The organism is Neobacillus sp. K501 (assembly GCF_053749995.1).
The window spans coordinates 1-55,783 of the sequence record NZ_JBSLYA010000005.1 but is presented as its reverse complement, the minus strand read 5'-3'; the positions used below and the strand labels follow the sequence as shown (position 1 = coordinate 55,783).

General features: G+C 37.3%; 65 protein-coding genes and 2 other annotated features (1 of these 67 cut by a window edge). Of the genes, 19 read left to right on the top strand and 46 right to left on the bottom strand.

Going from position 1 to position 55,783, the window contains the following annotated elements; genetic code table 11:
- Window positions 1-511 carry the 5' portion of a lysylphosphatidylglycerol synthase domain-containing protein gene (locus tag ACWM35_RS13015; RefSeq protein WP_454819073.1) on the bottom strand. It extends 422 nt beyond the left edge of the window, so the window shows 511 of its 933 coding nt (coding positions 1-511); its start codon is at window positions 509-511; its stop codon lies off the left edge, out of view.
- Between the two features lie 157 nt (window positions 512-668).
- On the opposite strand from ACWM35_RS13015, the gene ACWM35_RS13010 reads away from it, so the two are divergent.
- The 4 genes from ACWM35_RS13010 to yidC all read left to right on the top strand — a co-directional run bounded on the left by ACWM35_RS13010 (window position 669) and on the right by yidC (window position 5,723).
- Entirely contained in the window at window positions 669-1,121 is a 453-nt protein-coding gene (locus ACWM35_RS13010) for a cupredoxin domain-containing protein (RefSeq protein ID WP_454819071.1), read from the top strand.
- Between the two features lie 346 nt (window positions 1,122-1,467).
- Window positions 1,468-3,693 carry a formate C-acetyltransferase gene (pflB, locus tag ACWM35_RS13005; RefSeq protein WP_454819069.1) on the top strand — a complete coding sequence of 742 codons (2,226 nt, stop codon included), beginning with the start codon at window positions 1,468-1,470 and terminating at the stop codon, window positions 3,691-3,693.
- 63 nt (window positions 3,694-3,756) lie between these two features.
- Window positions 3,757-4,497, top strand: a complete 741-nt coding sequence (pflA, locus tag ACWM35_RS13000) for a pyruvate formate-lyase-activating protein (protein ID WP_454819067.1) — start codon at window positions 3,757-3,759, stop codon at window positions 4,495-4,497.
- Between the two features lie 443 nt (window positions 4,498-4,940).
- A complete protein-coding gene (yidC, locus tag ACWM35_RS12995; protein WP_454819065.1) occupies window positions 4,941-5,723 on the top strand; it encodes a membrane protein insertase YidC in 783 nt (260 codons plus the stop codon).
- A gap of 38 nt (window positions 5,724-5,761) precedes the next feature.
- Here the strand turns inward: yidC and ACWM35_RS12990 are convergent, their stop codons facing one another.
- From ACWM35_RS12990 to ACWM35_RS12970, 5 genes are all read right to left on the bottom strand, one after another.
- On the bottom strand, window positions 5,762-6,121 hold the full coding sequence (locus ACWM35_RS12990) for a fluoride efflux transporter FluC (protein ID WP_454819063.1): 360 nt from the start codon (window positions 6,119-6,121) through the stop codon (window positions 5,762-5,764).
- The gene (gene crcB, locus ACWM35_RS12985) at window positions 6,118-6,513 is read right to left on the bottom strand and encodes a fluoride efflux transporter CrcB (protein ID WP_454819061.1); all 396 of its coding nucleotides are present in this window, start codon (window positions 6,511-6,513) and stop codon (window positions 6,118-6,120) included. Before crcB ends, ACWM35_RS12990 begins: the two co-directional genes overlap by 4 nt.
- Before the next feature lie 67 nt (window positions 6,514-6,580).
- Window positions 6,581-7,168 (bottom strand): GNAT family N-acetyltransferase, encoded by a 588-nt coding sequence (locus tag ACWM35_RS12980; protein ID WP_454819059.1) that lies wholly within the window; start codon window positions 7,166-7,168, stop codon window positions 6,581-6,583.
- 58 nt (window positions 7,169-7,226) lie between these two features.
- On the bottom strand, window positions 7,227-7,430 hold the full coding sequence (locus ACWM35_RS12975) for a DUF6501 family protein (protein ID WP_454819057.1): 204 nt from the start codon (window positions 7,428-7,430) through the stop codon (window positions 7,227-7,229).
- 78 nt (window positions 7,431-7,508) lie between these two features.
- Window positions 7,509-9,167: an AMP-binding protein gene (locus tag ACWM35_RS12970; protein ID WP_454819055.1), complete on the bottom strand. Its 1,659-nt coding sequence runs from the start codon at window positions 9,165-9,167 to the stop codon at window positions 7,509-7,511.
- Window positions 9,168-9,367: 200 nt separating this feature from the next.
- Between ACWM35_RS12970 and sda the strand changes: the two genes are divergently transcribed.
- The gene (sda, locus tag ACWM35_RS12965; protein WP_454819478.1) at window positions 9,368-9,493 is read left to right on the top strand and encodes a sporulation histidine kinase inhibitor Sda; all 126 of its coding nucleotides are present in this window, start codon (window positions 9,368-9,370) and stop codon (window positions 9,491-9,493) included.
- A gap of 36 nt (window positions 9,494-9,529) precedes the next feature.
- On the opposite strand, the gene mnmH is transcribed toward sda, so the two are convergent.
- The 8 genes from mnmH to trpE form a co-directional block, all read right to left on the bottom strand.
- A complete protein-coding gene (gene mnmH / locus ACWM35_RS12960) occupies window positions 9,530-10,606 on the bottom strand; it encodes a tRNA 2-selenouridine(34) synthase MnmH (protein ID WP_454819053.1) in 1,077 nt (358 codons plus the stop codon).
- Between the two features lie 241 nt (window positions 10,607-10,847).
- On the bottom strand, window positions 10,848-11,630 hold the full coding sequence (gene trpA, locus ACWM35_RS12955) for a tryptophan synthase subunit alpha (RefSeq protein WP_454819051.1): 783 nt from the start codon (window positions 11,628-11,630) through the stop codon (window positions 10,848-10,850).
- The gene (trpB, locus tag ACWM35_RS12950; RefSeq protein ID WP_454819049.1) at window positions 11,630-12,832 is read right to left on the bottom strand and encodes a tryptophan synthase subunit beta; all 1,203 of its coding nucleotides are present in this window, start codon (window positions 12,830-12,832) and stop codon (window positions 11,630-11,632) included. Before trpB ends, trpA begins: the two co-directional genes overlap by 1 nt.
- Window positions 12,807-13,454: a phosphoribosylanthranilate isomerase gene (locus tag ACWM35_RS12945; protein WP_454819048.1), complete on the bottom strand. Its 648-nt coding sequence runs from the start codon at window positions 13,452-13,454 to the stop codon at window positions 12,807-12,809. Before ACWM35_RS12945 ends, trpB begins: the two co-directional genes overlap by 26 nt.
- Window positions 13,451-14,239 (bottom strand): indole-3-glycerol phosphate synthase TrpC, encoded by a 789-nt coding sequence (gene trpC, locus ACWM35_RS12940; RefSeq protein WP_454819046.1) that lies wholly within the window; start codon window positions 14,237-14,239, stop codon window positions 13,451-13,453. The genes ACWM35_RS12945 and trpC overlap by 4 nt, the downstream gene beginning before the upstream one ends.
- The gene (gene trpD, locus ACWM35_RS12935) at window positions 14,240-15,265 is read right to left on the bottom strand and encodes an anthranilate phosphoribosyltransferase (protein ID WP_454819044.1); all 1,026 of its coding nucleotides are present in this window, start codon (window positions 15,263-15,265) and stop codon (window positions 14,240-14,242) included. It abuts the gene before it with no gap.
- A complete protein-coding gene (locus tag ACWM35_RS12930) occupies window positions 15,237-15,848 on the bottom strand; it encodes an anthranilate synthase component II (protein WP_454819042.1) in 612 nt (203 codons plus the stop codon). Before ACWM35_RS12930 ends, trpD begins: the two co-directional genes overlap by 29 nt.
- Window positions 15,845-17,227 (bottom strand): anthranilate synthase component I, encoded by a 1,383-nt coding sequence (gene trpE, locus ACWM35_RS12925; protein ID WP_454819040.1) that lies wholly within the window; start codon window positions 17,225-17,227, stop codon window positions 15,845-15,847. The genes ACWM35_RS12930 and trpE overlap by 4 nt, the downstream gene beginning before the upstream one ends.
- Window positions 17,228-17,296: 69 nt before the next feature.
- Window positions 17,297-17,551: a binding site (T-box leader), on the bottom strand.
- A 35-nt stretch (window positions 17,552-17,586) separates the two neighbouring features.
- Window positions 17,587-17,837 (bottom strand) — a binding site (T-box leader).
- Between the two features lie 173 nt (window positions 17,838-18,010).
- Between trpE and ACWM35_RS12920 the strand changes: the two genes are divergently transcribed.
- Entirely contained in the window at window positions 18,011-19,285 is a 1,275-nt protein-coding gene (locus tag ACWM35_RS12920) for an MFS transporter (RefSeq protein ID WP_454819039.1), read from the top strand.
- Window positions 19,286-19,331: 46 nt separating this feature from the next.
- On the opposite strand, the gene ACWM35_RS12915 is transcribed toward ACWM35_RS12920, so the two are convergent.
- The 4 genes from ACWM35_RS12915 to ACWM35_RS12900 form a co-directional block, all read right to left on the bottom strand.
- A complete protein-coding gene (locus tag ACWM35_RS12915; protein WP_454819037.1) occupies window positions 19,332-20,132 on the bottom strand; it encodes a DUF2935 domain-containing protein in 801 nt (266 codons plus the stop codon).
- Between the two features lie 108 nt (window positions 20,133-20,240).
- Entirely contained in the window at window positions 20,241-21,143 is a 903-nt protein-coding gene (locus ACWM35_RS12910; RefSeq protein ID WP_454819035.1) for a 4Fe-4S binding protein, read from the bottom strand.
- Between the two features lie 26 nt (window positions 21,144-21,169).
- Window positions 21,170-21,748, bottom strand: a complete 579-nt coding sequence (locus ACWM35_RS12905; RefSeq protein WP_454819033.1) for a DMSO/selenate family reductase complex B subunit — start codon at window positions 21,746-21,748, stop codon at window positions 21,170-21,172.
- Window positions 21,749-21,762: 14 nt separating this feature from the next.
- Window positions 21,763-24,156 carry a DMSO/selenate family reductase complex A subunit gene (locus ACWM35_RS12900; RefSeq protein WP_454819031.1) on the bottom strand — a complete coding sequence of 798 codons (2,394 nt, stop codon included), beginning with the start codon at window positions 24,154-24,156 and terminating at the stop codon, window positions 21,763-21,765.
- Between the two features lie 262 nt (window positions 24,157-24,418).
- Here ACWM35_RS12900 and ACWM35_RS12895 point away from each other — a divergent pair, with 262 nt between their 5' ends.
- Window positions 24,419-24,712 (top strand): DUF6509 family protein, encoded by a 294-nt coding sequence (locus tag ACWM35_RS12895; protein WP_454819029.1) that lies wholly within the window; start codon window positions 24,419-24,421, stop codon window positions 24,710-24,712.
- Between the two features lie 26 nt (window positions 24,713-24,738).
- Here ACWM35_RS12895 and ACWM35_RS12890 read toward each other — a convergent pair whose 3' ends face one another.
- The 4 genes from ACWM35_RS12890 to ku form a co-directional block, all read right to left on the bottom strand.
- Window positions 24,739-24,942 (bottom strand): cold-shock protein, encoded by a 204-nt coding sequence (locus tag ACWM35_RS12890; RefSeq protein WP_454819027.1) that lies wholly within the window; start codon window positions 24,940-24,942, stop codon window positions 24,739-24,741.
- A gap of 91 nt (window positions 24,943-25,033) precedes the next feature.
- Window positions 25,034-25,234 carry a cold-shock protein CspD gene (cspD, locus tag ACWM35_RS12885; RefSeq protein ID WP_263326108.1) on the bottom strand — a complete coding sequence of 67 codons (201 nt, stop codon included), beginning with the start codon at window positions 25,232-25,234 and terminating at the stop codon, window positions 25,034-25,036.
- A gap of 227 nt (window positions 25,235-25,461) precedes the next feature.
- Window positions 25,462-26,412 (bottom strand): nucleoside hydrolase, encoded by a 951-nt coding sequence (locus tag ACWM35_RS12880; RefSeq protein WP_454819025.1) that lies wholly within the window; start codon window positions 26,410-26,412, stop codon window positions 25,462-25,464.
- A 130-nt stretch (window positions 26,413-26,542) separates the two neighbouring features.
- Window positions 26,543-27,391 carry a non-homologous end joining protein Ku gene (gene ku / locus ACWM35_RS12875; RefSeq protein ID WP_454819024.1) on the bottom strand — a complete coding sequence of 283 codons (849 nt, stop codon included), beginning with the start codon at window positions 27,389-27,391 and terminating at the stop codon, window positions 26,543-26,545.
- A 128-nt stretch (window positions 27,392-27,519) separates the two neighbouring features.
- Here ku and ACWM35_RS12870 point away from each other — a divergent pair, with 128 nt between their 5' ends.
- Window positions 27,520-29,355 carry a DNA ligase D gene (locus tag ACWM35_RS12870; RefSeq protein ID WP_454819022.1) on the top strand — a complete coding sequence of 612 codons (1,836 nt, stop codon included), beginning with the start codon at window positions 27,520-27,522 and terminating at the stop codon, window positions 29,353-29,355.
- 8 nt (window positions 29,356-29,363) lie between these two features.
- On the opposite strand, the gene dapF is transcribed toward ACWM35_RS12870, so the two are convergent.
- From dapF to ACWM35_RS12840, 6 genes are all read right to left on the bottom strand, one after another.
- Window positions 29,364-30,347, bottom strand: a complete 984-nt coding sequence (gene dapF / locus ACWM35_RS12865) for a diaminopimelate epimerase (protein WP_454819020.1) — start codon at window positions 30,345-30,347, stop codon at window positions 29,364-29,366.
- A gap of 70 nt (window positions 30,348-30,417) precedes the next feature.
- On the bottom strand, window positions 30,418-31,185 hold the full coding sequence (locus ACWM35_RS12860) for a hypothetical protein (RefSeq protein ID WP_454819018.1): 768 nt from the start codon (window positions 31,183-31,185) through the stop codon (window positions 30,418-30,420).
- 139 nt (window positions 31,186-31,324) lie between these two features.
- Complete coding sequence (locus ACWM35_RS12855; RefSeq protein WP_454819016.1) at window positions 31,325-32,104, bottom strand: ABC transporter permease; 780 nt, start codon at window positions 32,102-32,104, stop codon at window positions 31,325-31,327.
- Window positions 32,101-33,009 (bottom strand): ATP-binding cassette domain-containing protein, encoded by a 909-nt coding sequence (locus ACWM35_RS12850; RefSeq protein ID WP_454819014.1) that lies wholly within the window; start codon window positions 33,007-33,009, stop codon window positions 32,101-32,103. Before ACWM35_RS12850 ends, ACWM35_RS12855 begins: the two co-directional genes overlap by 4 nt.
- Window positions 33,009-33,209, bottom strand: coding sequence for a PLD nuclease N-terminal domain-containing protein (locus ACWM35_RS12845; protein ID WP_454819012.1), 201 nt, complete (start codon window positions 33,207-33,209; stop codon window positions 33,009-33,011). The genes ACWM35_RS12850 and ACWM35_RS12845 overlap by 1 nt, the downstream gene beginning before the upstream one ends.
- 104 nt (window positions 33,210-33,313) lie before the next feature.
- Window positions 33,314-33,637, bottom strand: a complete 324-nt coding sequence (locus ACWM35_RS12840; protein WP_454819010.1) for a DUF4870 domain-containing protein — start codon at window positions 33,635-33,637, stop codon at window positions 33,314-33,316.
- A gap of 169 nt (window positions 33,638-33,806) precedes the next feature.
- Between ACWM35_RS12840 and ACWM35_RS12835 the strand changes: the two genes are divergently transcribed.
- On the top strand, window positions 33,807-34,934 hold the full coding sequence (locus ACWM35_RS12835) for an amidohydrolase (protein WP_454819008.1): 1,128 nt from the start codon (window positions 33,807-33,809) through the stop codon (window positions 34,932-34,934).
- Window positions 34,935-35,243: 309 nt separating this feature from the next.
- Window positions 35,244-35,804, top strand: a complete 561-nt coding sequence (locus ACWM35_RS12830; RefSeq protein WP_454819006.1) for a GNAT family N-acetyltransferase — start codon at window positions 35,244-35,246, stop codon at window positions 35,802-35,804.
- Window positions 35,805-35,851: 47 nt separating this feature from the next.
- On the opposite strand, the gene ACWM35_RS12825 is transcribed toward ACWM35_RS12830, so the two are convergent.
- Together ACWM35_RS12825 and ACWM35_RS12820 are read right to left on the bottom strand one after the other, a co-directional pair.
- A complete protein-coding gene (locus ACWM35_RS12825) occupies window positions 35,852-36,010 on the bottom strand; it encodes a hypothetical protein (protein ID WP_454819004.1) in 159 nt (52 codons plus the stop codon).
- A 100-nt stretch (window positions 36,011-36,110) separates the two neighbouring features.
- Complete coding sequence (locus ACWM35_RS12820) at window positions 36,111-36,893, bottom strand: SDR family oxidoreductase (RefSeq protein WP_454819002.1); 783 nt, start codon at window positions 36,891-36,893, stop codon at window positions 36,111-36,113.
- A 187-nt stretch (window positions 36,894-37,080) separates the two neighbouring features.
- On the opposite strand from ACWM35_RS12820, the gene ACWM35_RS12815 reads away from it, so the two are divergent.
- Complete coding sequence (locus tag ACWM35_RS12815) at window positions 37,081-37,536, top strand: Hsp20/alpha crystallin family protein (protein ID WP_454819000.1); 456 nt, start codon at window positions 37,081-37,083, stop codon at window positions 37,534-37,536.
- A 59-nt stretch (window positions 37,537-37,595) separates the two neighbouring features.
- Here the strand turns inward: ACWM35_RS12815 and ACWM35_RS12810 are convergent, their stop codons facing one another.
- Together ACWM35_RS12810 and ACWM35_RS12805 are read right to left on the bottom strand one after the other, a co-directional pair.
- Window positions 37,596-38,051 carry a FixH family protein gene (locus tag ACWM35_RS12810; RefSeq protein WP_454818998.1) on the bottom strand — a complete coding sequence of 152 codons (456 nt, stop codon included), beginning with the start codon at window positions 38,049-38,051 and terminating at the stop codon, window positions 37,596-37,598.
- Window positions 38,052-38,056: 5 nt separating this feature from the next.
- On the bottom strand, window positions 38,057-38,341 hold the full coding sequence (locus ACWM35_RS12805) for a hypothetical protein (RefSeq protein ID WP_454818996.1): 285 nt from the start codon (window positions 38,339-38,341) through the stop codon (window positions 38,057-38,059).
- 96 nt (window positions 38,342-38,437) lie between these two features.
- Between ACWM35_RS12805 and ACWM35_RS12800 the strand changes: the two genes are divergently transcribed.
- Window positions 38,438-38,680 (top strand): DNA alkylation repair protein, encoded by a 243-nt coding sequence (locus tag ACWM35_RS12800; RefSeq protein ID WP_454818994.1) that lies wholly within the window; start codon window positions 38,438-38,440, stop codon window positions 38,678-38,680.
- A 196-nt stretch (window positions 38,681-38,876) separates the two neighbouring features.
- Here ACWM35_RS12800 and ACWM35_RS12795 read toward each other — a convergent pair whose 3' ends face one another.
- Together ACWM35_RS12795 and ACWM35_RS12790 are read right to left on the bottom strand one after the other, a co-directional pair.
- Window positions 38,877-39,698 carry a hypothetical protein gene (locus ACWM35_RS12795; protein ID WP_454818992.1) on the bottom strand — a complete coding sequence of 274 codons (822 nt, stop codon included), beginning with the start codon at window positions 39,696-39,698 and terminating at the stop codon, window positions 38,877-38,879.
- Window positions 39,699-39,755: 57 nt separating this feature from the next.
- Window positions 39,756-40,700, bottom strand: a complete 945-nt coding sequence (locus ACWM35_RS12790; protein WP_454818990.1) for a CobW family GTP-binding protein — start codon at window positions 40,698-40,700, stop codon at window positions 39,756-39,758.
- A 179-nt stretch (window positions 40,701-40,879) separates the two neighbouring features.
- Between ACWM35_RS12790 and ACWM35_RS12785 the strand changes: the two genes are divergently transcribed.
- Window positions 40,880-41,590, top strand: coding sequence for an AlbA family DNA-binding domain-containing protein (locus tag ACWM35_RS12785; RefSeq protein WP_454818988.1), 711 nt, complete (start codon window positions 40,880-40,882; stop codon window positions 41,588-41,590).
- A gap of 74 nt (window positions 41,591-41,664) precedes the next feature.
- Here the strand turns inward: ACWM35_RS12785 and ACWM35_RS12780 are convergent, their stop codons facing one another.
- The 3 genes from ACWM35_RS12780 to deoD form a co-directional block, all read right to left on the bottom strand.
- The gene (locus ACWM35_RS12780) at window positions 41,665-43,161 is read right to left on the bottom strand and encodes a lmo1851 family serine protease (RefSeq protein ID WP_454818986.1); all 1,497 of its coding nucleotides are present in this window, start codon (window positions 43,159-43,161) and stop codon (window positions 41,665-41,667) included.
- Between the two features lie 141 nt (window positions 43,162-43,302).
- Entirely contained in the window at window positions 43,303-44,100 is a 798-nt protein-coding gene (locus tag ACWM35_RS12775) for a M15 family metallopeptidase (protein ID WP_454818984.1), read from the bottom strand.
- Between the two features lie 152 nt (window positions 44,101-44,252).
- Window positions 44,253-44,957 carry a purine-nucleoside phosphorylase gene (gene deoD, locus ACWM35_RS12770; protein ID WP_454818982.1) on the bottom strand — a complete coding sequence of 235 codons (705 nt, stop codon included), beginning with the start codon at window positions 44,955-44,957 and terminating at the stop codon, window positions 44,253-44,255.
- Between the two features lie 156 nt (window positions 44,958-45,113).
- Between deoD and ACWM35_RS12765 the strand changes: the two genes are divergently transcribed.
- Entirely contained in the window at window positions 45,114-45,251 is a 138-nt protein-coding gene (locus ACWM35_RS12765; protein WP_454818981.1) for a hypothetical protein, read from the top strand.
- Window positions 45,252-45,289: 38 nt separating this feature from the next.
- Here the strand turns inward: ACWM35_RS12765 and ACWM35_RS12760 are convergent, their stop codons facing one another.
- The 5 genes from ACWM35_RS12760 to ACWM35_RS12740 all read right to left on the bottom strand — a co-directional run bounded on the left by ACWM35_RS12760 (window position 45,290) and on the right by ACWM35_RS12740 (window position 47,808).
- Window positions 45,290-45,598: a YodL domain-containing protein gene (locus ACWM35_RS12760; protein ID WP_454818979.1), complete on the bottom strand. Its 309-nt coding sequence runs from the start codon at window positions 45,596-45,598 to the stop codon at window positions 45,290-45,292.
- Between the two features lie 96 nt (window positions 45,599-45,694).
- On the bottom strand, window positions 45,695-46,465 hold the full coding sequence (locus ACWM35_RS12755) for a sporulation protein (RefSeq protein WP_454818977.1): 771 nt from the start codon (window positions 46,463-46,465) through the stop codon (window positions 45,695-45,697).
- On the bottom strand, window positions 46,452-47,276 hold the full coding sequence (locus ACWM35_RS12750) for a serine/threonine protein kinase (protein WP_454818975.1): 825 nt from the start codon (window positions 47,274-47,276) through the stop codon (window positions 46,452-46,454). Before ACWM35_RS12750 ends, ACWM35_RS12755 begins: the two co-directional genes overlap by 14 nt.
- A 9-nt stretch (window positions 47,277-47,285) precedes the next feature.
- On the bottom strand, window positions 47,286-47,468 hold the full coding sequence (locus ACWM35_RS12745) for a hypothetical protein (RefSeq protein ID WP_454818973.1): 183 nt from the start codon (window positions 47,466-47,468) through the stop codon (window positions 47,286-47,288).
- A 166-nt stretch (window positions 47,469-47,634) separates the two neighbouring features.
- Window positions 47,635-47,808 carry a YozD family protein gene (locus ACWM35_RS12740; protein ID WP_454818971.1) on the bottom strand — a complete coding sequence of 58 codons (174 nt, stop codon included), beginning with the start codon at window positions 47,806-47,808 and terminating at the stop codon, window positions 47,635-47,637.
- A 165-nt stretch (window positions 47,809-47,973) separates the two neighbouring features.
- Between ACWM35_RS12740 and ACWM35_RS12735 the strand changes: the two genes are divergently transcribed.
- Window positions 47,974-48,141, top strand: coding sequence for a hypothetical protein (locus ACWM35_RS12735; protein ID WP_454818969.1), 168 nt, complete (start codon window positions 47,974-47,976; stop codon window positions 48,139-48,141).
- Between the two features lie 3 nt (window positions 48,142-48,144).
- On the opposite strand, the gene ACWM35_RS12730 is transcribed toward ACWM35_RS12735, so the two are convergent.
- Window positions 48,145-48,876 (bottom strand): hypothetical protein, encoded by a 732-nt coding sequence (locus tag ACWM35_RS12730; protein WP_454818967.1) that lies wholly within the window; start codon window positions 48,874-48,876, stop codon window positions 48,145-48,147.
- Between the two features lie 130 nt (window positions 48,877-49,006).
- Window positions 49,007-49,228 carry a YozE family protein gene (locus ACWM35_RS12725; RefSeq protein WP_454818965.1) on the bottom strand — a complete coding sequence of 74 codons (222 nt, stop codon included), beginning with the start codon at window positions 49,226-49,228 and terminating at the stop codon, window positions 49,007-49,009.
- 169 nt (window positions 49,229-49,397) lie between these two features.
- Between ACWM35_RS12725 and ACWM35_RS12720 the strand changes: the two genes are divergently transcribed.
- Complete coding sequence (locus tag ACWM35_RS12720; protein ID WP_454818963.1) at window positions 49,398-50,492, top strand: AI-2E family transporter; 1,095 nt, start codon at window positions 49,398-49,400, stop codon at window positions 50,490-50,492.
- Between the two features lie 80 nt (window positions 50,493-50,572).
- Here ACWM35_RS12720 and ACWM35_RS12715 read toward each other — a convergent pair whose 3' ends face one another.
- Window positions 50,573-51,856 carry a peptidase gene (locus tag ACWM35_RS12715; RefSeq protein ID WP_454818961.1) on the bottom strand — a complete coding sequence of 428 codons (1,284 nt, stop codon included), beginning with the start codon at window positions 51,854-51,856 and terminating at the stop codon, window positions 50,573-50,575.
- A gap of 298 nt (window positions 51,857-52,154) precedes the next feature.
- On the opposite strand from ACWM35_RS12715, the gene ACWM35_RS12710 reads away from it, so the two are divergent.
- Window positions 52,155-53,519, top strand: coding sequence for a TrkH family potassium uptake protein (locus ACWM35_RS12710; protein ID WP_454818959.1), 1,365 nt, complete (start codon window positions 52,155-52,157; stop codon window positions 53,517-53,519).
- A gap of 37 nt (window positions 53,520-53,556) precedes the next feature.
- On the opposite strand, the gene ACWM35_RS12705 is transcribed toward ACWM35_RS12710, so the two are convergent.
- On the bottom strand, window positions 53,557-54,531 hold the full coding sequence (locus ACWM35_RS12705) for a S66 family peptidase (RefSeq protein WP_454818957.1): 975 nt from the start codon (window positions 54,529-54,531) through the stop codon (window positions 53,557-53,559).
- Between the two features lie 140 nt (window positions 54,532-54,671).
- On the opposite strand from ACWM35_RS12705, the gene msrA reads away from it, so the two are divergent.
- Window positions 54,672-55,205, top strand: a complete 534-nt coding sequence (gene msrA, locus ACWM35_RS12700; protein ID WP_454818955.1) for a peptide-methionine (S)-S-oxide reductase MsrA — start codon at window positions 54,672-54,674, stop codon at window positions 55,203-55,205.
- Window positions 55,202-55,633: a peptide-methionine (R)-S-oxide reductase MsrB gene (gene msrB, locus ACWM35_RS12695; RefSeq protein WP_454818953.1), complete on the top strand. Its 432-nt coding sequence runs from the start codon at window positions 55,202-55,204 to the stop codon at window positions 55,631-55,633. Before msrA ends, msrB begins: the two co-directional genes overlap by 4 nt.
- Window positions 55,634-55,783 lie beyond the last annotated feature (150 nt).

Sequence of the window (55,783 nt, the reverse complement as noted above, 5' to 3'; positions counted from 1 at the left end):
AAATCACCAAAACGGTATAAAAAAGCCATTTAGCCTGAAAAAAGATTGGGAAATACCGATACCCAATGACGACAATAAATGAAAGAAATGATATCCCCGTTAAATAAAATAACGATACAGCTGCAATTCCACTCAATAATCTTAATTTATCCTTCTCAAGCTTATGATAGAAATAGGTTCTAATCATCCCCCCGACAATCCCGCCTAAACCTATTAAGTTAGAATAAGAATTGGCGATCATCGACTGTTCGATTAATACCTTTTTCTTTAACCTTACTCCCAGTATTTTCATCAACATGACATCATAGAAAACCATCGGTAGGACCGCTAGAAACAGAACAGAGCAAATGACAAACACTGTACCAGGATAGAGTTGATTAATTTCATCTGTCAGTAATAGAATATCTAAATCCCCAACAAATTTTTGTAATTCAACAATCGCAAGAATAGATAAAAGCAGCGGAAAGAGGAATTTTCCAACAGAAAGTAATTTTTTATTTTTGGCAAACAAATCATGACCACCCAATTCTTTCATCTTGAAAACAAGAAATCATTGCCTACATTCATCTATATGTCCTATTCTTTAAAAAAAGTTATAAAAAGAGACAAGTTTGTCCCCCTATTCAGCATAAACATGAAGTAGGACAAATTCATTGGGGAGGCTTGTGATGAAATTCTTAGTATTAAAAAAGGATACCTTTCTATTCATCCTTGGAGTGGCATTTTTACTGGTTACCATTTCAGCATGGTTTTTACTTAAAGCGGGAGATACGGCTGTTTTCAATCAGGAAGAGCAAGGAAAGACACGAGAAATTCATATGGTTACAGTTGAGTACCAATCGACCATGAAAGATGGAAAGAAAATTGAAGTGTACCGCTGGGACCCTAGTCAGATTCAAATCGAAAAAGGAGAAAAGGTTAATTTATACATCAGTGGGATTAACGGTGAAGAGCATCCGTTCTTTATTGAAGGGACCGATATTAAAGGCACTGTAAAAAAGGGAGAAGAAACAATGGTTAGCCTACAGTTTGATAAAGAAGGAACCTATCGATTAATTTGTGAAACACACGGTGACCGCAATCACAATGGTCCTATGATTGCAGATATTATCGTGAATTAAGTCAGAAAGCAGGAGATCAAAGAATCTCCTGCTTTTTTCATTTGAAATAGCATCTGTTTTATAGGTTTTCCCTATCGATATATTGCTATTATTCGATTTTTCTTATATAACAGTTTTTAAAAACTGACGAATAATTATAGTACAGTTATCATTTAATCTCCGTTACAGTTCATAATTTGTTCAAAAATACCCCAAAAAAACACCGTAAAATTAACACTTCACAATATCTTAACATTTAACTACAAATCTATATTATTAATCCATTCGAATCCTGTTATACTCTAAGTAAGTTCTAAACAATAAAACTGTTATACTACTTTTTTATTAAAATACGAGGTGAATAAACATGGAACAATGGCAAGGATTTACAAAAGGCAGATGGACAAAGGAGGTCAACGTTCGAGACTTTATCCTGAAAAACTACGAACAATACGAAGGTGATGATCAGTTTTTAGCCAGTGCAACTGAGGCAACACATAAGCTTTGGGATCAAGTAATGGAATTAACGAAACAAGAGCGCGAAAAAGGCGGAATTTTAGATATGGATACGGAAACTGTATCTACTATCACCTCTCATGGCCCAGGTTATCTTAATGAGGAGCTTGAAAAAGTAGTCGGGGTACAAACCGATAAACCTTTTAACCGTTCCATGCAGCCTTTCGGTGGAATTCGTATGGCAAAAGCAGCTTGTGAAGCTTACGGCTATGAATTAAATTCTGAAATCGAACGGATTTTCACTGAGTTCCGTAAAACTCACAACCAAGGTGTATTTGATGCCTATACAGATGAAATGATGTTAGCTCGTAAGGCTGCCATCATTACTGGACTTCCTGATGCTTATGGTCGCGGACGTATTATTGGGGATTATCGCCGCGTAGCACTATATGGTGTTGATTTCTTAATTAAAGAAAAACAACAAGCTCAAAAAAATACTAGCAGCGTCATGACGGAAGAAAATATTCGACTACGGGAAGAAATTGCTGAACAAATCCGAGCGTTAAAAGAACTAAAACAAATGGCTGCTAGCTACGGATACAATATTTCTCAACCAGCAAAAACTGCTACCGAAGCATTCCAATGGCTATACTTTGGTTACCTTGCAGCCATCAAAGAGCAAAACGGTGCAGCAATGAGCCTCGGCCGGGTCTCTACTTTCTTAGATATCTATGTTGAAAGAGATATTCAAAATGGAACATTAACAGAAGTAGAAGCACAAGAATTAGTAGACCATTTTGTTATGAAGCTTCGCTTAGTTAAATTCGCTCGCACACCAGATTATAATGAATTATTCAGCGGTGACCCAACTTGGGTAACAGAATCTATCGGTGGTATGGCCTTAGACGGTCGCTCTTTGGTAACAAAGACATCATTCCGATTCCTTCACACACTAGATAACTTAGGTCCTGCTCCAGAGCCTAACTTAACGGTATTATGGTCAGCACAGCTTCCAGAACACTTTAAACAATACTGTGCAAAAATGTCTATCAAAACGAGTTCAATCCAATATGAAAATGACGACATTATGCGCCCAGAATATGGCGATGATTACGGGATTGCTTGTTGTGTATCCGCAATGGAAATTGGAAAGCAAATGCAGTTCTTCGGTGCTCGTGCGAACCTTGCGAAAGCCCTTCTCTACTCCATTAATGGCGGAGTCGATGAAAAATTAAAAATTCAAGTTGGACCACAGTATCAACCGATTACTTCTGAGGTATTGGATTATGAAGAGGTCATGGCAAAATTCGACCTAATGATGGAATGGCTTGCTGGTTTATATATCAATACCTTAAATGTCATTCATTATATGCATGATAAGTACAGCTACGAAAGAATTGAGATGGCGTTACATGACACTGAAATTCTTCGTACAATGGCTACAGGCATCGCCGGCTTAAGCGTTGTTGCTGACTCACTAAGTGCTATTAAGTTTGGTGAAGTAAAAGTCATTCGTGATGAAAATGGGATTGCCGTTGATTTTGAAACAACTGGAGACTATCCAAAATACGGAAACAACGATGATCGTGTTGACAGTATTGCCGTTGAAATTGTTGAGAGCTTTATGAAAAAATTACGGAAGCATCAAACATACCGTAATTCCGTTCATACAATGTCAATCTTGACGATTACTTCAAACGTAGTTTATGGTAAGAAAACAGGAAATACGCCTGATGGCCGCCGTGCGGGAGAACCTTTTGCACCTGGTGCTAACCCTATGCATGGACGTGATACAAAAGGAACATTAGCTTCTCTCTCTTCTGTTGCTAAGCTTCCATATAGCTATGCGATGGATGGAATTTCTAACACATTCTCAATCGTACCTAAGGCATTAGGTAAAGAAGAGGAAAATCAAATTCGTAACCTTGTTTCTATCCTAGATGGATATGCAATCAAATCTGGTCATCATTTAAATGTTAACGTCTTTAATCGTGAAACGCTTATCGATGCTATGGAGCACCCAGAACTCTATCCACAATTAACGATTCGTGTATCTGGATATGCGGTTAACTTCATTAAATTAACAAAAGAACAGCAGCTAGACGTTATTAATCGTACCTTCCATGAATCATTATAAATAGACTTAGAGAAGCCCCTTTTGCGGGGCTTCCTTCTTTAAAACTGAAAGGGGATCATCATCATGAACGGAAATATTCATTCAATCGAAACTTTAGGGACAGTCGACGGACCAGGAATACGTTATGTCATTTTCACGCAAGGCTGTTTATTGCGCTGCCAGTTTTGCCATAACGCAGATACTTGGGAAATCGGTACCGGTAAAGTAATGACCGTTTCCGATATCATGGATGATCTAATGTCCTATCTCCCATTCATTCAAGCATCAGGAGGTGGAATTACCGTAAGCGGCGGTGAACCATTGCTGCAAATTCCTTTCCTTACTCAACTTTTCAAGGAATGTAAAAAGAAAGGCATCCATACCACCATCGATTCTTCCGGTGGCTGTTTCTCTCATTCCAAGCTTTTTATCGAACAGCTTGAGGAATTATTACAATATACCGACCTTGTTCTTCTAGATTTAAAGCATATTAATCGAAAAAAACATATTCAGTTAACCGGTATGGCGAATGAACATATTCTTGAATTTGCCAAGTTCTTATCTGACAGAAAAGTTCCTATTTGGGTCCGCCATGTTCTAGTACCTACTGTTACAGATGAACCAGAAGATCTCGAAAAGCTCGGCGAGTTCATTGGAACACTTGAAAATGTGCAAAAGATCGAGATCCTTCCCTATCATAAGCTTGGTGTTTATAAATGGGAAGCACTCGGCCTTGAATATCCATTAAAGCATGTAGAGCCACCAACTGAAGAAAAAGTCGATTACGCATACAAAAAAATCACCGCACACTGGAAGAAGCCATAAGGATAGTAAGAAATGCTGCTCTTATACATTGGAGCAGCATTTTTAGATTATTTCATTAAATTGATTCTTTGATTATTCTCTATTATACTCAAATTAACGGTAAAAAAAGTGAGGTGATTATTTTTGTACCAGCTGCTTGTTGATTTCTCAGACATCAATGCGTTAAACGCGGTTTATCTGAGCGTATACTTTGGTGTGATCTTAAAGTTGCTATGGGCATGGAATGTAGAATATTCTTTTATGGGGTCAATCACAGAACCTGCTCATACAAAAATAAATCACCCTTTGTTTTGTTACCAGAAAAAATCCAACTTTAATACCAATCTAATTTTCGTTTGGATAATAACATATATTCGTAGAAAAGAAAGTTCCCAGGATGATTCTGATGAACCAATTTCCTCCTTGCTTTTTAGACCCACTTATTCAACCAACTAGGAGGAAATATGAATATCAAACGTTCTTCACAATTAACCATTCTTTTAGCATTCACAAGCATCGTACTCTCAGCCTGTTCATCTGCAGACGGAAAAGGGGATGGATTTTTCCATACGTACTTTGTTGAACCCTTTATCGTTTTCATTCATTTTTTAGCAGAGTTATTTAACGGAAACTATGGATTATCCATCATTCTCGTTACGCTCATTATTAGATTGGCTTTGATGCCATTAATGCTTAAGCAATATAAAAACCAAATGGCTATGAAAGAAAAAATGGATGTTCTTAAGCCTGAAATGGAAGTTATTCAAAAGAAACTTAAAGACGAAAAAGATCCCAAAAAGAAGCAGGAACTACAACAAGAAATGATGGGATTATATCAAAAGCATGGTGTTAATCCATTAAATATCGGATGTTTACCGATATTAATACAAATGCCTATTCTTACAGGGTTTTATTATGCCATCCGTGGGTCAGAAGAAATAGCAACCCATCGCTTTTTATGGTTTAGCTTAGGACACCCAGACATTATCATAACCATTATTGCAGGGGTGGTTTATTACCTGCAATTTAAAGTTTCACAATCTAGCATGCCTATTCAACAGCAACAACAAATGAAATTTATGGGATTACTTTCCCCGCTTATGATCGTCATGTTCTCCATTAGTGCGCCAGCTGCACTCCCTTTATATTGGGCAGTCGGTGGAACATTCTTAATTATTCAAACGGTCATCAGCAGAAAACTTTATCAAAACAACAAGCAGCCAGAAGTGAAAACAAATCCAAATTAATAAAAAGCAAAGAAGCATTGGACTTCCAATGCTTCTTTTTATATTATTTTTCCAATAATGAGTCCGAGGTAAGCAAGAAGTAGTCCTAATGTATAGCTGAAAATCAAATAACCATAAAATTGTTTCCACTTCCCCACTCCCCTTAACTGTGCAGCTTCAAGGTTTAGTGTAGAAAAGGTCGTAAATGCCCCCAAAAAACCTACTCCGAATAGCAAATAAATAGGTCCTTTTGATAAAGTACTTAATAACATTCCCAAAAGAAAGGCTCCAAGCAAATTAACGGTCAGTGTCCCGAATGGAAAACCAGCATTTGTCTTTTTTTGGATCGCTTGACTTAGTGTATACCTGCTAATAGCTCCCAAGAAACCACCAATCGCAACACAAATGACTTTTATCATACCTTCTTCCCCGTTTCTAATTCAGGTTGGTAACCAACTTTAATACCTAGGTTTACGAATAAAAGTCCCCCTAAGAAACTTATAATCATGTAAATGAATGCTATCCAATAATCCCCCACTTCGATTAATTGGATGGTTTCAAGGCAAAAAGTAGAAAAGGTCGTAAAGGAGCCGATAATGCCTGTTGTAATGGCAGTTTTGATATTAGCTGGTACCTTCTTTAACTTTTGAAAATAACTTGAACACCAGCCTAATAGAAAAGAGCCAATTAAATTGACTAATAAAGTAGCCAGTGGGAATGCAGGATTCCAAATATGGATGGTCATAATAGCGATGGAGTAACGAAGCAAACTGCCAATCATACCCGCTACTCCAATAAATAAATAGAGCAATGAAAAACACCTCTTATAAATAAATACATCATTTAAAAAATGCCTGTACTTCCACAGGCATTTTTCATTAAGCGTTTAATTTTCCCATTAATTGTTGTTTAACATTTTCCCATTCTTCATTGAGAATACTAAAGAAAACAGTATCCCGAACATATCCATCGGCAATAACCCGGTCTTTGCGCAGGGTACCTTCCTTAACTGCTCCTAAACGTGAGATAGCCGTTTGTGAACGAAGGTTTCGTGAATCGGTCTTGAGTTGTACACGCGTTAATCCCCATTTTTCAAAGGCATGCTGTAGAAGTAGTAATTTACATTCCGTGTTTACTCTTGTTCTCCACACATCTGGATGGTACCATGTCGATCCGATTTCAACACTTTTATGAGCTGGTTTTATGTCTAAGAAGGTTGTACTTCCAATGATTCGGTTTAGATGATCAACAACGGTAAAAGTATATGCAGAACCACTGTCTCTCTCTTGAATCGCCTTCATAATGGTTTGCTCCATTTCTGCCTTACTACGAACTTTACTTGCCGTAAATGTCCAAATTTCTTCTGGTTTTGCCGCTTCCCAAAGTCCATCTAAATGGTCAATGCTGACGGGTACTAATTTTACTGCTGATCCATTTAAACTAAAGAGTTCCTCCCACAATTTCATCCTAATCCCCCCTAATGGAACAGAAAAAGACTGCAGGCATAACCTTGCAGTCCAATCCCTAAGCTTCTTGGAAATATTCCTTGTAAAAGCCGCCAACTTTACCAGTATTATCGATAATGTAATAAAACTCTTCTGTTTCATTTTTCACATCATAAATCTTACCAGCTGTCAAAGCATTATTTACAATATATTTTTTTGCATCAGTGTGAACACATTTTACTTGTTTTATCGTTTCACGTGTTTGCCATGATAAATGAATCATCTATAGACACCGTTCCTTTCTGTCTTATCCATTCTTAAGTATAATCAATGGAAAGAGAGAAGTGCAACTAGTTCTTATTCATTTATTGTTAGACCACTCTTTTGTATTAATGATTTCTTTAGCTTTTTCACGTAATCGGTATTTTTGGATTTTTCCTGATGCTGTCATTGGATAAGAACTAGTAAATTCAATATATTTCGGAATTTTATGCTTTGAAATCTTTCCATAACAGAAATCTGTTATTTCTTCGGCATCTGCTGTTTCTCCTTCTTTTAGAATAACCCATGCCATAACTTCTTCTCCATAGACCGAATCAGGAATCCCAATCACTTGAACATCAAGGATTTTTGGATGGCTATAGAGAAATTCTTCAATTTCCCGAGGATATATATTTTCCCCGCCTCTAATAATCATGTCCTTCAATCGCCCAGTAATCCGGCAATAACCCTTTTCATCCATAACCGCTAAATCACCTGTATGCAGCCATCCATCTTCATCAATGGCCTCTCTTGTTGCCTCTTCATTTTTATAATAACCTTTCATTACATGGTATCCTCTTGTACAGAGCTCTCCTTGCTGCCCTCGTGGCACCTCATTACCAGTTCCCGGCTCCACAACCTTTACTTCAACATTAGGTAAAGCCTTTCCCACCGTTTCTACCCGAATTTCAATTGGATCATCTGTTCTTGTTTGCGTGATAACTGGAGAAGATTCCGTTTGACCGTAGGCAATCGTTATCTCAGAGGCTCCCATTTTTTCAATAACAGCTTTCATTACTTCAATTGGACAATTTGATCCTGCCATGATCCCTGTTCTTAAGGTTGATAAATCAAATTTTGAAAAATCAGGGTCATTTAATTCTGCAATGAACATCGTTGGGACACCATGGAGCCCTGTACATTTTTCATCCTGAACGGTTTGCAAAACCTTTTTCGGGCTAAATTCTTGCACTGGCACCATTGTTGCACCAACAGATACGCAGGCCATTGTCCCTAATACACAGCCAAAACAATGAAAAAATGGTACAGGAATACAAAGTCTATCTTGCAATGTCAACTCCATACAATTCGCGATATTAAAGCCATTATTCACGATATTATTATGTGTAAGCATGACCCCTTTTGGAAAACCAGTTGTACCAGAAGTGTATTGCATATTAATAACATCATCTGGCTGAAGCGAGTTCATTACGTAGTCTAATTCTTCTTCAGGGACATTTCTTCCTAGGTTGACAACTTCCTCCCAATTGAAGGTTCCTGGATACTTCTTATCACCCATTACAATAATATTCTTTAAATATGGTAAGCGGGAACATTTAAGTTGTCCTGGCTCCGAGTTCTTTAACTCAGGGGCGATATCATAAACCATATCAATATAAGACGATTCTTTATATGTATCCATCAAGATGATTGTTGTGCTATCTGATTGCTTCAATAAATACTCTAGTTCAGCAGTTTGGTAGTTTGTATTTACGGTTACAAGTACCGCACCCATTTTACCTGTGGCGAATTGTGTTATTAGCCATTCAGGAGTATTTGAAGACCAAGCAGCCAATTTCTCTCCAACTTCAACCCCCAGTTTCATTAATCCTTTTGCTGCCTTTCTGCATTCTTCATCAAACTGCTTGTAGGTTAAGCGTAAATTCCGGTCCGAATAAACTACTGCCTCATGATTAGGATGTAATCTTGCTTTTTCCTCTAAAAGCTTACCGATTGTTATGTTGAGTAAATTAGTCATTTTACCCCTCCCGTAACAGATTATTTCCTCGCAAACGCTTTCAAAAATATGTTATCATATTTTTCGGAATATTCAATAACATTGAACTTTATTTGACAAATTTATGAAATGGGGTTCTCAAAAGCGGTGAAACCTATTACAATATTAAAAACTGAATATTCAATCCCACTTTCTAAGGAGGCTTACTTAAGTTGAAAATAATGAGTAACGAACAATTGGTTGTTTCTTATCGTGCTGCCGTAAAGTCTGGGAAAGAAAAGGAATGGATAAAGATTCTCAAGGATGAAATTAAACGTCGTGGACTAAGACCATTTAAAAATCGCTGAAACTTAAAAACCCGCCGATACTGTTCGGCGGGTTTCCTATTTCTCGATTAAATTTAAGGCAGGTTGAAACTCCACTTTCTCAAATTCCTTTGCGACTTTACGTGCTGCATCTTGATAATCATCCGCATATATTTCGATAAAATCCCCATTATATTCCTGGCGTTTATGATCATAGCGGGGATCATAATAATGATCCAGTAAAATACGAATCATTTCTTGATAGTTCTTTTCTTCTAAAGTGGTAACCAACTGTTTTTTCATATCGTTATCTTTGATTCTTTTAAGAATTTTATCAATGTTAGTGGCAATTTTTTCGTGATACCATGGTTCATTCTTAAATGGGACTACATATTGATTAACAAGATGCTTCAGTCTTTCCTCAAATGGGGTGTTGATATGAATATGGATTCCACTCATTTTTTTATCCATCAACTCTTCTGGCTGTACGGCTTTCCCAATCCGTTTGCTTTCAGCTTCGATGATAAAATAGCTGGAGCCATGAATTTTTTTAAGTCCTTCGAATAAAAGGGAATCAAATGTCTTTTGATTATGGCCATCCTCAAGTCCGATCGTTCCAAATATCGATCCACGGTGTCCAGCCATTTCTTCTAAATCTAGGATTGGATACCCCTGTCTCTTTAATAATTTTAAAACCTCTGTTTTTCCAACACCTGTTAAACCGTGTAATACAACCGCTTTTTCTGGGTACATTTCAGGAATTTGTGTGAGGACATGCTGACGGAATGCTTTATAACCGCCAACTAGACGCATCGCATGAACTCCGGCAAATTCTAAAAAGGTAACCACTGCTTTGCTCCGCATTCCTCCGCGCCAGCAATGAATGATTAACTCTTCCCCAATTGCCATTTCGGCTTTAATTTGTTTCAGCAATTCAGGAATTTTCGGAGAGACCCTCTCCATTGCCCGCCATTTCGCAGCCTCTTGTCCCTCATGTTTATAAATGGTCCCAATTTCCTGCCGCACTTCATCCGTAAATAAAGGAATATTGATAGCTCCAGGTATTGAGCCGTCTTTAAATTCAATTGGTGAGCGTATATCAATAACAATAGGATTCTTCTTATTTTGTAATTCTGCAACAGTAATTTCCTTCATAGTTAGCTCCTCAATTTCAATCTAAATCTATGGTAATATATCGTTATATAAACAAACAAAACTTCCAAGAATGGAAGTTTACATAAAGGCAAATAAAGGGAGATTTCTTCTAATTCATCATCGTAAAATGTAAGTAAAAGTATAGTCTAATTATATATAAGATATACTCTGCTCGCAAGAAGTACATTGCTGGCAATTATTCAAGAAAAAAATCTACTCAATTTGAGTAGATTTTTTAGTATTAATAAGTCCTTTCAGGTTTGAGGACTGCCATGAAGTTTTCTAGTCCGTTTAAATCATTGTTATGGAAGTAGTCAACGATTTTACTCCCCACAATAACACCGTCACATTTAGCGGTTATATCTTTAATTTGTTCTTCACTAGAGATTCCAAAACCTGCTACTACAGGGAGTGAACTAACTTCCTTCACTGTTTTCAAAAACAAATCCAGCTCCTGGCCAAATTCCTTTCTAGTCCCGGTAATTCCTTTTACGGTGACCGTATATAAGAAAGCTTTCCCACGGTTTGAAATAGCTTTAATCCGATCTTTTGGAGTGGTTAATGTTACCAGACGGATTAGTTCGATACCAGCCTCATCAAGTAACGGTACAATGATATCTTCCTCTTCGATTGGCAGATCTGGAATAATACATCCATCAACTCCAGCATTTTTAATATCTCGAATAAAATCAGGTAAACCATAAGCATATATTGGGTTTACGTAAGTCATTATGATCATGGGGACTGAAACCTCGGCTCTTGCCTTTTCAAGTTCATTAATAATTCCTCTTAATGTCGTCCCATTTGCCAACGCCCTAATACCCGCTTGTTGGATGGTTGGACCATCTGCTACAGGATCTGAAAAAGGAACACCTATTTCAATTGCTGAAGCACCAAACTTTTCCAAGGTTACTAAACGCTCAGATAAACTGCCTAATCCCCCATCCCCCGCCATGATATAAGGAATGAATGCCTTCTGATTTTTTTCTTTTAATCCTGTAAATACTTTTTCAATCCGATTCATTATGCTCTCTCCCCTTGTAATCGTGTTTTCACAGAGGCTACATCCTTATCCCCACGGCCCGATAAGCAAACAACAATATGCTCTTCCGCCTTCATTTCAGCAGCAAGTTTTATCGTATAAGCGATTGCATGCGCACTTTCCAACGCCGGAATAATCCCTTCTAATTTTGATAACAGCTGAAAGCCATCCAAAGCTTCTTGATCGGTAATCGAGCGGTAGTTTGCTCGCCCGCTGTCTTTTAAAAAGCTGTGTTCCGGTCCAACCCCGGGATAATCAAGCCCAGCCGAAATAGAATGTGCCTCATTGATCTGGCCGTCCTTATCCTGAAGCAAATACATTAAAGAACCATGTAATACTCCGGGTTTTCCTTTTGTTAAAGATGCCGCATGAAATTCTGTATCAATTCCCTTTCCGGCTGCTTCCACACCGTAGAGTGCTACCTCATTGTCCTCGATAAATGGATGAAACATTCCAATCGCATTACTCCCCCCACCAATACAAGCCACAATTGCCTCAGGGAGTTTTCCTTCTTTTGCTAAAAACTGTTGTTTCGTTTCCTTACCAATCACACTTTGAAAATCTCTTACCATCATCGGAAATGGATGCGGTCCCATTACTGAACCTAATAGATAGTGGGTGTCATCGACATTTTCTACCCAGTATCTCAACGCCTCATTAACGGCATCCTTTAAAGTTGCACTTCCTGAAGTAACACTGATTACCTTGGCTCCTAATAATTCCATCCTGAATACATTGAGCTCCTGTCGTTTGACGTCTTCTTCACCCATAAAAATAATGCAATCAAGGTTTAAGAGAGCACAAACGGTAGCCGTTGCAACACCATGCTGTCCCGCTCCCGTTTCAGCTACAATTTTTCTTTTCCCCATTCTTACTGCTAGAAGCGCTTGGCCAATTGCATTATTAATTTTGTGGGCACCCGTATGATTTAAATCCTCTCGTTTAAGGTAGATCTGTGCTCCGCCGACAAACTTTGTAAGATTTTTGGCATAATAAAGCGGAGTCTCTCTTCCAACATATTCTGCTAATAATTTTTGAATCTCAAGTCGAAACGCTGGGTCTTTTTTCGCTTCCTCATAGGAGTCCTCTAATTCTAAAACAGCTTTCATCAATGTTTCTGGTACAAATCTTCCTCCGAATATGCCAAAATGACCCTTTTCATTTGGTAATGTGTATGATTTCATCCTGTAATCCTCCTAATTGGCTCCCTTTTGCCTTTTCTAGAAATGCTTTGATTTTTTTTATATCTTTTTTTCCTTCCGTTTCGACACCACTGCTGACATCAACCATATATGGTTTTATTAACGTGATGGCTTCTTCCACATTCTCTATCGTTAACCCTCCAGCGAGAATGATTTTTTTATCTTGAATTACCGTTGAATCAAGGAGATTCCAATCAAAAGTTAAGCCATTCCCACCCCTGTATTTCCCTTTAGGGCCATCCACCAAAATATACTCACTAGAAAAACCTTCGACTTTCTTTAAGCTCTCCTTGTCGGAAATACTTACAGCTTTGATAACGGGTTTCTTAATCGAAGCACATAGCTCCTTTGTTTCATCTCCATGTAATTGAATGTGAGTGAGGCCGACATAATTAGAAATTCTCTCAATATTCTCTTTTGACTCATTTACAAACACGCCAACCTTTAAGACATTCTTTGGCAATTGAGCAATAATGTATCTAGCCTTATCTTCTGTTATTTTTCGTTTGCTCTCAGCAAACACAAAGCCAATAGCATCCGCTCCATAATCAACTGCCGCCAATGCTGTTTCTATATCAGTAATCCCGCAAATCTTCACCTTCATTTCATTATCCCTCCAGCAAGCGGCAAGCGAAAATCGGATAATGCCCTGTTTATATCCTTACTTTTCATAAGTGCTTCACCAACTAGAATGCCATTAGCACCAGCTTTTCTAACACGTTCAACATCCTCGGGCTCATGGATTCCACTTTCACTAATAAGATAGGCCCCGTTTGCTTTAATTAGCTCTCCCAAGACTTCTGTTATCTCTAGACTTACTTTAAATGTCCTTAAATCTCGATTATTAACACCGATTAATTTCGCGCCTGTTTTCAAGGCCGTTTCTAATTCTTTTTGATTATGAACTTCTACTAATACTTCTAGGTCAAGACTTTTTGCATATTGGTATAGCTCCTTTAAATGCTTTTCTTCTAATGCGGCAACAATCAAGAGAATCAGGTCTGCTCCATGGAATGCTGCATGGTCGATTTGACTAGTATCGATGATAAAATCCTTACAAAGTATCGGGAGGTCAACCACCTCTCTAACTGCTCGCAAGTCAGTATACGATCCTTTAAAAAAAGTTTCATCGGTTAACACCGATATAGCCGATGCACCTGAGTTCTCATAAATAAATGCCTGTTCTTTAGGCGCAATTCCATCGTTTATTATTCCTTTTGATGGAGATGCACGCTTGAATTCAGCGATGACAGCAATTTCTTCGGCAGTTTGTAACTTTTCTATCAAGGATCTTCTCTGATTCTTTTCCATTTGGGGTAACACTATTTTTCGAAGTTGAATTACTTCTTTTTGTTTTTGTTGAATGATTCGCTCTAAAATCGACTCCACTTAAATCGCCTCCATTTGTCCGGTCCTTGTCATTTCAATTAACTTCTGTAGCTTTTCATAGGCTGAACCAGAATCAATTACCTCACTGGCAATTTTTATGCCCTCTTCAATGGTCCTGGCTTTTCCGCCAGTATAAATTCCTATACCTGCATTTAAAAGGACGGTATCACGGCAAGCTCCCTTCTCCCCTTTAAGCACATTTTTAAGAATTTCAGCATTTTCCTTCGAATCTCCGCCTTTTATTTGGCTGTTATCATATTGCGGAAGACCTACATCTTCCGGTGAAAAACGATGATTAGAAATAACACCCTCTTCTAATAAGCAATAATGATTCTCTCCTTGAAGTGACGCTTCATCCATATACCCGGCACCATTAATGACCAAGGCCCGTTTCCGACCGAGCATTTGCAAAACTTCCGCAAATACAGGTAACAGGTCTCTGCGATTGACCCCAAGTAATTGAAAGTCCAAATCAATTGGATTGGTTAGTGGACCAATATAATTGAATATAGTGGGAATCTTTAATTGTCTTCGAACTGTTACTACTTTTTTTAATTTTGGGTGCACATGGGGTGCAAATAAAAAGGCAATTCCTATGTTCTGAAGGATTTCTTCCGTCCTTTCCACAGGGAGGTTTAAGTTAACACCCAAGTATTCAAGAACATCAGCACTACCTGTTTTACTTGAAATACTTCTATTTCCGTGTTTAGCTACTGGAATTCCTGCACCAGCAATGACAAAAGCAGATGTTGTACTCACATTAAAGCTTGAAGAACCGTCACCACCAGTACCACAATTATCCAGAACATTCGGAAACTTCTTTTTAAATTTCAATGTATTTTCCTTCATTCCCTTAACAATGCCCGAAATTTCCTCTACAGTCTCGCCCTTTGACTTTAAGCCCATTAAAAAAGCTGCAATCTCACTTTCTGAAACCTCTTCCCCCAAAATCACATCTACAACCTCTTTCATTTGTCCTTCGGAAAAAGCTTCTCCTTCAGCTAATTGGAGTAAATAATTTTTCATTTTCATTCGTCCCTTCAATTAGAGTTAAAAAGTTGGCTATTAGCTGCTTTCCAGACGGTGTCCCAATTGATTCTGGATGAAATTGTAGGCCGTATACCGGACATTCTCGATGCTTGATCGCCATTACTTCTCGGTCATCTATAGAAACGGCTGTGCACTCTAGTTCCGTCGGTAAACTTTCTTGTTTAATAATTAAGGAATGATAGCGCATCACTTCCAAAGGAGAAGGAAGACCCTTAAATATGTCCCCAGCATTGTGTTCAATCATAGATGTCTTGCCGTGTTTGATTAACTCCGCCCTTGTCACTACTCCTCCAAAGGCAGCTCCTATCGCTTGATGCCCTAAGCAAATCCCTAATATCGGAATATTTCGGTGAAATTCTTTAATGACCTCAATACAGATTCCAGCATCCTCTGGAACACCCGGTCCCGGGGACAGAATAATCGCACGCGGCTGGAGTTCTCCTATTTCCTCAATGGTTAGTTGATTATTACGATAAACCGCCGCCTTCTCCCCTAATTCACCTAAGTATTGATAAAGATTGAATGTAAAGGAATCAAAATTATCAATCAGTAATATCATTGTTCACCCTCCAAAAAAGATCTTAATTTATTTATTGTTTCTTGATATTCAGATTCTGGGTTGGAATCGTGGACAATTCCTGCACCAGCCTGAATATAAGCGATTCCTTCTTTCAAAATCATCGTACGAATGGCCAAGGCAAAATCCATATTCCCATTGGCAGATAAATAACCTATAGCACCCGAGTAAACACCCCGTTTTGATTTCTCTAGTTCATTGATGATTTCCATCGCACGAATCTTAGGTGCCCCTGATACCGTTCCTGCGGGGAGGCACGCCGCCAGCGCATCTAAGCTCGAATGTCCGTTAGTGAGCTGTCCGCTTACTTCTGAAACGAGGTGGATAACGTGGCGGAAATTCTCAACCTCCAAGTATTTATCCACGCTGATAGTACCAAACTCACATACCTTGCCTAAATCATTACGCCCAAGATCGACAAGCATCTTGTGTTCCGCCAATTCTTTTTCATCTGATTGCAATTCTTTGGCAATTAGCAGATCCTCTTCGGCTGTTTTCCCCCGTTTTTTGGTTCCGGCGATCGGATTGGCGAATACTTTTGAACCTCTTGTTTTAATTAAGCTTTCTGGTGATGAGCCTATGATTGTGTATTGATCAAAGTCAACGTAAAACATATATGGAGTAGGATTATTGGCACGATGCTTGCGATAAAGCGATAATGGTGTACCTTGAAAGGAAGATTTCATCCGTCTTGAAAGGACGACTTGAAAGATATCTCCAGCTTTAATATGTTCTTTTGCAATCTCTACATTTTGAATAAACGCTTCTTTTGAGGTTTCTGATTCAAACCCTGTAAAGTGGAATGGTTCCTCCTCTTGATAGATATTAGGCTTTTTTAACTCCTTCAATCTTTGTTGAATTCTTTGCTCCACTTCATTCCCTTCTTCATTAAGGGGCATCCCGCATATTGTTATCTTTTCTTGGAGATGATCATAGACAATCAGTTCTTCATAGAACATTAAATGTACATCCGGCATCATCATCCCATTTGGAAACTCTTCCCCAATGACTTCAAATTGGCGGATGATGTCGTAACCAAAATAGCCAACAGCTCCGCTAACAAAAGGAAAAAGTATTTCGTCCAACTCGTTGACCGGAAGTAAATCTTTAATTATTTCTATTGGATTCCCATGTAGAATTTTCTTTTCACCGCTGCGGTCAATAATCTCATTTATACTCCCTTTTGAAATAAGTTCGAAGGCTGGATCTGATCCAATAAAGGAATAACGGCCAGAGTCATTGTACTTATGCGAGCTCTCCAATAGAAATTTCTTTTTTCCTGAAATCTTTTGCAAAATAGAGATAGGGGTAAAGGTGTCCCCTTTTAATTCCTGTAAATAATAACCGTTTACTACTTGCATGAAATTGCTCCTTTCTTTTATGAAAAAATAAAAAAATCGTCCTCTAGATACATAACAAGTGCTATGCATCTAGAGGACGATTCTTAGATCGTGGTGCCACCTCCATTCAAAGCGAAACAACTTCCGCCTCCTCTTTCAGATACAAGACGTCTAGAACTGTCTGATATCCTATCCTTTTAACGGTGGAACTCCGTGCAGCCGTACTTAAAGTTCAGGCTGCCTCTCGCAAGTCCATTCCACAAATCCATTCTTACCGGGCTCTCACCTTCCCCGACTCTCTGAAAAGAATTAAATAAGTGTACTCCTCTTGCTTAACGATTAATATGTAATTTTTAAAAACAAAAAGGGTCCCCCATCCCAAAAAGGACGGAAAACCCGTGGTGCCACCTTCATTAGCTAAAATTAGCTCACTTTACCGATATCGAAGCGATTAGAGCTTGAATATCTGTCTCTTGTAACGATGAGATCTTCGCCAAAGCCTACTGTCCCTAACGGAGGTTCGGTTTGGAGGCTTAGAAGTCCATTCACTCATACGTCTACACTGATTTGCACCAACCATCAGCTCTCTAAAGAATCCATATAAGCTACTACTCTTCATCATTGCCCTGCATTTATTGATTTTTATAATAACGAGTATTTTTCCTCCTGTCAACTAAAAAATTTTAGAATATTCACATTATCGATTTAAAGATTCCATTAAAAGGATTCACATTCCGTTGTTATTTTCCAATGAACAAGCCAATATTAACAGTAGCATATAACGAAGGCGGGATAATTAGTCTAATGGATCATATTGAACGATTGGCCCCTACTTCAGAGGCAGCAAAAAGTAAATCGTCCTCCGATAAAAAAAAATCCGGTGAGGTCTCAAAACAAAAATGGGCTATACTCTCACTTTCCTCTATACCATTAGTGATGACGTTGGGTAATTCCATGTTAATTCCTGTTTTACCTTCTATGGAAAAAAAGTTAAATATTACTTCTTTTCAAACGAGCATGGTGATTACCGTTTATTCGATCGTCGCCATATTTTTGATTCCTATAGCCGGATACTTATCCGATCATATTGGTAGGAAAAAGGTGATTGTCCCTAGTCTTATCATTGCTGGGATAGGTGGATTAATATCTGGGTGGGCCGCCTGGAAGCTAGACAATGCCTATTGGGTAATATTAATTGGGCGCGCCCTTCAAGGGGTAGGTGCAGCCGGTGCTGCCCCCATTGTTTTACCGTTAGTTGGTGATATGTTTAAAAATGAGGATGATGTAAGTACCTGTCTTGGATTAATTGAAACCTCTAACACTTTTGGAAAAGTGTTAAGCCCTGTTCTTGGTGCTTTTTTAGCGGGTTTCCTATGGTTTTTACCGTTTTTTTCTTTTCCTGTCTTTTGTGGAATTTCAGTATTATTGGTTCTACTCCTAGTGAAGACTCCTAAAAAAAAGGAAAAGCCGATACCGTTTAAACAATTTTTTACCAATGTCAAAAAGACCTTTACCGAAAAAGGAAAATGGTTATATGCCATCTTTTTTATTGGCGGAAATCTAATGCTTGTCCTTTTTGGGATATTATTTTATTTATCGGAAGTTTTTGAAAAGGAATACGGAATAAAAGATGTCAAAAAAGGCCTATTCTTAGCTTTACCTCTTGGTGCACTTTGTTTATCCTCGTTTATTGCAGGGAAGGTAATTAAGAAAAATCGAGTATTAATGAAATGGCTTACCTTTGGAGGCATTATTGCTGCTGCCCTATCAATAGCTGCACTTTGGTTCTCTATAAAGCTTTGGTTTATGATTAGTATGTTTTTAATTGCGGGCATTGGAATTGGCATAGGTCTTCCTTGTCTTGACGCACTTCTAACAGAAGGTGTAGAAAAAGAGGAACGCGGCACCATTTCATCGATTTACAGTTCAATGAGATTTATTGGGGTAGCTGCAGGGCCGCCAATTATTGCCTTGTTAATGAAATTTTCAAAAGGATGGATTTTTGTTTTATTAAGCGGTCTTAGTATCATAACCGCCTTTATTACCTTAACTTCGATAAAACCAAGTCAAAAAAGCTAAAATTGTAGCGCTGGTGAAATCCAACATTCCAACCAGCGCTATAGTTTTAGCTGTCTTTAATCCGTGGTTTAGCTGGGTCACAGTCTGGTTTTGCAAGGTCCGTTGATTCAGCCAGTTTCATTAAATAATAACATTCCTCACGAAACATATGGTCAGCCATTAAAGGGGAAAACGTTCCAAGCACTTGGGCACTAAGCTCCAGTTCCTCCAACTCCTGAAGGAAATTTTGAAATAGCTTCATTTCCAGTGATACATCTTTATTCATTTTTTCCAGTGCCGGAAAAGTGGTTATATTTGTTCGTAAATATCCTGCCATCTCAACTGCCTTCAAATAAAAATCTTCAAAATACTTTGTGTATAAATCGCTCTTTTCTTTAAGTCTTTTTTCAACATGATCCAAACTATCGGAAATCGCTCCCGCATGTCCAGCAGCATCTAGCAACCATACTAGGTGATGATGAAGCTCGTGATAAATTGGGAGCGTTTGTTGTGCCTTTAGATGCTTTAATATTCGTAAATATTCCTCTAATTCATTAACCATATGATTAATAAAAGTTGGTGAGAGATGAATTTTTACTTTACCATACAGATGTTTTCTTATTAGATCTAGTTTAAATTCTCTTAGTTTAATTACTTCAACTTCTGCATCTACGGATAGATTAGCAGGATTCTCTGACTTCGCCCTGTTGAGAAGCATGTCAAATACTTTAATAAAAGTATTCGCTTTATTAATATCTTCTGTTTCAACTGGTGCTAATGCTTCAAAGATAAACCGTGAATGATCCCCGAGGATTTGCAGCCAAAACCGATGTTCAAAGCGTGCTGTCTTTTCAAAGTCTCCATTCATTTATAACCCCCCTATTCTTTGATGCATCCTACCAATTACCATTTATATTCCATTTTTATAATTATATGAATAAAAACCGGTAATCTAGGATTACCGGCTAAAATATGCTTAGTAGGGACTTAACCAATTTGGGTTTCGATTGATACAAATAGGACAGTGAATTGTATCTGATTGAAATGTAATAAAATTGTGCAGACATTCTGGGCACTTTTTTATATAAAAGGGTTCTATTCTTTCCTCCTTTTTTTTCACTTCTGGTTTAATCTTGATTGCTTCTTCAGTGCAAACATCCATGCAGGAAGTACAGTTTACACATTTTTCATTTTGAATTTGTAAGAACCCCTCTTTTAAGGTGAATACCGCTTCTATACATAGGCTAAAGCATGCTTGGCATAAAGTGCATTTCTTTTTATCAAGGTCTACTTTATAAAATTGAATTTCTGGATAATATTTCTGAAGTTTCCAGTCATCCATTTCAATTTTCCAAGCAACGGGAGCGATACCTTTAGCAAACCTTTTTCCATTGTTTTGAAATGAATTAAGAAACGCACGTCGGGAAAGCTTTTCATTACTATTTATTTTAACGACATCAATGGGGCTTTCATTTAGCAAGGCTAATTGCTCGTTTACTTTGTCCAAGAGCAAGTTCCACTCTTGATTTATTTGGTTATTATGGTCTTGAATCGAGGCCAAGCCTCTTTTCTTATAAATCAGTAATTCTTTAATTGATGGTAAATAGGTATCATCAAATATCAGACTTCCTTTATCAAAGGTTCTACTTGAAACCAAGCCTTCAATCGCTGAGAGAGGACAGGCAATAATACATTCTCCACACATCGTGCATCGATTAGTATTAATTAAAATCAAATGATCTTTTAAACTTATCGCATCGTAATTGCATTGCTCCATACAATAGTTGCATGTTGATTTTCGATTCCTAATCCTAGAGCATTTTGATGAAACAACAGTATCCTCATGTAGGCTCTCTAGCCAATTTAGGAGTAACGACATCTTATCACCAACTCTTATTACCAAAATTATATTTTTGCGTTCTTATGCGGAGTAATGACAATATTTGGATTTGTAAGTTTTGCACTTGGCATCCCTTTAATTTGTTGGATAACACCATATTTTTTCCGCAGTTCTTCTATTGGACCAAATTCTATTGCCCCAAGTGGACAGGTAGATACACAAACAGGTAGTTCGCCTTTTTCCTGAAGATCGATACAAAAATTACATTTATTTGATTTATACGTTTCCTTGTTAAACTGTGGCCCCCCATAAGGACATGCCTTTACACATAACTGTGCTCCAGCGCATATTTCCTGGTCAATCGTGACAACACCGTCCTCTTCTCGTTTTACGATTGCACCAGTAGGACAGCTTAAAATACACGCCGGTGATTTACAATGGTTACAGGCAATTGAAAAATAATAAGACTTAACATTTTGCACTATACCTTTCGTGGGCTGCTCCATAAACGTTCCTTCTTCATAGTTATAGACCCTGCGAAAATTAATCCCTACTTCGGTGTTATTTTTATCCTTACAAGCAACACTACACGCTTTACATCCCTGACAAAGACTTTGATTGATATAAAATCCTAACTGTGCCAAATTGTATCTCTCCCTTACGCTTTTTTCACTTCAACAAGGTTTGTTAGTTGAGGATTTGCCTTTGCCAAGGGTGTTGCTCGCTGAGATGTAAGAACATTTATTGAACCCCTTTGGTCAGTACCAAATTTGTCAGGTGTAAACCATCCCCCTTGAGGAATGCCTGCAACACCTGGGATGATGCGTGGCGTTACCTTAACGTCAATTACCAAACGGCCGCGATCGTTAAAAACTTGAACTCGGTCCCCATCCTTAATCCCACGCTTTTCTGCATCTTTAGGATTCAGCCACATCTCCTGTTTCGCTGCCTCTTCAAGCCATGGCATATTATCATACGTAGAATGGCATCTGCGTTTATAGTGCCAGCTGATTAACTGTAACGGATATTTTTCTTTCAATGGATCTTCAGGGCCTTCCCATGAAGGAATATATTTTGCAATCGCTGGAATTTCATCATGCTGATTCATGTCCCAAAGCTCTTTCGAAAATAATTCAATCTTCCCAGATGGTGTTTCGAAAGGATTGTTCTCGAGGTCATCAATTTGCGCTTTAAAACCGATTAACGGTTCATCGAATTTAAAATGATGGACTCCCTTCTTCCGGAACTCCTCAAAGGCTGGAAAGGTTGGGTCCAGTTCCTTCCTTGTCCTATCTACGCTTTCTTTTACAATATCAAGTATGGTTCTTCCCTCCGTAAACTGTTCTTTCACCCCTAATTTATCTGCCATGTCAGCAAACACATCATATTCATTTCTGCATTCATATAGCGGGTCAATCGTTTTATCACCAAAAACGACATAATCGCCAAAACACCATGGAACGCCAATATCATAACGCTCAAAGAATGTCGTCCCAGGAAGTAAGATATCCGCATACTTCGCACTTGGAGTCATAAAGAGATCACTAACGCAAATAAATTCGACTTTGCTTTCATCTGCCAGTAGACTTGTGGTCTTATTAATATCAGAATGTTGATTCACTAGCATATTTCCAGCCATGTTAAAGATTAGTTTTATATTAGTTGTTAATTTTTCTGTTCCTTGTAGACCATCAGCAACTGTCATTTCTGTCCCTTGTTCAACCGCTTTAGTCCATAGAAAGCATGGAATCGATGCCTTTATCGGGTTTTCAAAGGTAAATGGATAAACAATATCTGTACGGCTCCAGTATCCAGTTCCCCCTGCCCAGCCACCAAGCTTACCGACATTTCCTGTTAGACAGGCAAGTTGTGCACCACCGCGCATAAATTGCTCTCCATATGCCTGTCTTTGGGCAGACCAACCTTGAATGAGAGCTCCAGGCTTTATGGTTGCATAATTTCTGGCAATTTCACGGATTTTATCCGCTGGTACCCCACAGATTTTTTCTGCCCATTCTGGTGTTTTCACTATATGGTCTTTCTCTCCTAGTAAATAACTTTTCAATGACTCTTCCTTCGATACACCTTCAGGCATATGGTCCCCGTCAAATCCAATACAGTACGTATCTAAAAATGCTTGATCATGAAGATTTTCAGTGACAATGACATAGCCCATTGCATCCATCATTGCGTTATCGGTAGTTGGTAATATTGGAATCCACTCGTCCGCGTAAGCAATGGCAGTATCGGTATACCTCGGATCGATTACGATGATTTTGGCGCCCTTTTTCTTTGCCTGCATTAAATATTCGCGGTATGGAGTAGAAAAAATCATTTCTGAAGGATTCTGGCCCCATAAAATGATATATTTTGAATGTAACAGAGAATCAAAACTGCTCCCAGAATTATTCGTTCCATATGTATAAGGTGTTGCGACGTTTCCAGCACCGGAACTATAATCGTTTCTGTAATTAAGATAACCACCTGTCAGTGCCAATAATTTTCTGGCAGAGTTTCTGCCGCCATGCAGACCCCAGCTCTGACCTGAAGCATAATTGACATATCTTGATTCTGGTCCGTACTTTTCACCGATCCTCTTCACTTCAGAGGCGATAGTTTCAATCGCTTCTTCCCATGAAATTTTTTCGAATTTCCCCTCACCACGTTTACCAACACGTTTCATTGGATATTTGAGTCGATCAGGATGATAAAGTAATTCACGATAATTTCGTCCGCGAACACAAGCCTTCAATGGAGGGATAGATGGATCTCCGCTTTCCTGAGAATCCGTTCCAACCCTCACAACTACGCCATCTTTGACATAAGCTTTAATTACGCAGCGACCACCACAATTATTGATACTACAAGTGGATACAATTTTATCGAATTCACTCGCACTGACAACCTTATCCTTCTTCTGCTGATCCACAATTAATTTTGTACCGATGCCGCCAGCAATAACGGGTACTCCAATCGCTCCAGTCCATTTTAAAAAGGTCCTTCGCTGCATTTTATTCTTTAAAAGTTTCTTTATTGTACTTTTTTCAGACATAGGTAATTGCCCTCCTTTTCCCCACTCTAGTTTTTGTGAATAATTTCACAAATCATCGCAAATTTTTTTCACCTTCATACCTTTATGTTTTTTCAACATAAATTTTAACGTATTATTATTAAATAAATATTAAATTTAACAGAATTCACATGAATGTCAATTTATTCCTACATAATTTGATAACATTTTATCCTTAAAAGCATGAATCCTTTTTGTTGTTGTCGAAAATTGTATATAATAATGGAAGAACATTACGTAAAGGATGATTATATTGAATATACAAGGACATATCGTTGAAAAAATAGAAGATCCATTTGGATTATTAAGCGGCGAGCGCTTCGAATTTTTTCTTGAACTTGAAGTAGAGGAAGAGGATGAGCTTTACTCTGATAAAGGTGTGGGAATTAGAGTTCTTTTTATAAATGACGAAAAAGGACAAAGAATATCAACTTATCATCTCTATGAAAATGAGACTGAAAAAGTATTAGATTTTGCATTAGAAGAAGATGAAGAGGAAATGGTATTTAACTATTGTAAAGAAAACATAGGCAAGTAAAAAAGCAGGGAGAGCTCCCTGCTTTTTTACATAAAGTTTTTACTATGATTATGGATAACCTGAAGTTCTCTTGTTGTCAGGCTCATTTCACTTTTGCATATTGGACAAAGGGGTACTTCACTGCTCTTAAAATTGTCACGAATCCAGCATTTACAATTGTCTGAATTACATTCCCATATTTTAGTTTCTTCCAGCTTTATTTCTTCATCATTTCTTCTGCCAAACGCCAAAATGATCACACCCCTGTACATTTTTGACAATTTGTTAAATGAATTGCCTATAGAAAAAGGTGATGGCAAGCATCACCTTTTAGTTAATCAATTAAACAGCTTTTACGTTAGAAGCTTGTGGTCCACGAGCGCCTTCAACGATTTCGAAAGAAACTGATTGACCTTCTTCTAAAGTTTTGAAACCTTCAGATTGGATAGCTGAGAAGTGAACGAATACATCTTGGCCGCCTTCAGCTTCGATAAATCCAAAACCTTTTTCTGCATTAAACCATTTTACTTTACCGTTTTTCATGGATATTTACCCCCAAAAATTTTTCACTTTAAGTTAATTGACATTTAAAACTAAAAAGTCGTAACCACACAGTGAGTAATAGACATCACCCACAATTTCGTGCAGTTACGACTACTTAAACAAATAAATATTTAACGAACTATAAAGCGTAACTTAATTCTAACCTATTTTAGTCTAAAAGTCAATTTCACTTGCAAATTATTAATCTAGTTCATTCTCTTTCTTTTTTAATCCCCTTTAAGAAAAATCTGCATAAAATCAATGATGTATTTTTGTACATCTATTTCCATTGCAATATTATCAACCGTATTTAACGGTTCTTGATCAGGCTTAGGACGGAAATCTGCGATACTTTTTCCTTTTGCATTACCGTACTCTTCAACCCTGACTCTCCTCGGGATATATTTCACAATATCAGGATTGGATAATGCCATCAATGGAACCACATCATGTATTGGCGCACCCTTAATACCAGGTACATTTTTTTGATAGGCTTGATAATAATAGTCAAATGCTGGTTTTAGTAATGGACGGAATTCTGTCGGACTGTTTTCACTTAGAAAATCAATAATTTCTGGTGTAATAATCGCTTTGTTTGTAACATTCAAAGGGTATAAATAAACATTATGAGCCTTTTCTATGGCTGAATTTGCTGCAATAGGATCCGTATAAAAATTGGCTTCCGCCTCTGCTGTAATATTTCCTGGTACTAAGAATGCACCACCCATTATATAAAATGCAGAAACATCTTTTAGAGCATTATTTCCGTATAAAATAAACATAAGTGCAAGTTCTGTTAGTCTCCCAACTGAGACAATCACGATATTTCCTTTATATTCATTAACAATTTCGTTAATTTTACCGAAATCATATATTTCCACATTCTCTAGTGTATCTGGAGGCTTAATAGGCCCCATCCCTTCTGGCCCGTGTATTTCTGGATAATATTGCACTGATTCTCCAGACAATGGTCCAGCAGATCCGGCGATTATCGGGATATCCTCTCTTCCGCCTAAATGGATTAAATAGGCCGTATTCCTTACTGAAAGCTCTTTAGGTGTATTTCCATACCCACTAACAATCCCCACAAGATTTATTTTTGGATTCAATAAAGCATACATTATCGCAAAGGAATCATCGATGCCTGGATCTGCAAACAAAAGCACATTAAAAGCCATTGTCTCGCCCCCGTTATATTCTTTATCTATCTAACAGTATGCCTTAATTAAATCTGAAAGTACCATCACCAACAGGAAAAAATACCCATTTTTAATGAGTATTTTTAAGTTTCATCTATTAGAAAAATTTTTAAGCTTCTTTTTTTATTTTTGTAACCGCTTTTTTCTTTGCAGTAGTTGGTTTTTTGGGTGCAGCTTCCTTTTTGGGTTTTGTCCGATCGATAGAAGCTTGCAATGCCGCCATTAAATCTGTCACATTTGAGGCAACTTCCTTTGCTGCAGGAGCGACTGTTTCTTTACCAGTTCGTTTTGATTCGATTAATTCTAATAATGCTGTACGATATTCGTCGGTATATTTTTCAGGCTTAAACTCAGAAGTAAGTTGATCAATCAGTAAAATGGCCGTATCCAATTCCTTTTTTGTCACTTTATCCTCTGCTGGAACATTGGGAACGTCCCCTGCCTTACGAACCTCATCCGGATAGTGAATGGTCTCCATTACTAAGGTATTTTCATAAACACGTATTACAGCCATCTGCTCCTTGGAACGAATCACAATCTTGGCCAGACCCACTTTTTGTGATTCCTGAAGGGCTTTCCGTAATAAAGAATAAGCTTTTCCTCCACCTTCATTTGGAGACATAAAATAACTGCGATCATAATAAATCGGATCAATTTCTTCGATTTTTACAAAATCAATTATTTCAACTGCCTTATCTTCGTTTTCCTTCCTAAGTTTTTCCAGATCTTCTTGATCGAGAACGACAAATTTCCCCTTTGTATATTCATAAGCCTTCACAATTTCTTCAGGCTTGACCTCCTCTTCACATACAGAGCAAATTTTTTCATATTTGATTGGTGCATGACATTTGTTGTGAAGTGTCCTAAGTTTAATATCCTTATCTTCAGTCGCAGTATGAAGCTTAATGGGTATATTAACAAGCCCAAAGCTAATACTTCCTTTCCACATCGTATGCATATGTTTTTTCTCCAATCTTTTTATTTTTAGTTTGTGTACCTGTATCATTTGCATGCTGAAAAACAATTGGAAAAAGGATGATTCGGCTCGGGTTGAAACAAAATAAGAAAAAAGGAAGGTAAAAGCAAATGAAACCAATGCTTCCGACATTAACATTTGAACTTTCGGGAAAACCGGATTGGTTATACGAGGTTAAATATGATGGGTTTCGGGCCATTTTAGAGTGGAACCCAAGCAATATCACTCTTACAAGCAGGAATGGAAAACCACTACTTCAGCAATTTCCGGAAATCGAAGAATTTTTATTAAAAAACGAAAAACAGTTTAAACCTTTGATACCACTAATGCTGGATTGCGAGCTAGTTTCATTAGAAAATCCATACAAAGCTAATTTTGCACATATTCAAGTTCGCGGCAGAATGAAAGCTGAAAAAAAAATCACTGAAACTGCAAGCAAATCCCCTTGTCATCTAATGGTTTTTGATATTCTAATGCTCAAAGGAAAATCATTGTGCAGTTTCCCTTTCCATCAGCGAAAGGCAGAATTAATAAAAGTATTTCACTTGCTTGGTTTAAAGCCGGATGCAGATCCTTATAGTGACGAGTTACTTCAACTAGTTACAGCAGAGGCAGATTTTGAATCCATTTGGGAAAAGGTAGTATTGCATGATGGCGAAGGGATTATTGCAAAACATAAAAACAGCCTTTGGGAGGAAGGAAAACGATCCTTACAATGGCTGAAATATAAAAATTGGAAATATGTTAGCTGCTTTATTACGTCTTTTGATAAAACAAATGGTTATTTTTTTGTCGGAGTATATCAAGGAAAAAAGGTTCATCCAGTTGGGCAGGTTCTCTTTGGCTTTAAACCTGATGAAAAACAGGCACTGCACCAAACAATAAAACAAAATGTGATCGAGGAAGACCAGAAATTTATTTATGTTGATCCAGCAATTTGTCTCGAAGTAAAGTACCTTGAACTATATGAAGGGCAGCTTCGCGAGCCACACTTTGACCGGTTCCGCTTCGATCTTGAACCAAAAAATTGCACCTTTGAAAAGTTTATTTTTCAACAGAAAAACCTGCCAGAAGATTTAGAGATTACCCATCCGGACAAGCCGCTCTGGAAAAACCAAGACATTCAGAAGGCAGATTATATTTTATACCTTCGAGAAGCTGCACCTTATATGCTTCCGTTTTTAGAAAATCGTTTATTAACAGTCATTCGCTACCCGCATGGGATGTTCGGTGAGGCATTTTATCAAAAAAATTGTCCCGATTATGCACCCGATTTTGTTCAAACTCATAGGGATGATGGAATTGATTATATTGTTTGTAATCATTTAAAAACGCTTGTCTGGCTGGGGAATCAATTGGCTATTGAATTTCACATTCCATTCCAGACTGTCCAGAGCAAAGGACCTAGTGAAATTGTATTTGATTTAGACCCTCCGTCGATTGATGAATTTCATTTAGCCATTAAAGCTGCTTTATTAATCAAACAAGTCCTAAATCAATTAAATTTAATCGGCTTTATCAAAACATCTGGAAACAAAGGACTGCAAATATACCTTCCTTTACCTGAGGGTGAATTTACATATGATGATACCCGGCTTTTTACTAGTTTTATTGCTGAGTATTTGATTTCACAGGATCCTGTTTCTTTTACAACTGAGAGGCTGAAAAAAAATCGGGGAAACAAGCTTTATGTCGATTATGTGCAGCATGGTGAAGGTAAAACAATTGTCGCACCTTATTCCATGCGCGGAAATGAGCATGGCGGAGTGGCAACACCACTAAATTGGGAGGAAGTACACGAGAAATTGGAGCCCAAAGTCTTTACGATGGCTAATGCCTTACAGCGTCTTCAAAGCCATGGTGATCCTTTTAAAAATTTCTTCCAAACAAAAAAGGTCCAGCCGTTTGCACCAGTCCTTGAAGTGTTAAAAGCAAAAAAAGGATAAGACATTCCTTATCCTTTTAATTCTTCTTGAAGCAAATGCTGGGCATCAGATTGCAGTTTTTCATAGGCTTGTTGTTCCAAATAGTCTTTCTTGGAAGTTAAGGCAAAGGTCTTTTTTTCAAGCTCGACTTCAGTATTTGCATGATATAAATAAGTGGCATTACCGATTAAATCGATATAATATCCTACCTCGGTTTGATGAACGACACATTGGACCCTACCACCGTTGTTATAAACATTAATTAACTGCTCGATTTCATTTAACCCTTGTTGACAGGTAACCAAAGATGAGGCAGACATCGCCGTACCACATGCATTGGTAAAGCCGACACCACGTTCATATGTGTTTACATAAATATTCCCTGGACTCAACGACTTAACAAAACTAACATTTACACCATCAGGAAACAATTCATTTGGTCCATTTACTTTTTCACTAATTAGTTTTTGTAAATTAGATTTAATTTGTTCCGTTTCAACGATTGAAATTAAATGGGGATTCGGAACAGCTAAAGCAGAAAAGATTACTTCATCTGATAACTCAGTTATTTTTTCATTTAATAAGCTTGATTGATTCATTTGCAGCGGCAAATCGGATAATTGAAAAGAAACAGGGGATATTTCCACTTGATAGGTAGTCACATCTGGATATATATTTGCCTGTTTACTAACCTTCAAGTCTGCCTTCATCGTTTCAATAACCGCTTCATTCACTTGAAGCATTTCACATACATACCTAGCCACAAGGCGCAAACCATTCCCGCACATAGAGGCTTCTGAGCCGTCAGCATTAAATACACGCATTCTTCCATCGGCATGTTTACTTTTCATGATGAAGAGTATACCATCGGCTCCTAAATCTGAATCGCGTTCACATAAAAGCCGTGCAAGCTCTGCTCTTTCCATTTCAGAGAAGGAATACGAATTCGTTATCTCATCAATAAGTAAAAAATCATTGCCTGATCCGTGTCCTTTGATTAATTCGATTTGCACTGCCAAAACCTCCACAATAGAAAAATGATTATTCTCTATTCTATCAAACAATAATAATGAATGATACATTTTACCTTTCAATGAAATATTCATTTATTAATATTGAAATTCTTAATAGCTTGTCCTTTTCAGTGAGATTTTCCGACAGGGTGAACACTGGTGTATTGGGCTCGGGAAATAAGCTGTTCCACTTCAGAGGCATCCATCCCCTTCTTAATCGGGCTTCTTGGGATTGATAGAGATTCAATACCTTTTCATCCATAAAATACCTCGAACCTTCCACTTCTCCGATTAATTTACCTTCTGCATCCAACAGATCTTTTTTATTTTTTAACCAAGACCGCTTTTCTCTTTCTAAGCAGCCTAAATATTTTCTATTATGATCATAGACGATAATTTTGTTCTTTTTTATTTGATAAATACCCATTGTCTGGCCAGCATCATTATATAGGACATGAATGGTAGAGCGATTTAAAAATTTTCCTTTATGTTTTTTAATCATCCCCGCTAAATGGCCATTAGGAAAGTACAGGAGCAATCTTGGTGACTGAGTATTCATAAAAACTAGTAATAGATGTTTTGCTTCAAAAAAAGAATCATAATGGTTCGGAATACTAGGAATATTTTTTTCAATCGCATTCGATTGATTCCTTCTAAAAAGATAGACTTGAAAACTTATAAGACTGTAAAGTAGAAAAGGGAGAGTCAAAACCATCATTGGTTTTTGTTGTATGTACGTTATATTGATGCCGACAATGATGATTGAGGGCACTAACGCAGCAATACTGCCATTTAAATTTACTCCAGCTAGATTACGGTAATATTCATGTATTTTCATTTTGAAAACTCCTTATCCATTCCCTCTGATTCCATTCTATTTAACAGAATCAAAAAAAATGATAGAAGTTTTTATTGAAGATTCAAAACTACCAAAAAATAGAAGAATCAATATGATGACTCTTCTTTTTTAAAACTAGTTATGAGGCAAGCTCTTTCTTTTTAAAAACAATCACACTTAGCCATAAAAGGATGGCGATCAGAACCGCAGCTATGAAGCTTGTTGCAAGCGTTTCATTTGAAAGTTTCCCTGCCACCAACAAGCCTGCTGCATAGCTTGTTAGTTGTGATGGACTCCATTCAAGCCATTGTGATAGCGAGCCGCTCAAAATGGTCAAAAAAACAATGAGGGCCAACGAAACGAACCCTGCGATCCCTGGAGTGAGAAAAATAGAGCTAAAAAATACCGTAACGGTTAATACAACCGACAACCATAAACCATATAGAAGATATGAATTGAAAAACTCACTGAATGGTATCCAATCAAATAACAATCCTGTGTAATACCAGGTTGCTAAATATCCAATCAATAATGAGAACCATACCAATAAAAGACCACCAGCCCATTTTGAGGTTACATACGAAAAATAGGAAACGGGTTTTACAAGTATCATCGCAGCAACTCCACTTTTCCTTTCACCCGCAATAATTCCCATTGTCCCTAGAACAATAATTAAAACGCCTAATGTTGAATATTGACTTAAACCTGCTACTAGCACCTCTCCGGCCGTGGGTGGAGGAATCTCAATGACTGTTCCTTCTGGCAAACCGCCTAAGGAATCAATAATTTGCGGCATATAGTAATTGGACAACGGTTCAGAAACACCTAATAAAATAAACGTAATAGGCACCCAAATCCATTTAAAGTTTCTCCACATTTCTATCATTTCTTTTTGCAAAAGTGTCAACCACTGGTTCATTTTTCCACCACCTTCATAAATACATCTTCAAGAGTCATACTGCAAATCTCAAATTTATCAAGCGGCCAATCTCTCTCGGAAACCAACTGTAGTAATTCTCTCCTCGCGAAATCCACATCGTTAACGAATATGCTCATCTTGTCGCCATCCTTAAGCACGGACATAGTAATGGGATGGTTTTTTATAGTTAAAGTAATATCCTCGGTTATTTTTCGGAAAAACAAATCAATTTTTGCTTTTTGGTGTCGTGCACGTAATTCTTCCATTGTTCCTGATTCGACAATCCTGCCGTTATGTAGAAATAAAATTTCATCACAAACTTCCTCGGCATCATTCAGAATATGCGTAGAGAAAAGGATCGTTGTCTGCTCTTTCAATCTTTCTAACAGCTCCAACACTTCTCTTCTTCCAAAAGGATCCAAGGCAGATACAGGTTCATCCAGCATAACAAGCTGCGGATAGTGAATAATCGCCTGAGCAATTCCCAACCTTTGTTTCATACCTCCAGAATATTTTCCTACTCGCCGATTTTTTGCATCTAATATTCCAACAAGCTCTAAGAGCTCCAAGGAGCGATTTTTCGCCTCTTTACCGGATAATCCCCCCAGTTTACCTACATAGACTAAAAATTCAAAGCCTGTCATCCAATCATAAAAAACCGGGAACTGAGGAAGATATCCAATTAAATGGCGTATATCACTATTATTCTTGATTTCATTAAAGGAAATCTCCCCTTCTGACGGTTTCATTAAACCAGCAAGCATCCTAAGTGTAGTCGTCTTACCAGCCCCATTTGGCCCTAAAAGAGCAATACATTTTCCTTTTTTTAGCTTAAAATTAAGACCCTTAATCACCTCTGAGCCTTGAAAATTCTTTTTTAACCCGGTGATATCGATTAGAGACATCATTCATTTCTCCTTCCAATAACGAAGTATAGAATCGGTCCAATAATATTAACGAATAAAATGATTAGTACCCAAAGCCATTTAGGGCCATTCGTCTTCTCAATCCGTGCCAAGTCAACTAGTGAAACAATTAGAAGAATAAGTTGAATGATTAGTAATGGTGCGATTAAACCCCAGCTAATGCTTTCTAAGATTTCCATAATCATTTCCCCCTTGTTTTTATTTACAACCTTATGACGATTGAACTAAATAAAACGTTCAAAACCCAGCAAAAATATTTTTTGCTGGGCTAAATGCAACGTCTTTATTTAATTACTCTAAATATCAAGGGAAATCTATATTCATTTCCTTCGTAAGCTTTAACGGCAGCAATAATGGTAAATACTAATGCCATGATTCCTAATATCCATAATAAGAAAATCCCTACGAGTAATAAGACTAAAATCCCACTTATAACAGAATAGACCGTATAGGAAATGAAAAAGTTAAAATACTCTCTGCCATGATAATCGATAAAAGCGGACTCATCTTTCTTTAATAGCCAAATAATGAGCGGGCCGATTATTGGAACAAAAAGACTTACAACGTATAAAACTGCAGCAAGCATCCTGTCTTCATTTTTAATCATTTTTTACTCCCCCAATGGAAAATTTAATAAGTTCTCCATTAATATTTACGCCGCGTCCATTAAAAGGTTTCATCATTTTTTAAAAATACGCGTAAATCTTCCTTTTCCTCCATCGAGCAAATTGTTAAAATAAACAAAATACAACATTAATACAGTAGAAAGGTTAATTATGAAAAAATTACTATTAAAGAATGCTACGATTTATCCAGTAACCGCCAAACCTATTCCAGATGGCGACTTACTAATTGAAAGTGGAAAAATAAAGAAAATCGGAAAAAATCTTGTGGTTGATTCAAATATGAAAGTGATTGATTGTCACAATCTCTTTCTTTTTCCTGGTTTTATCGATGTACACACACATTTAGGCCTTTATGACGAAGGTACAGGCTGGGCAGGCAATGATGCGAATGAGACAGCGGAACCAATGACACCTCATATCCGAGCTATTGATGGTGTCTATCCTTTAGATCCTGCTTTTTCCGATGCAGTTAAAAGCGGGATCACAACCGTGCATGTTATGCCAGGGAGTGCCAATATTATTGGCGGAACAACCTCGGTCATTAAAACAACTGGTAAGAACGTAAAAAAAATGATTGTTGAGGAAATTTCCGGCTTAAAACTAGCATTAGGAGAAAATCCAAAAAGAATTCACAGTCACGGTAACAGTGACTCAATCACAAGAATGGGGATTATGGGAATGCTGCGTGAAGCATTCTTTAAAGCATTCTATGCCGACAATCCTGACGATTTGAGAATTGCTCCATTGGTAAAGGCTTTAAAACGAGAGATACCAGTCCGTATTCATGCCCATCGTGCTGATGATATTATTACAGCCTTAAGACTTGCGGAGGAATTTAACCTTGATTTAAGAATTGAGCATTGTACTGAAGGACATTTAATCGCAAATGAATTAGCAGGACACAACTTAAAAGTTTCAGTAGGTCCTACCTTAACAAGACGTTCGAAAATAGAATTGAAAAATAAAACATGGAAAACATATCAGGAATTGACCGATCATGGTGTAGAGGTTTCCATCACCACTGACCATCCCTATACACCGATTCAATATTTAAATCTTGCAGCTGGAATTGCTGTCCGTGAAGGACTCTCTGAACAAAAGGCGCTTGAGGGAATTTCCATTCTTCCTGCAAGAAACTTAAAAATCGATAACAGACTGGGCAGTATTACAGAAGGTAAAGATGCAGATTTAGTACTATGGAATCACCATCCATTCCATTATTTAGCTAAGCCTAAATGGACGATGATTGGCGGAGAAATCGTTTATTCCGAAGTGTAGATTTTTGTTGAAATTTGGCAATAAATATTCACTAAAAATCAACAAAAAAACTATTTATTTTTTTCATGTTTTCTTGTATTATTTTCTAAGTGAAACCGAAATAGGCCTAAAAATCTGGGGGGTTTTCTAAATTAGTTCTGGTAATAAGACAAATTGATATAGGGAAGGCAAATGGTGCGCCACCAGTATGACTGGTTCTAGTGGGTTCGATTCCCACCCCGAAATTTTTTAGTTTATCTGAATAAAAAATTTCGAGGGTGGGCCGCTTCTTTAGACATGGAAGAGGATTGCCCGAATGGAGGGAAATTCATGCTTAAGAAACGTGATCTTCATGAAAGCCAGGAATTATTTGAATTAATGTCGCATCCAGATGTCTTCCCTTTTGTGCGACAAAAGGCAGCATCCCATGAAGAATTCTTGTTTATGACAAAACAAACCATTGAAGCTGAAGAACGTGGTGAATTAATATCACGTACCATTCTTGATGAATGGGGTGCTCCTATTGGAACAATCAATCTATTTGATATTCAAGACAATGCCGGCTTTTTAGGCACATGGCTAGGAAAGCCTTATCATGGTAAAGGCTATAACAGCCCTGCGAAGGATGCATTTTTTCAGGAGCTGTTTTACTCAATTGGGATTGAAACGATTTTTATGAGAATCCGGAAAGAAAATATTCGCTCGATAAAAGCCGCAGAAAAGCTGCCATATGTTATTAAAGCGAATGAAACAAGAAAATCTATTTATGCGCAGTTAAATGCTGCTGGTGAAATATACGATTTATATGAAATTCCCAAAGACCAATACAGCTTTTACCTCATGCGTAATGGTTCGATACAAGAAGAACCTTCACAGTTGTTAGAAGCGTAAAAAGCAATCGGACATTCCGATTGCTTTTTTAAGCTAATAAGCTAAAATTATTCCGTTACATCCATTTCGATTGAATGATTAACCTCGTTGATTCCCATGTGGAGCAAAAATTCCTCTAGTTCCTCATTCGTCAATGTTTCAAAACGCCCATCATGAAAAAATACTTGAGTTTGATTTGGATTAATTCGATTCATATTAAAACTCATTTTCTTTGCTCCTTTCATAGATGTTATTTTTATTATCTACAAAAGGAACCATTTTCATTCCTGAAATCAAATTGTTCAAAAAATTATAAAAGGTAACTCATCAATCTTTTTTTATGGCCTGATTGAACACCTTACCTAACACATCCATTCCACCAGTCACAGGGATAATACTTCCGGTAATAAAGTCAGATTTCTCGTCTATGAGAAAGGATATGACCCTGGCGATATCTTCACCTGTTCCATGTCTGCCTACAGGAGCGCCGCCTCCTTTTAATGATTCTCCAATATTTCTCTCCTTCCACTCATTTACAATATCACCCGGGCAAACCATATTGGCCGTAATCCCAAATTCCGCTTCCTCCAAAGCAATCGTTTTTGTAAGTGAAGCGAGTCCAGCCTTTGCAGCTGCAAAAGCAGATCGGTAAATCCAAGCTGGTGCTGTTTCCACTCTGTCAAACCCTAATGTGATGATTCTTCCCCATTGCTGTCTGCGCATAATTGGAATGACTAATTTCGATAAGTAGAATACCCCATTTAGATTCCCATTGATTAAATAATTCCATTCCTCAAAAGAATAATCCGTTAATTTTTTTCTGTCATGAATATAAGGCCCTGCATTATGAACGACAACATCAATAGAGGAATATTCGGAAAGCATTTGTTCAATCATTCTAATGCATTCATCTTTATTAGATACATCCCCTTGAATTACGATGCATTTCGTACCGAATGTTTTCTCTAGTACCTTTGCTAAATGATTTGCCTCTTTCTCACTATTTCTATAATTGATTGCCAGCTGATAACCTCGTTCTGCAAGCATGAATGCTGTTTTCTTTCCTATACCAGCTGCTCCCCCCGTTATTAGAGCCGTCTTTTTCTTCACAAGCCGTTACCTCTCATTTTTTATTTTCATTTTAATTTATGTTATTACCATTAATTATATATAAGAAATGCGCATTTTGTTGATTGAGTTGTTTCATTCCTAACTATTTTATAACGATATGGACTATTTTTGCATAGAATGTGGTAGCAATGATAATCCCAAGAGCTATGCGAAAGGTGGAAAGATTATGTTCCCATGGAATTTATTCCCTTTTAATAAAGAGACGAGGAATAGGCTACAAAATTTGAAGCCTGAAGAAATAAATCAATTTATTCAAGGTATTATGGGAAATATGATGCCTTCGCAGTTTGATGGAATGATGAATCCGGGGAATATTATGCCTCAAAACAAGAAACCTCAGCCGAAAAATACATTACATTCGGCTGTTTTTGAAACTCATGATTCCGTATTTGTCAGGCTTCCAATAAAAGATGAAAAACAGCTAAAAAAAATTGAAATATTTCATACTGCCAATCAACTAATTGTCAAAAATCTACCTGAACATGAAGATAATAACACGATAACACTCCCCGCAATGGTAAAAAAGAAAGGTGCTACCGCGAAATACAAAGACGGAGTTCTAGAGATCAAAATGCTTAAATCCTCTGATTTGCAATTTTCACAAATTGACTTAACACAATAGAATATAATTTAAAATAGAAAAGACAGCCACCCGAAAACACGCGGCTGTCTTTCACTTATTTAATGACCTTCCATATCCATATCTTCCATTGAATCTTTTGCATCGCTTGGATCTTCCGGTTCACTTGGAGTACCAACGACAAATTCCTTTTTAGGCATATTATGCATATCCCTTGCCGTTACATGTGAAATAATATAATAGGTACCTTCTTCTTGAAATGTTTTTTCTAGTCGGTAAATACCGTCCTCGGCATGCTTGACATCAATTTTTTCATGTTCTTCTGCATGTGCACGCCATATTTCAAATTTTATCGATTTTGCATCCTCTACATTTTCATTTCCTTGGGTCACTTTCGCTTCAAAAATAATTGGTTGATTGATCTCACCCTTTTCAGGATTAACAGTCAATTTAACATCCAACATTTCTGGAACCTCATTAGATGGCTGATTTTTATTACATGCTGTCAAAACTAATAGCGTCAATATTGCCAGAGCCCAAATTAGGTTTTTTTTCATGTTTCTTACTCCTTTCTTAGTTCATCCATTATCTGATTATGAACGTGTATGAGATCAACCTTTGCTTCATTTGTGAGTTCCGAATTCACAATTCTGTTAATGGCAGAATAATATTTTTCAAATTTATTTTTTCTAATTCTCGGGTGTGAGTTTTCATCTAACAATTCTCTCTTTACTGCTTCCTTTAGGATTTCTTCACTGTTAAGATCGCTTACTGCTAGGATTCGATTGTTCCAAATCTTTCGATACTGGGCTAACATTGCTTCAAAATGAACAGATCCTTCTCCCAAATGATCCACCTCCATTACCTCTCATCTGCATTGTTACATACTTTCTAACTTTATTGCAAAAAATATATTTTAACAATACAAAGAAAGGAGAAACCTATGACAACCCCCTATAAATGTCCAAACTGCAAAACAAATCGCAGCCGTTTTAATTTAATTCAGCAAGTTTCTCAATCTGTTAAACTTGACCCTATTTCTGGAGAAGTTGTAAGGGAATACGGTGAAACGGAATTAGAACCTTTTCATCTCCCCTATAAAGGGCCAGAATATCGTGTTCAATGTGCAGCCTGCGGTTTAATCGAGGATGAGAGAACCTTTATTAAATTTGGAGAACAGCGTTAATGGTATACAAAAATAAACACCTTTACTTTTATAAAGGTGTTTATTTATCCGGTATTAACGGGCAGTAAGACCCCCACGTCAAAACTTTAGAAAAAGCGAATAAGTATAGTGGGGGATAACTGCCCGTAAATACCCGATAGGTTCAAATAACAATCAGTGGGGGATGCAAAAAACCCCCACTGATTGAAGTTTCACTTTATTGGAGCTTATTTTCTTTCAAAAAAAGTTGCGAGTCTATTTTCCAAGCATCCATTGTTGAAAAGCGGAGTAAATGAATATCTCCCCGATAATGCTGCCTGCCACGATTTTCTATGTACCAATCGATTTCAATTGGTATATCTAAACTGATTTCCGTAGTCAAATCCTCGGCGGGTAACAGCGGCATTCTTGAAATTTTCACATTTTCTACCCTGGTTAATATTGGATGCCATTTTAACTTTTGCAGCGAAATTCCCGAAGTAATCCTTGAATCCTGTTGCTTGAATCCAGCAATAAATGCTTCAATTACCTCATATGGCGTAGCCTGCTGTAAATATTCATCTAGTTTTCCAGATGCTTTTAAGATCATCAGCTTATGAGATAAGTCCATAGCGTTTGTCTTATGTGTGGTACTTTCATGAAAATGAATACAAAAATGGCCGGGAAAATTATTTTTTAAAGCTCCTGCTCCATGCGGCATCCCATGCATGGAGGCAGCAATCCATTGGTCTTTATTCATTACGATAATAGCCCGGCGTTTCCAGCTCCATTTTCCCCCATAAATCTTTTTCATGGTCTTCGTGTCTTCTGCTGATAAAGGCTGAACATCAGCATGATGACTACCTGCCCGGCGCTGTACCTTAAATTTCTTACCTGTTTCAATATCTAGAACCGTGAACTTTGAATACTTCGGTAAGAGCGTATTTACTTCAGACCATGGTAACATTTCAATCTTATAGTTAATGTTAGATGCGGCATACCCAGTCTGTCCCTTTAGGAGGGATAGAATTACCAATGTAATAAAAAATATCTTCTTCATCTAACCCCCCTCCCATGTAATTAACTACATTTAAAGAGTTGCCTTTTGATGAAATTATCATTCATTTTCTTTTTGACTTTTAAATTTATTCTCAAGATTTTTCAGCTTTTGTTCGACTTCCTGCCAATTGATATTTTCACCTATGAAAACTAAATTTAACGGTAGATTCATCTCTTCTTTAAAGTAAACCGGCATACCATATGAATATTGAAAAAGATATGGTTTCTGCAAAGGATCAAATTTTACATACCCTTTTATGCGATAAATCGAATCTGGCAACATTGCTAAAAACTCCTCAAACCGTGTATGGCTAATCGCGGATTTGAATTGATATACAAAAGTTGACAAATTCAGTGCATTTTTTCCTAAAGATTGGTTGGACAGTTTATCAAATGATACTGAAAGCTTTCTCAATTCCTCGATTGATACTTGGGAAAAATTAGTTAAAAGACATTGGGCAGTAGAATTAATAGCTTGAATCTCAAAAATAATCTTTGCCTGTTCCGAATCGGATAATTCCTCCATTTTATTAATCAAAATAAAATCCGCATGCCTTACTTGCTCGATGGTCAGCTGCTGGAGTTGTGGACTTAGCAAGTTTCTATCCTTCCAGCGTAAGCCATCAACCGTTGTAACAATTCCTTTAATGATAAATTGGTCGGCAAATAATGGGGAAAGAATAGCATCCAATACTTCGACTGGATGGGCAGCCCCTGTTGTCTCGATATAAATAACATCTGGTCTTTCATTCAGTAATAACCCTTGGAGCTGTGCCTCGAGCTTGTCTTGAATAGAACAGCAAATGCAGCCGCCTAACAGCTCTTTTAAGGCTACATCTTCTTGGCGGGCGGCATCAGAGTCAATCGAAACATTTCCGAGCTCATTCATCATAACCGCTACCTTTCTTCCCAACTGTCTTTCATTTTCTAGTAGCCGCTTTAATAGTGTAGTTTTTCCGCTGCCTAAAAAACCTGATAGAATATATACCTCTGTTTTGTTCATATAAATTTCCCTTCTTATTCTGTTGACATTCTCTTTATTATATATGAAATTATCTTTCATTTTTAGTGCTTGGCATTGATTTGCCTTACTAAAAATTATTCTCAAACAATTGGGCTATCATCTATTTGCGATTGGACTATAATGATAATAAAGAGAATCTTCAGAAAGGACTTACTCTCATGATCTATGAGTATGTGTACCCAAAAAGTCTGCTTCAATTTGTCAGGAACCCTTCACATGAAACCCTCAAAGAGCTCCTATTCAATAACACTGGTGAAACTGATTTTCTTGATTTTAAAACTAAATGGACAGAATTCTCGAAAATGGCGAAACATGTTTTGGCGATTGCCAATTCCGGAGGGGGCTGTATTATTGTCGGCGTCAGCCAAAATGATGAGAGCTCAATCTCCTTGACTGGACTTAATGAAGAGGATTTTTTCGATAAAGCAGATATTGATAATAAACTTGCGAATCTATTGCCGAAGTATCTAAAATATCGAACGGAAGATTTCCATTTTACAGATGAACCTTCCCCGCTTCGAAATAAACGATTTCAAGTACTTATCATTGAATATGATCCAAAATACGTCCCCTACACATCTGTAGTGCATCGAAATGAGCTTCGATACGGGGCCATTTATGTTAGGCAAGGTACAAAGTCCATTGAAGCAACAAATGATAAACTCGTTGAAATGATACTCCGTAAGGTACAATCAGGCGGTTCAGGTGAAAATGAATACTCGCTAAAGGAGCATCTTGCCCAGCTAAAGGAACTATATGAGGAATATGCTGCCCATGACCGCGACGAATATGGGTATTTTGTTGCAGAACTGATTGAACGAAAAAAAGAAAGAATAAGGAAATTATTAGATATCCTCCCCGATAATTAGAAAGGCGGAATTTTATACACTTCCCTTTATAAATAAAGCCTGATTCTATTGGAGTAAGAATCAGGCTTTTTGAATCATTTCATTTGTTCTTTTAGCAGTTCAACTGCCTTTTGAAGCTGAGTATCGTTTGCTTCAATTTGGGTTCTTAATACTTCCATAAGTTTATAGGTTGAATCCCCTTTTAACACACCATCCGCTGGTAGATTTTGAGCTGTTTGGAATGCGATGACTGCTTCTTTTGTCTTTTCATCAAAGAAACCATCTTCCCTTAATGGATCATAACCTATTGCTTTTAACATTTTCTGAGCCGTTTGAACTTCCACCCCTGTACTTGAAAGGGTTAATTCTTTATCAGGATTAATAATTGGCAAGGATGCATAATCAGGGAGTGCCACTTCAACATCTGGTTTAATCCCTTTCTTATGTATCCAATTCCCTTTTGGAGTCAACCATTTTGCCGTCGTTAATTTAATATTTGAACCGTCTTGGAAATCCTTTGAAGTTTGTACTGTACCTTTACCAAATGAATTTTCTCCAACAAGCTTAATACCTGCGGATTCACTTACAGCTGCAGCTAGAATTTCAGAAGCACTGGCACTTCCTTTATCAATTAACACGATTAGCGGAAAGTTTGGATTTCCTTTATTTTGTGAAGGATACTCCTTAATTTCTCCATTTTTATCCTCTACCTTTAATATTAATTGACCTTTGGGCACAAACATACTCGAAATATTAATCGCTTCGTCAAGTAAACCGCCTGGATTTTGGCGCAGGTCAAGTACAAGCCCCTTCATTCCCTGTTTCTGATAGTCATTTAACATTTCTATCAGGTCCTTAGAAGTATTTGTTGAAAAGCTTGTAATTTGCACTTTGGCAATTCCATCTTCAAGCATCTCTCCGTAAACCGTTTCAATCGGAATTTCATCACGAATGATTGGGATATTCACTGGAGCATCAGAGCCCTGACGTTGTATTGTTAACTCTACCTTCGTTCCTTTTTTTCCACGGATAATGGTTACCGCTTCGGTTGACGTCATGCCTTGTAAGCTTTTACCATCCACAGACACGATAATATCATTCGGTTTTAGACCGGCTTTCTCAGCAGGTGAACCTTTGATCGGCGAGACAATAACAATATGATTTTCTTTTTCTTGGATTTCAGCTCCAATTCCTTCAAACGATGAATTGATTGCTTCATGAAATTTACCCGCTTCGTCCACACTCATATAGTCAGTATAAGGATCATCAAGTGCCTTTACCATTCCATCTATAGCACCATTAATCAGCTTTTTTTCATCTAGCTTTTCAAAATATTCACCCTTCAATGTGTCAAACGCTGTGTATAACTTATTAAACTCCGACCGTTCCGCCCCTACCGTAATGACCTTCTCATCACCAAACGATAGAGCAAACGTCGTTATTCCTGCCGTTAGGAAAACAATGAAAAACAGCATCATAATAAAATGGAATTTTTTCATTCTTACGTGACCAGATTTATTCTCCGTTACTTCCTCTTTTTCGCTATGTACTTTTTCCACATTTTGTTCATCCAAAGCCTTCACCACTTTCATAAACCATAAAAATAAGAATGGGTAATATAACCCTTAATGATTAGAATAACATCTTTTAAAAAAAAATAACAAAGAAAAGATATTAGTCGAATAAAAGGCGGCACTTCGATGGAGTCGTGCCGCTATTTTAGACCTATTTTATTAAATTCTCTTTACTTCATTAAAATATTCTTCCAATGTCCAATTGTTTTCGTATATAATTTTTGCCGCTTTAATACCTACATAACGAAAGTGCCATGGCTCATACATATAATTAGTTATCCCTTCCTTACCTTTTGGGTAGCGAAGAATGTAACCAAATCGATGCGCATTCTCTGCCAGCCATTTCCCTTCTTTCGTATCTTCAAAATCTTGTACCAAATAATTTTTGACAGCCTTACTCGAAATATCCATTGCTAATCCAGACTGATGCTCACTTGAGCCTGGAATCGCGACTGCCTGCATCGCTTTTTCTTTTCCAACTCTATTTAATTCAGCATTAAATAATGATTTTTGACGGCTATAGGATCGATAGCCAGATACTGCATATATCTCAATACCGTTATTTTTGGCTTCTAAAAATAATTTTTCCAAGGCCTCTGCCGCTTCTTTTCTCATTAAACTTTTTTCATTGTCCTGATCGCCGAATGAAAAAGGAACCTCTGGCCTGACTAAATCTGCAGGAACATATTCCTCTGGTAAATAAAACTGCTTATTTACTAATGCCAAAGTATTAGTAGAGTTTTGGATAACTTTTTTACCATCCACTTCTTTAATATCATTAAAGAAAATTGACTCTAAACTAAGGGGATCGTAATCAGAAGATTTTTGGTCTAGCGTTTGAGTTTCATTCAAATCTTCTCCATGGAAGGGAAGTTTATCTAATAGCGAGTTAATTTGGCTGCAGCCACTCAAAAGAAGGGGAATCGCAACTATTGATAGATACTTTTTAAACCTCATTATTTCCACCTATCTATTTTTTCTATTGTATGTAATGCACTATATCTATTTTCACCATAAAGGTCAAGGTTACAAAGACCTGTTAAGTAAAGTGAAAGCAACAGATAAGAAAACCTCTTTCGTTAATGAAAGAGGTACTTGGTTTTCTCCTATTATTCCTTAATCGCTGCTTCTAAAGCTACTTCAATCATATCATTAAATGTTAATTGTCGCTCTTCTGAAGTTGTTTCTTCACCCGTTAGTATGTGATCACTTACAGTTAGAACAGAAAGTGCCTTGCGGTTGAATTTTGCTGCTAATGTATAAAGGGCAGTCGTTTCCATTTCAATCGCAAGAATTTGATATTTTGCCCATTTTTCTAGCTCTGCATTATCATTATAGAAAGAATCAGCTGTGAAGATATTTCCTACTTTTAAATTAAGACCTTTTTCCTTCCCTGCATCATAGGCTTTTCTTAATAGGTCAAAGTCTGCACAAGGAGCAAAATCAACTTGTCCAAAAGTGAGACGGTTTATATTTGAATCCGTAGAACTTGTCATTGCTAAAATAACATCGCGAACCTTTACATCCTTTTGAATGGCTCCACATGTTCCAACACGAATTAAATTTTGGACATTATAGCTGTTCATTAATTCATTTACATAAATAGAAATGGATGGAACGCCCATTCCTGTTCCTTGGACAGAAATTCTTTTCCCTTTATATGTTCCTGTATAGCCAAACATATTTCGAACTTCATTATAACATTTTGCATCCTCTAAAAAAGTTTCCGCAATATATTTTGCCCGCAATGGGTCTCCTGGCAACAAGACTGTTTCCGCTATTTCATTTTCTTTCGCACCAATATGTACACTCATGTTTGTATCCTCCAATCAAATAAATAGAAGTCTGACAACTTCACCATAGACAATATACCACAACCATTTCCGAAAGAAAAACGTTTACATGAAAAGGTCATGAAATTTTCAATTTGTGGGAAACTATTTTTAGATTAACCAAAGGAGGGATAATGTATGGGGAAAAAACATAGAGCCCGAATTAACCAACCAAAGAAAAACAATCACATACCACCTGAAGCTATTGAAGCCGAACATAATGCACATGCAAAGGAACATAACGCTGCTGGCGGAAGAAAAAGTAATGGCCAGTAAAAAAAGATAACCTAAGGAGAAAACTCTCCTTAGGTTATCTATCTTATATTGATTCGATTAACTTGCTGCCAGCCACCTGGCTTAAGCTGATAGTAATAGTGACCTCTACGGCCTTCATCAATCAAAATGATATCCCCAGTTGCCAAAAAACGACCATAATAATTCGCCGGCATTCGATCTGTGACATTGAATCGTCTAAAGGTTTCCTCCAAACAATTTTCACGGCTAACAGCCGGAATCATCATACGGTAAACTTGCTGATAGCCTTTATTTTCACGATACTTTGGAGTTTGAAAGATTGTCACATCATATTGAATATTAGCTCTTTTTGTAATCGCTCTGATCATCATACCCCTCCAATCATTAAAAATATCTGGTTTTTTAATAATTAGAGATGTACATTGTCGATTCCTTTGTTGAGATTCTTCTTTTTTTGTCGATTATTAAGAAAATCTTTGAATAACGTTGTGAAGTTGTTGTTGAATATTCGGAATATCTGCATTAGTGACTGTTAAACGGACATTTGTCTCGTCCAAACCAGCTGCTTCTGCAAATAATCCTCCCAACCCACGGGCACGACGGTCAACCTGTAAAAGCAGTTCAATAACGCCATTCCCAGATGGCCTAAATACAACCTCTAATTCATCTAATTTTCCTCTAAAAGCACCTGATGTTGGTACAAATTCAAATTCTTGAACAAAAGGTAAACGCCCGCGCAAACGATGTGGAGCCTCCTCACAATCTGCTTCTCGTAAGCGGAAGCCTAAATTATCAATCGCATTAAAAACAGCAGTCATCAGTTGATCAGGAATAACCTTTAGATCATCTTTATCTCCTGGATCGACTGCATTTTTAATATCAAGTCCAGTTGATACCCAAACCTTGGACCTGCCAATGGAAAGAGGTGTATCATATGGTAGCTGGAAAGAAAAAGGGATTTCTTTCCTTTCGTTTTTTCCAATGATAAATGGTGTTGTAATTCGGAAGCGTTCTATTGTAGCTGTAACATGATATTTTTTATCATCCGATTCCTTTAAGTAAGTTGTATTTACTGATAAATAAATATCATCAATTTGCTGCTCAATCTTGCCACCTCTGATCTCTACAGCACCTTTTACCGTTTCACCAGGCATATACGTATCCTTTTCCAGCTTTGTGTCAACTGCCGCAGAACCAATTCCAACACTAGCAAATACTTTGTCAAAAAAAGACATTTTCTTTTCCTCCTACATTTTCAAGTAATATTACAATATCTGACTTAATTTCTGCACAGGATTCATATGGATTTTCGATTTGCAAAAGTCTCCTTATGATCTGTTTGGCATTATGTGAAAGATCCAATTCCTCTTCCCAGCTGCTTTCTTTTGTTTTATCTGGAAAAGAATAATTAGAATAAAGTAAAAACAACAAGAAATGTCCGAGTCCATAGAAATCCGCTTGGGAATTAATTTCTTTTCGAACATGTTTTTTTAGGCTTTTTCTTCTTTCCATGGCTTGATTTACTTTACGAGATAACCCTAAATCAATTAGACGAATCTTAGATTCAGAAACTATGACATTAGGTATCCTAATATCTCGATGGATGATTTGATTTATGTGTAAAAAATTGATAAGTTCTAGTAATTGCAGGGTAATAGAAAAAACAGTATCCTCTGAATATTTTTTACCCTCTTGAAAAATAAGCTGTTCAAAGTTTTTCCCTTCGATATACTCCATAGTATAAAAAGGGATGCCTTTATGCTCTCCATCCGAATAATACGTTGGAAAACCGGGATGCTGTATAGATTTTAATAGCTCTTTTTCAAGTTCAAATCCTCGTCTTCCGGATTTCGTTATCCTCTTGTGAATTCTTAAGGACTTTAAAACCTGTAGCCGCTTTGTTAATTGATCGAATACTAAGTAGCTATTACCATAGCTCCCCGCACCAAGATGATTGATAATCTTATATCGTTCAGCAATGATTTCATTTTGAAGGAACGGTGTTTCAAAAATATTTGCTGTAAACAGGACGAATCTTTTTAACATTTGAATAGATTAACTGCTAAAGAAACTTGAAAAAAAGCTGCCGCTTTTGTGTTTCTTTTTATAGTGATGGTGCCCTAGGTGATTATGTTTATACTTTTTCATCTTTTTCCAACCATCACTTGAATGCGAATACTTATGATGTTGATGATGAAGTTTACTTTTAATAATCGATTTTAAAATTTTCTTTAGCATCCTCTTTCCTCCTCAATCTTGGCTACCCTATATACGGGGCAAAAAAAGCAAAGGTTTCGTCATCTGGCAAAAATAAAAAAATATTTTTTAAACAACAACAAAAAGCGAGCAAATTCAAATGCTCGTCTTTTGACTGCTTTTATTAAGAGAGTGAATAATCATTTCATTATTCATCCTGTACTTCTTCGTCAATAATACTCTTCTCGATGAGGTATTCAAAGGTGATATCTGCAATTTCCTCTAATTCTTCTTCTGTAGGAACGTATCCTCTTTTAACCAGCTCATGATAGAAAAATTCAGCAATCTCTTCCGTATCAATAAATACTTCTATTTCCCGCAAGCTATCGCCCCCTTTTTACAGAATGTATGATTCATCATGTTCTTTCATGCTACTTACTTTTAGAAGAATCGGTAAATATTTCATTGTTTAAACATAAGAAAATATAAGTCTTTTTTTCATAGGACAAGCATAGGATGTTGGTAAAGAATCTGATGAGGTGATTTTATGTCCAAGTTAAAGGTAACGATCAATGAAATTATCGATGATGTTAATAAAGAGGATGGGAAAATAATTGGCTTCTTTGAGAAAATGACTGACAGCATGTTTTTTCTAATTAGATGGGGAGGAATACCTTTCGTCATTTATCTATTGTTTACCGTTGCAAAATGGTGATCGTTACAATTGTTTTTTCCCATCGTCATTGACTACACTATTTAATTTCCTAAGAATTACACGCATCACTTGGTAATACTCCTGATCATGAAAAAGACCAAATAATATTTTGTAGTCATTATATATGTCTAATAAATGATCGATAAGCTGCTTCTTTTCCTTCTTTCTTTCTATTTCCTCTAACTCTGCTTTTCTTAATACATTCTGGCTGTTTTGTGTTTTTGAAATTGCTATCTGTTTTTCTTGGTTTTCTTGTTTTTGTTGCTTTTCTTCGTTGTTAACTAAGTATAGTAGTCCTAATTTTTGAATGAACGTTTCAGCACTCTCGGCATCGGCTACGAGTGTCAGCTCCTCTTCCCCCGCTTCAAGCCATTCTCCATCACTAATACGCGACAGTTCATAGATGACATCTTCCCATGCATCCTCTTTGTAGCGCCAAATTTCTGTTCGGAAGCCTACAATTTTAAAGAGATCGGAACCATATCCAGCCACTTGAACTAAGTCACCGAAAAAAAACTTATATTCTATATCAATTTGTTCTTGCTCCATCAGTTTCCCTTCATATTCGGAGAGCAGCTGAAGTCCAGATTCAACAAAAAGACCATCGCTTTTATTCACTTCATATACATAATTGCCGTCAATATACTTGACGTCCGTTATTTTTCCTACTGTACCATACATAGTTATCACGACCGTATCACCGACCTTATACTTCGGTATTTTCCTTCGTTTCATTTCCTCCATCCTCTCAATGATGAGCCGTGAATTATAATTACAATAGTATATGCACTTATTGTTTTATCGGGCATGTCATAAACAAAGAAAAATCGCCTCTTTTTAAAGAGACGATTTAGTACGATTCCACCTAGCTTTCCGAAATTAGATAAAGCTCCCAGGCTTCATCAAATACGGTCATGGATTCCAAGTATTGAGCATTAAATTCAAGGTAGGAGCTGATGTCATGATAATCCTTTGAAGTCTTTGGAAAACTATGATCCAAATAGGCATGATTCGCAAATCTACTTATCTCATCCTTCGGAGCAGGATGACGATATTTCATTAAAAAGTGATAAAAGGATTTACCCATACTTTAACCCTTTCTTTCTTCATTTGAAGATTTTCTTTAGTGTAACTATAACGGAAACAACATTTGCCGTCCAGAATCTTATAGTGGATTAACAATAGGAAATAATTGTTCTTAATTCCATGATTTTGGTATAATTTTATCAAACTCATAAGAAAAAGAGGTACATACATTGTCCAAACGAAAACTTCAATATTGGTTAATTCAAATCCTGTTAATTCTTACCATCATCTACGTTTCAACCAAAATCTCATTTTTATTTCAACCCATCGGTATCTTTTTCTCAACGATTTTTTTCCCGATTCTGATAACAGGGTTTTTGTATTTTTTACTAAATCCAATTGTGAATTTCCTCCAACGCCGTAAGGTACCTAGAGTAATAGCGATTATCATTATATATGTTGCATTTATCTCATTACTTGTTTTAGCGATTGGAAATTTAGTTCCTGCAGTATCCAAGCAATTCACAGCACTAGCTAACGCCCTTCCTGGTTATGCGGACAAAACATTAGATTTCTTTGATGACTTTTCGAAATCATCCGAGTTTAAATGGATCATGTCCGAACAAAACGATATTTTAGAAACGGGACAACAAAAGCTGATTGAATTCGCCAACACACTGCCTGACAGGATCACAGGTAGTATTGCGGGAATACTTAGTGTGGTAACCAATATTGCGATTATTCTTGTTACCGTCCCATTTTTATTATTCTACATGTTTAAAGATGGCCACAAATTCCCTTTAGCCATTTCTAAATTTTTTCCTACTGCTTATAGGGAAGAGGGCATGTCCATTCTGAAAGAAACCGGAGAGACACTTTCGGCCTATATTCAAGGGCAGGTTACGGTCGCACTTGCCGTTGGAACATTAAGCTTTATCGGCTATTTGATTATTGATATGCCCTTTGCGCTGGTCATGGCACTAATCGTTGCTTTTACCAATATTATTCCTTATATTGGGCCGATTCTTGGCGGAGCACCAGCTGTTATTATTGCCTTTTTCGACTCACCCACAAAGGCATTACTAGTTGTTGTAGTCATTCTCGTCGCTCAACAAATTGAAGGAAATGTTTTATCACCGCTTATTCTTGGGAAAAGTCTGGATACCCATCCGGCTACAATTATCATCATTTTACTAGCTGCTGGAAATCTAGCCGGTGTTCTCGGCATGGTATTGGCGATACCAACCTATGCCGTTACGAAAACCATCGTCTTAAACTTAGTGAAATTTCTCAGGGCCAGAAAAAATGCATCGGCAACAACCTAAGCGAATTAAATCTACCCCCATATCAACAGAATATGGGGGTATGATTTTTCATAGGGTAAAATCAAAGTAAGAATTAATTTCTATTGAACCACTTCTTTTTCCTCTACTTCACACCATCGGAGTAATGTTAAAGCGATTATCTCACTCGCAGCAAACAAATCCTCAAGGATAATATATTCATCTGTGTCATGAGCAGTTTCGGTGACTCCCGGTCCAAATACCACTACCGGAGTACCTCCAATAGTCGATAAGATACCACCGTCTGTCCCCCATGGGCTTGCCTCTATGGCCGGTTTCTCACCCTTAACCGCTACAAAACTCTCAGATATTGATTCCATTAACGGATGATCACTTTCTAGCTTCCCAGGAAGCCATCTGCCACCAAACCATTCAATTTCCAGGGGATTCTCTTGAAACCAGTTCTCCTGTTTATTTAATTCCTGTAAGCATGTCTCCATTTCTTGTTGAGCCGATAAGATCGTTTCTTCTGGTGAAACTCCCATTCTTCCTTCAATAATTGCCAAATCAGGTACCGATGAAGGCCACTCCCCACTGTGGAGTTTTCCAATATTTATTGGGATTGGAATCGGGATATTTTGAAAAAGCGGATCGATTATTTTACTATTCCTCGCCAACTCTAATTGTTGCAGCCGTTCGATGACAATCATCGCCTTTTCGATGGCATTTACTCCCTCGTACCTCGTACCGCCATGTGCCGCCCTGCCTTTGACCGTAATTCTAAACCACATCGAACCTTGCTGTTTTAGAAATAATTTCAAGTTTGTGGGTTCAGGGATTATCGCACCGTCTGCTTGATACCCCCGTAATACTGCCGCAAGCGTCCCTGCACCGCCGCTTTCCTCTTCTATAACACTTTGAAAAATAACATCCCCTTTTAACCTAGTCCCCGTTGCAATCAACGACTCCATCGCCATTAATAGAGCAGCTGTTCCTCCCTTCATATCTGTGCTCCCGCGGCCATATAACCTTCCACATTCGATTCTTCCGCTAAATGGATCGTGCTTCCAGTTTTTTTCATCACCAACGGGTACAACATCGATATGCCCGTTTAAGATGATAGATTTTCCGCCACCACTCCCTTTTAAAACAGCAACAACATTCGGGTTACCCTCAAAGCTGTCCCGATCACAGCAATAAGCCTCGTGTTGTTTAAGTTCCTCTCCATCAATTTCCCATATATCAAGTGCCAGACCAAGCTGACGGCATTTTTCGATAATAACCGCTTGGGCACTACTTTCATTTCCTCTAGTACTATTCTCCTGTACGAGAATTTGTAGAAATCTGGTACCTTTAGCTCTATTCTCCTTCAGCCACTGTTTAATTCGAGTTTCATTATTTTTCAATCGATTCACTCCTTCATTTGCTGCAGAAACATTAATAAGCTATTTTTGCGGATCTTATCTCCAGAAGTTACGATTTTTTGTTCTAAATAAATCGCAATAGTTCATCAGGACTCCTTTTCCTTTCGTCAGTCTTTTAGTTAATTGTATGAAAAGGTTTTTTGTTTCTTTCATCATTCAATACAAAAAAGAAAACAGACACATTTGTGTCTGCCTTAACTCATCTGCGATGTAAAAGTACTTTTACTTTTCCGCTTGATTAATATAGAATAACACTGAGATTTACATAAGGAAGGATCTAATGAATATTACGAAACAGAAACAAACAAAGAGAAAAGAACTCTCAACCATTCAACTTATTGTTATTTTTTATTTATCTGCACTCATCATCTCAACCCTTTTGTTAAAGATTCCATTGGCCCATAAGGAGAATGCCTCACTAAGCTTTATCGATGCCTTATTTACTTCTGCAAGTGCGATAAGCGTAACGGGACTAAGTGTCATTTCACTAAAAGATACCTTTAATAACTTTGGAATATTCCTTCTTTGTATCATTCTACAATTAGGCGGCTTAGGAGTAATGTCACTAAGTACCTTTCTTTGGATCATGATTGGAAAAAAAGTAGGATTACGAGAAAGACAACTCATTATGGTTGATCAGAATCAGTCTAACTTGGCAGGACTTGTTCAACTGGCAAAAAGAATTTTTATTATTATCATTTCATTTGAAATCATTGGCGGAGTTTTTCTTGGCTTTCGATTTATGTCTTATTTTGACAGCGCTAAATCAGCATTTAAACATGGATTTTTCGCATCCATAAGTGCAACTACCAATGCCGGTTTTGATATAACAGGGGAATCACTAAATCCATTTAGTCATGACTACTTTATTCAAACCATCATTATATTATTAATGATCATCGGGGCAATTGGCTTTCCAGTTATCGTTGAAGTTTATGAATTCTTTTTAAGTATGAAAAGCAAGAAAAAATATCACTTTACCTTATTTACGAAATTAACCACTACTACATTTGTATTTATAACTATTGCAGGGACTATAATAATTTATTTACTAGATAGTTATCATTACTTTGCTCATAAACCTTGGCATGAATCATTTTTTTACTCATTGTTCCACTCGGCTACGACAAAAAGTGCAGGTCTAGCAACATTGGATCTCAATGAATTAACACCAAGCAATCAGCTCTTTATATCGGTGTTGATGTTTATTGGCGGATCACCAAGCAGTGCCAGCGGAGGAATACGAACAACAACGTTTGCGATTGTTCTTCTAACGATCTTCTTTTATGCTCAGGGGAAAGGTTCTATTAAAATATTTAGAAGAGAACTGCATAATGAGGATGTTTTAAAATCGTTTATCGTCATTTCAACCGCTGCCATGCTTTGTTTACTTTCAATCTTAGTCCTTTCTGTTACCGAAAAAGGAACCATTATTGAAGTTATTTTCGAGGTTGCTTCCGCATTCGGGACCAATGGATTGTCTATGGGATTAACACCTCGGCTGACTGCATTTGGAAAAATTCTGATTATTCTCTTGATGTTTATTGGTAGATTAGGGATCGTTACCTGCCTGCTAATCCTAAGAGGTAAAGGCAACAGCACAGAAAAGATTCATTTTCCAAAAGAAAAAGTAACCATTGGATAAGCTTAGGGATATTTGCGTGGCAAATATCCCTCATTGTTTAGCTATAGATTGTAATATCTGTGGTAATGCCTGTCCCTGAAATCGTTGCTTTTGCACCAAAAGGGATCGTGGCTAATGGTTGAACGTGGCCAAAGTTTACATTGGCAATAACAGGTATCCCCTTCAATTCCTCCTTGGTTTCAATCACTTTTCTTAGTGCGGCTTCCGTTACATTTGATGCTTTTTGAAATCGCCCAATTAGAATTCCTTTGATTCCGCTTGCATCAGGTAAGTGAAGCAGTGATTGGAGATTTCGATCGAAGGAATGAATATGAGATTCATCATCGTCTTCGATATATAATATGGAATTATTAAGTGAAGGAAAAAATTCTGTCCCCTGTAAAAGATTTAAGGTACTTAAATTTCCGCCAATCAGTGTTCCCTCCGCTTCCCCTTCTTGAACGATCATATATCCGTCTTGTTTAACAAAATTTCTGTCTTCCTGATCTAGAAACCATTTATCATCGCTCCATGTCGTAGATGGTTGAATTTCATACGGGGCATCATTAGTTACCGCTTCGAGGAAAGATTGTAGCGTGTAATCAATATCATATTTCACCCCAAAACTAGAGAAAAATGGACCTGAATAGGTAATTAAACCTGTTTTTTGATATATTGCTGCATTTAATGCCGTAATATCACTATATCCGCAGAAAATTTTAGGATTTTCCTTTATTAAGTTGTAATCCATATATTTCAATAGCTGGTTGGCGTGATAACCGCCAACAGCTGTAAGAATCGCTTTAACGTTTGGATCTCTAAAGGCATCATGCAAGTCTTCAATTCTTTGATGAATTGATGTTGTGAAAAATTCATCATGATCATCAACATAACTCCCGAACGTCACTTTAAATCCAAGTTGAGTTAATCTTTCAGAAGCAATTTCCACTTGCTTTCCTTTCATAACCGCCATACTCGTCGATGGCGAAATAACCCTAATCTCGTCACCAGGCTCTAGTCTATTTGGTAGCATTACAATGTCCCCCTTTTTTAGATATTCTAACAGATTTGCCAGTACTGATGTAAAATCTCTGGTGAAGACAAGAAATTGTCTTTTTTAGAAGTGTTTCTGTATACTCATATTCAAACGTAAAATTTCAAAGGGGTGGAAAAATGGAAGTAACGAAACAAGCAACGTTTGCAGGCGGTTGTTTTTGGTGTATGGTCAAGCCATTTGATGAGCAGCCAGGAATCAAAAGTGTCATTTCCGGATATACAGGAGGGCATGTGGTAAACCCAACGTATGAACAGGTTTGTTCGGAAACAACCGGTCATTATGAGGCTGTTCAAATTACCTATAATCCTGAAATTTTCCCATATGAAAAGCTGCTTGAATTGTATTGGCAACAAATTGATCCGACAGATGCCGGTGGACAATTTCATGACCGAGGGCAGTCCTATCAAACAGCTATTTTTTATCATGATAATGAACAGAAAGAACTTGCAGAACACTCTAAGCAGGAATTACAAGAAAGCGGCCGCTTCAGTAAACCAATTGTTACTCCAATTTTACCAGCAAAGCCGTTTTATCCAGCAGAAGAATACCATCAACACTACTATAAAAAAAATCCAGCTCATTATGAAGGGTACCATATTGGGTCTGGACGTGCCGGTCACATTAAAATGCACTGGGGTGAGAAAAGATGAAAAATAAAGAGCAGCTAAAGAAGGAACTAACACCGATTCAGTTTGAGGTTACACAAAATAACGGTACAGAGCCTCCCTTTCGAAATGAATATTGGAATGAACTCCGCGAAGGTATTTATGTCGATATCGTATCTGGCAAACCACTGTTCAGCTCCCTTGATAAATTTGACGCTGGCTGTGGCTGGCCGAGCTTTACAAAGCCAATCGAAGAGGAAGAAATTATTGAAAAATCAGATACAAGCCATTTTATGATTCGAACAGAAGTAAGGAGCAAATCGGCTGATTCCCACTTGGGACATGTCTTTAATGACGGTCCTCACCCTACTGGTTTGCGTTATTGCATTAATTCTGCTGCCCTACGATTCATACCAAAAGAAAAACTGGATGAAGAAGGTTACGGAGAATTCAAGGGAATTTTTGAAGGATAATAAAAAGCCGCTAAAGGGTCAACTTGATATGCTCCCAATAAAGTAGACAGATGAAATAATAAAAAATCTGTTTACTCTATTGGGGGTTTTTTCTATGGCGAAAAGTGCCTATACTGCACTGGAAAAATATGATCTGATTATTTCTTTTCA

What these genes read in the sequence shown, in the direction of transcription:
- ACWM35_RS12705 (WP_454818957.1), bottom strand. Translation starts at nt 54,531, where the DNA reads ATGCTACCAAATAGACTAGAGCCTGGTGACGAGATTAGGGTTATTTCG.
- ACWM35_RS12725 (WP_454818965.1), bottom strand. Translation starts at nt 49,228, where the DNA reads ATGGGTAAATCCTTTTATCACTTTTTAATGAAATATCGTCATCCTGCT.
- ACWM35_RS12785 (WP_454818988.1), top strand. Translation starts at nt 40,880, where the DNA reads ATGATCTATGAGTATGTGTACCCAAAAAGTCTGCTTCAATTTGTCAGG.
- ACWM35_RS12855 (WP_454819016.1), bottom strand. Translation starts at nt 32,104, where the DNA reads ATGAACCAGTGGTTGACACTTTTGCAAAAAGAAATGATAGAAATGTGG.
- ACWM35_RS12895 (WP_454819029.1), top strand. Translation starts at nt 24,419, where the DNA reads ATGATTATATTGAATATACAAGGACATATCGTTGAAAAAATAGAAGAT.
- trpA (WP_454819051.1), bottom strand. Translation starts at nt 11,630, where the DNA reads ATGAATCGGATTGAAAAAGTATTTACAGGATTAAAAGAAAAAAATCAG.
- pflB (WP_454819069.1), top strand. Translation starts at nt 1,468, where the DNA reads ATGGAACAATGGCAAGGATTTACAAAAGGCAGATGGACAAAGGAGGTC.
- ku (WP_454819024.1), bottom strand. Translation starts at nt 27,391, where the DNA reads ATGCATACGATGTGGAAAGGAAGTATTAGCTTTGGGCTTGTTAATATA.
- ACWM35_RS12860 (WP_454819018.1), bottom strand. Translation starts at nt 31,185, where the DNA reads ATGAAAATACATGAATATTACCGTAATCTAGCTGGAGTAAATTTAAAT.
- ACWM35_RS12975 (WP_454819057.1), bottom strand. Translation starts at nt 7,430, where the DNA reads ATGATTCATTTATCATGGCAAACACGTGAAACGATAAAACAAGTAAAA.
- sda (WP_454819478.1), top strand. Translation starts at nt 9,368, where the DNA reads ATGAGTAACGAACAATTGGTTGTTTCTTATCGTGCTGCCGTAAAGTCT.
- ACWM35_RS12825 (WP_454819004.1), bottom strand. Translation starts at nt 36,010, where the DNA reads ATGAGTTTTAATATGAATCGAATTAATCCAAATCAAACTCAAGTATTT.
- ACWM35_RS12980 (WP_454819059.1), bottom strand. Translation starts at nt 7,168, where the DNA reads ATGAAATTGTGGGAGGAACTCTTTAGTTTAAATGGATCAGCAGTAAAA.
- mnmH (WP_454819053.1), bottom strand. Translation starts at nt 10,606, where the DNA reads ATGAAGGAAATTACTGTTGCAGAATTACAAAATAAGAAGAATCCTATT.
- ACWM35_RS12775 (WP_454818984.1), bottom strand. Translation starts at nt 44,100, where the DNA reads ATGAGGTTTAAAAAGTATCTATCAATAGTTGCGATTCCCCTTCTTTTG.
- yidC (WP_454819065.1), top strand. Translation starts at nt 4,941, where the DNA reads ATGAATATCAAACGTTCTTCACAATTAACCATTCTTTTAGCATTCACA.
- pflA (WP_454819067.1), top strand. Translation starts at nt 3,757, where the DNA reads ATGAACGGAAATATTCATTCAATCGAAACTTTAGGGACAGTCGACGGA.
- ACWM35_RS12750 (WP_454818975.1), bottom strand. Translation starts at nt 47,276, where the DNA reads ATGTTAAAAAGATTCGTCCTGTTTACAGCAAATATTTTTGAAACACCG.
- ACWM35_RS12765 (WP_454818981.1), top strand. Translation starts at nt 45,114, where the DNA reads ATGGGGAAAAAACATAGAGCCCGAATTAACCAACCAAAGAAAAACAAT.
- cspD (WP_263326108.1), bottom strand. Translation starts at nt 25,234, where the DNA reads ATGAAAAACGGTAAAGTAAAATGGTTTAATGCAGAAAAAGGTTTTGGA.
- ACWM35_RS12790 (WP_454818990.1), bottom strand. Translation starts at nt 40,700, where the DNA reads ATGAACAAAACAGAGGTATATATTCTATCAGGTTTTTTAGGCAGCGGA.
- trpB (WP_454819049.1), bottom strand. Translation starts at nt 12,832, where the DNA reads ATGAAATCATACACATTACCAAATGAAAAGGGTCATTTTGGCATATTC.
- ACWM35_RS12970 (WP_454819055.1), bottom strand. Translation starts at nt 9,167, where the DNA reads ATGACTAATTTACTCAACATAACAATCGGTAAGCTTTTAGAGGAAAAA.
- ACWM35_RS12830 (WP_454819006.1), top strand. Translation starts at nt 35,244, where the DNA reads ATGCTTAAGAAACGTGATCTTCATGAAAGCCAGGAATTATTTGAATTA.
- ACWM35_RS12870 (WP_454819022.1), top strand. Translation starts at nt 27,520, where the DNA reads ATGAAACCAATGCTTCCGACATTAACATTTGAACTTTCGGGAAAACCG.
- ACWM35_RS12800 (WP_454818994.1), top strand. Translation starts at nt 38,438, where the DNA reads ATGACAACCCCCTATAAATGTCCAAACTGCAAAACAAATCGCAGCCGT.
- ACWM35_RS12845 (WP_454819012.1), bottom strand. Translation starts at nt 33,209, where the DNA reads ATGGAAATCTTAGAAAGCATTAGCTGGGGTTTAATCGCACCATTACTA.
- msrA (WP_454818955.1), top strand. Translation starts at nt 54,672, where the DNA reads ATGGAAGTAACGAAACAAGCAACGTTTGCAGGCGGTTGTTTTTGGTGT.
- ACWM35_RS12810 (WP_454818998.1), bottom strand. Translation starts at nt 38,051, where the DNA reads ATGAAAAAAAACCTAATTTGGGCTCTGGCAATATTGACGCTATTAGTT.
- ACWM35_RS12795 (WP_454818992.1), bottom strand. Translation starts at nt 39,698, where the DNA reads ATGAAGAAGATATTTTTTATTACATTGGTAATTCTATCCCTCCTAAAG.
- ACWM35_RS12910 (WP_454819035.1), bottom strand. Translation starts at nt 21,143, where the DNA reads ATGTCGTTACTCCTAAATTGGCTAGAGAGCCTACATGAGGATACTGTT.
- trpE (WP_454819040.1), bottom strand. Translation starts at nt 17,227, where the DNA reads ATGCAAGTAGTAAACGGTTATTATTTACAGGAATTAAAAGGGGACACC.
- ACWM35_RS12850 (WP_454819014.1), bottom strand. Translation starts at nt 33,009, where the DNA reads ATGTCTCTAATCGATATCACCGGGTTAAAAAAGAATTTTCAAGGCTCA.
- deoD (WP_454818982.1), bottom strand. Translation starts at nt 44,957, where the DNA reads ATGAGTGTACATATTGGTGCGAAAGAAAATGAAATAGCGGAAACAGTC.
- trpD (WP_454819044.1), bottom strand. Translation starts at nt 15,265, where the DNA reads ATGAAAAATTATTTACTCCAATTAGCTGAAGGAGAAGCTTTTTCCGAA.
- ACWM35_RS13010 (WP_454819071.1), top strand. Translation starts at nt 669, where the DNA reads ATGAAATTCTTAGTATTAAAAAAGGATACCTTTCTATTCATCCTTGGA.
- ACWM35_RS12990 (WP_454819063.1), bottom strand. Translation starts at nt 6,121, where the DNA reads ATGATAAAAGTCATTTGTGTTGCGATTGGTGGTTTCTTGGGAGCTATT.
- ACWM35_RS12920 (WP_454819039.1), top strand. Translation starts at nt 18,011, where the DNA reads ATGGATCATATTGAACGATTGGCCCCTACTTCAGAGGCAGCAAAAAGT.
- ACWM35_RS12840 (WP_454819010.1), bottom strand. Translation starts at nt 33,637, where the DNA reads ATGATTAAAAATGAAGACAGGATGCTTGCTGCAGTTTTATACGTTGTA.
- ACWM35_RS12760 (WP_454818979.1), bottom strand. Translation starts at nt 45,598, where the DNA reads ATGATCAGAGCGATTACAAAAAGAGCTAATATTCAATATGATGTGACA.
- ACWM35_RS12900 (WP_454819031.1), bottom strand. Translation starts at nt 24,156, where the DNA reads ATGTCTGAAAAAAGTACAATAAAGAAACTTTTAAAGAATAAAATGCAG.
- ACWM35_RS12880 (WP_454819025.1), bottom strand. Translation starts at nt 26,412, where the DNA reads ATGGCTTTTAATGTGCTTTTGTTTGCAGATCCAGGCATCGATGATTCC.
- ACWM35_RS12745 (WP_454818973.1), bottom strand. Translation starts at nt 47,468, where the DNA reads ATGCTAAAGAAAATTTTAAAATCGATTATTAAAAGTAAACTTCATCAT.
- msrB (WP_454818953.1), top strand. Translation starts at nt 55,202, where the DNA reads ATGAAAAATAAAGAGCAGCTAAAGAAGGAACTAACACCGATTCAGTTT.
- ACWM35_RS12730 (WP_454818967.1), bottom strand. Translation starts at nt 48,876, where the DNA reads ATGAAACGAAGGAAAATACCGAAGTATAAGGTCGGTGATACGGTCGTG.
- ACWM35_RS12815 (WP_454819000.1), top strand. Translation starts at nt 37,081, where the DNA reads ATGTTCCCATGGAATTTATTCCCTTTTAATAAAGAGACGAGGAATAGG.
- ACWM35_RS12835 (WP_454819008.1), top strand. Translation starts at nt 33,807, where the DNA reads ATGAAAAAATTACTATTAAAGAATGCTACGATTTATCCAGTAACCGCC.
- ACWM35_RS12780 (WP_454818986.1), bottom strand. Translation starts at nt 43,161, where the DNA reads ATGAAAGTGGTGAAGGCTTTGGATGAACAAAATGTGGAAAAAGTACAT.
- ACWM35_RS12930 (WP_454819042.1), bottom strand. Translation starts at nt 15,848, where the DNA reads ATGATATTACTGATTGATAATTTTGATTCCTTTACATTCAATCTTTAT.
- ACWM35_RS12915 (WP_454819037.1), bottom strand. Translation starts at nt 20,132, where the DNA reads ATGAATGGAGACTTTGAAAAGACAGCACGCTTTGAACATCGGTTTTGG.
- ACWM35_RS12755 (WP_454818977.1), bottom strand. Translation starts at nt 46,465, where the DNA reads ATGTCTTTTTTTGACAAAGTATTTGCTAGTGTTGGAATTGGTTCTGCG.
- ACWM35_RS12710 (WP_454818959.1), top strand. Translation starts at nt 52,155, where the DNA reads ATGAATATTACGAAACAGAAACAAACAAAGAGAAAAGAACTCTCAACC.
- ACWM35_RS12735 (WP_454818969.1), top strand. Translation starts at nt 47,974, where the DNA reads ATGTCCAAGTTAAAGGTAACGATCAATGAAATTATCGATGATGTTAAT.
- ACWM35_RS12945 (WP_454819048.1), bottom strand. Translation starts at nt 13,454, where the DNA reads ATGAAGGTGAAGATTTGCGGGATTACTGATATAGAAACAGCATTGGCG.